The organism is Mesorhizobium sp. WSM4884 (genome assembly GCF_029625675.1).
In the GTDB taxonomy this organism is placed as follows: domain Bacteria; phylum Pseudomonadota; class Alphaproteobacteria; order Rhizobiales; family Rhizobiaceae; genus Mesorhizobium.
Genome location: NZ_JARTVO010000017.1, coordinates 57,297 through 113,455, shown reverse-complemented (window position 1 = coordinate 113,455; position 56,159 = coordinate 57,297). Strand labels below are relative to the sequence as shown.

Sequence of the window (56,159 nt, the reverse complement as noted above, 5' to 3'; positions counted from 1 at the left end):
CATGCCCGATGTCTATCGCCTGTCCGTCGACCTCGCGGTCAAGGAAGCCGAGCGCGCCGCCAAGCTCGGCATCCCGGCGATCGCCACCTTCCCCAATATCGAGCTTTCGCTGCGCGACCAGACCGGCTCGCATATCCTCGATCCGGAAAACATCATCAACCGCACTACCCGCGCCATCAAGGAGGCGGTGCCGGAGATTGGCATCATCACCGACGCCGCGCTCGATCCATTCACCAGCCATGGCCATGACGGCATTTTGCGCGACGGCATCATCGTCAATGACGAGACCGTCGAGCAGGTCGCCGCGGCGGCCGTCATCCAGGCGGCGGCCGGCGCCGACATCATCGCGCCGTCCGACATGATGGACGGGCGCATCGGCGCCATCCGCGACGCGCTCGACGCCAACGGTTTCCAGGACGTGGCGATCATGTCCTATGCGACCAAGTTCGCGTCGGCCTTCTACGGCCCCTATCGCGAGGCGGTGGGCACTGCCGGCCTGCTCAAGGGTGACAAGAATACCTACTATATCGACCACGCCAATTCCGACGAGGCCGTGCGCGAGGCCGAGCAGGATCTGGCCGAAGGCGCCGACATGCTGATGGTGAAGCCGGGGCTGCCCTATCTCGACATCATCCGCAGGCTGAAGGACGAGCTGCAGATGCCGACCTTCGCCTACCAGGTGTCCGGCGAATATTCGATGATCAAGGCAGCCGCCGCCAATGGCTGGATCGACGGCGAGAAGGCGATGCTGGAATCGCTCCTCGCGCTCAAGCGCGCCGGCTGCGACGGCATCCTCACCTATTTCGCACCGACCGTGGCGGAGATGCTGAAGGGCTAGGTTCGCCTCGTGGCTTTGGAATTCTGACGGGATTCGTTAGAATGAATCCATGAGCAGGAATGAAGTCATTGAACAGTTGCGAAAGAACGCGGATGCCATCAGGGGCATGGGCGCGACTTCGCTTTATCTGTTTGGGTCGGCCGCGCGCGGCGATGCACGCCCAGACAGCGATCTTGATCTTTTCATAGATTATGATCCGACGGGGCGCTTTTCCTTGATCGATCTCGTCGGCATCAAACAATTTCTCGAAGAGAAGATGTCGGCCGAAATCGACATCACCACGAGGGACAGTCTTCATCCGATGCTGAAGGCCGATATCGAACAATCGGCCGTGCGCGTATTTTGATGGCGCCTCGTCGGATCAAGCCGATCCTCGCCGAGAGCGTTGCGGCCCTGGATGGCATCGCTGCTGCAACGGCTGGCAAGACATTGGAGAATTTTCGTGGCGATTGGTTGCTTCGCCACGGCGTCGAGCGCGGTATCGAGATCATTTCCGAAGCCACCCGGCACATTCCCGACGACCTGACGGCTCTTGCTCCAGAAATTCCCTGGAAACAGGTTCGTGGCATAGGCAACATCCTGCGTCATGAATATCACAAGACTTCCGATGCCATCGTCTGGGCTGTCGTGACAGACAATTTGCCGGCGCTAAAGCGTTGCCATTGAACGCATTCTCGATGCTGCTGACCGAGAGCAACCCAGCTAATCGCTTTTCCGACGCAGAAATGCGACAGCATCCTTAGCCGTTTCATCCGATGTTCTCAGTCAGCCACCTTCGGACGACGATCCATACATCGGCCACCCTCATGCACGCCGGGAAATACCGCTTGCATTTTGCAATCAGTTAAGCTACCCAATAACCACTTGCAATCTACAACTGGTTTAGGAGGCAATCATGTCCAAGCTGCGTGTCAACGCTTTCACCTTGTCGCTCGACGGCTACGGCGCCGGTCCGGATCAGACTCTCGAAACCCCGCTCGGCGTCGGCGGCGAAGCCCTGCATAAATGGATGATCGGCACCCGCACCTTTCGCGAGATGGTGATCGGCAAGGAGGGCGGCACCACCGACATCGACGACAGCTTCGCCGCGCGCAGCTTCGAGAATGTCGGCGCCTGGATCCTCGGCCGCAACATGTTCGGACCAATCCGCGGCGAATGGCCGGACGAGAGCTGGAAAGGCTGGTGGGGCGACAACCCGCCCTATCACGTGCCGGTCTTCGTGCTCACCCACCACAAGCGCGCGCCGATCGTCATGGAAGGCGGCACGACGTTCCATTTCGTCACCGACGGCATCCATTCGGCGCTCGAACAGGCGAAGGCGGCGGCCAACGGCAAGGATGTGCGCGTCGGCGGCGGCGTTTCGACTCTGCGGCAATATCTGCAAGAGAGGCTCATCGACGAGATGCATCTGGCCATCTCGCCGATCCTGCTCGGCTCCGGCGAGCATCTTTTCGCCGGTCTCGACATGCCGAAGCTCGGCTATCGCTGCAGCAGCCAGGTCGCGACGACCGATGCCACGCATGTGATCATTGGGCGAGCGTAACCGACTTCCCTTCTCCCCTTGTGGGAGAAGGTGGCCGAGCGAATCTCGGTCGGATGAGGGGTGCTCCAGCTTGGCGATACCCCTCTCGCAGACACGAGGCATAAGACAGGTTTGTCAGCACCTCATTTCTTCCAACACCCCTCATCCGTCTTGGCGCTACGCGCCGATCCCCTTCTCCCGCAAGGGGAGAAGGAGGGCGTCTCAATACTTCGCCGGCACGTAGAGTTCGCGCGGCAGCACCTGGCGCTCGTAGGACGGGTTGAAGACACGCTCCGGCAGCGTGATCTCCTCATGCGGCACGTCCTCATAGGGCATCTGCTGCAGCAGATGGTCGATGCAGTTCAGCCGCGCCCGCTTCTTGTCGTTGCCTTCGACGATGAACCAGGGCGCCTCCTTGATGTTGGTGCGGGCGAAGGTCTCTTCCTTGGCCTTGGTGTACTGCTCCCAGCGCACGCGTGACTGCAGGTCCATCGGCGACAGCTTCCACTGCTTCATCGGATCGTGAATGCGCATCAGGAAGCGCATCTGCTGCTCCTCGTCGGTGATCGAGAACCAGTATTTCACCAGCGTGATGCCGGAGCGCACAAGCATGCGTTCGAATTCCGGCACGTCGCGGAAGAATTCCTCCACCTGCTCAGGATTGGCAAAGCCCATCACGCGCTCGACGCCGGAGCGGTTGTACCAGGAGCGATCGAACAGCACGATCTCGCCGCCGGCCGGCAGGTGCGGCACATAGCGCTGGAAATACCATTGCGACTTCTCGCGCTCGGTCGGCGCCGGCAGCGCCACGACGCGGCAGATGCGCGGGTTGAGGCGCTGGGTGATACGCTTGATGACGCCGCCCTTGCCGGCGGAGTCGCGACCCTCGAAGATCACCACCAGCTTCTTCTTGTGGTAGGCGACCCAGGACTGCAGCTTGATCAGTTCCGACTGCAGCCGCAGCAGCTCGCGGAAATAGGTCATCCGCTCGATGGAGGGCGGATGCGACTTCTTGTAAATCCTGGCGATCTCGAGCGAGAGCGCGGGTTCGGAAATCTCCAGCTCATAGTCCTCGTCGAGCGTGTCCTCGAGCTCGGCTTCCAGCCAGTCCTTGGCTCCGGAATTCGTTTTGAGTTCGTTCATCACGCAGCTCCTGCCTATCAGCCACTTTCGCCTCGGCTGCGTTCCGACCCTGGAAACGCAACTCCGTAAGCCGACTGAGATACAGACGCGCAATGACGGTTTTATTGCAGGCAGGGGCTTGTAATGCTGGACCAGCATATATGTGATCGGCCCGTATCGATGGCGGGGCGACAAGCCGCCGGAATTGTCCTACAAATACCCTCGCCTCTTTCCGGCGCCCTGCACGGCGCGCCTTTTCAAAACAAATCGCGAGGACCTGACATGGAATACCGCACGCTTGGCCGTTCCGGCCTGAAGGTTTCGACACTGACGCTTGGCACGATGACCTTCGGCGGCACGGGCCCGTTCGCCGCCGTCGGCAATTCCGATCTTTCGGAAGCGAGACGCATCATCGACACCTGCATCGATGCCGGCATCAACCTCATCGACACCGCCAACGTCTATTCCAACGGCCTGTCGGAGGAGATCGTCGGCGAGGCGCTCGGCGGCAAGCGCAAGAACGATGTGCTCATCGCCTCCAAGGCGCGCATGCGGATCGGCGACGGCCCCAACGACGAAGGCCTGTCGCGCCATCATCTGATCCGCGAATGCGAGAGAAGCCTGAAGCGGCTCAAGACCGATGTCATCGACATCTATTTCCTGCACGAATGGGACGGCGTCACGCCGCTGGAGGAGACGATCGCCGCGCTCGACACCTTGGTCGGCCAGGGCAAGGTCCGTTATGTCGGCTGCTCCAACTATTCCAGCTGGCAAGTGATGAAGGCGCTCTCGATCAGCGACAGCCATCATCAGCCACGCTTCGTCACCCAGCAGATCCACTACACGCTGGAAGCGCGCGAGGCGGAGTACGAGTTGCTGCCGATCTCGGTCGACCAGGGTCTTGGCGTGCTGGTTTGGAGCCCGCTGGCCGGCGGCCTGCTTTCCGGCAAATACCGCCGCGATAGCCCGACGGCGCGTCAGCTTGGCGGCTGGTCGGAACCGCCGATCCGCGACGAGGACAGGCTGTGGCGGATCGTCGACGTCCTGGTCGAGATCGGCAAGGCGCGCGGTGTCTCGGCGGCCCAGGTGGCACTTGCCTGGCTGCTCGGCCGCCCGGCCGTTTCTTCGCTGGTGATCGGCGCCCGCAATGAAACCCAGCTCAAGGACAATCTTGCCGCGGCAAGCCTGACGCTGTCGTTGGATGAGCGCTTGCGGCTCGATGCCGTCAGCCGGCCACCGGTGCTATACCCATACTGGCACCAGCAGTTCACCGCCAAGGATCGGTTCGGCCCGGCCGATCTCGTGCTTGATCGCAATGTTATCTGAGAACCGTCAGCCTGTGATGTAGCGCCAGACTTCCGGATCGGGTTCGATCTGGCCGCTCAGCACGAAATATTTGTAGAGGACGAGCAGCGAGACCGCTCGCTCGTCCTTTTCGTTGCCGAACCGGCGGCAGTAGGCGTTTGCCGCCGTTATGATGCGTTGGGCTTCCGCCGGACGCTTTTCGAAATAGGCGATCTTGTCGGCGACATCCGAAAAATCCGGTGCCAGCGGCACGTAGTGAACATTGGCCTCGAGCTCAGCTTCGGCGAACCACGTCTCGTAGGTCGGAGGCGGCATCAGGCAGAGCGAATTCGAGCTCATGATCCATTTCAGGTTCGTCGCCACGTCATTGCCTTCGAGCGAGACGATGTAGCGGAACTGCAGTTGCTGTGGGATTGTGAGGTAGGGCTTGCGGTAGTTCTCCGGCGCGCTCGGCTTTGGCGAGCCCGCATCGCAAACCGGCAGACCGCGCACGGCATCGACGAACCGCTTGCGGATCGGATTGTTGAGATCGCCGCGCCAGACCGCCACCGGGCGCTTGTCGGCGAAGGACAAACTGTCGCGGGGAAACCGGAAATGACGGAACTTGTCGAGCTTCATAATCACGGCGTTGCCGTTGTCGTCACGGATAGGCCGATCCTTGACGATCGCCGGCATCCTGGGCACGTTGACGACATCGCCGAACTCGAGATCGATGAGCAGGCCGCGATCGAAGTAGCGCGCGAACTCCTTCAGATCGTAATAATACATGCTGCCGAACTTGGGTATTTGACCGGCCGGCACGGCCGCCGCGCTCGGCACGAAGCTATGGTCGAGCCTGTTGTAGTAGTTGACCCGATCGCGGACCGTTTTGCCGGAGAGCTTCGCCTGCCGCAGGCGACCAGCCAGGCGCTCGCGAAAGAGAGCCTGCGGCACCACATCGCGCGTGATGTTGCGTATGAAATAAAATACCCGCGCTGCGGTGCGTAAGGGCGAAGCCATGCGTCCGTCGTTTCAGTAGGTGCGGTGTTGTTCCCCGCACCTCCTACAGCATTGCGCCGCACATCTTGCAAGCCCGCGCGCCGTGACGAACTTGTGAGAGTCCTTATATTCCGGCGACGGTAGAGGGTAATCAGGCAGCGACGACGGCGAAACCCCTGGCGCGCAGGCCGCGCCGATCCTCATGCAGCGATGTCATCAGCCGGTCGCGGCTGCCGGCGATATGGGCCGAGAGCAGCCGCGCCGCCTCGCCGGCGTCACCCTTCCGTACGGCGGCCAGGATGGCATGGTGCTCGGCCCAGGCGCGGCCCAATGCCGCCTCGTCGCGCACTTCGAGCCAGCGGGCGCGCGACAGCCTGGTCATCGCGTCGCGCACGGCTCGCAACAGGAATTCATTGCCGGAGAGCCTGGCCAGCTCGATGTGAAAATCCATGCCGACGCGGTGCCATTCCTCGCGCGGCGTCTCGGCGTCGCAGGAATCGAGCATCGCCGCGATCACCTCGACCCCGCTGCGGTCCTCAAGCGCCGCCGTCAGCCTCACCGCCGCCACCTCGACCGCCTCGCGATAGACGACGATCTGGCCAAGCTCGGCAAGGTTGATCGGCGCCACTGTCCAGCCGCGGCCGTCGCGGCCGATCAGCCCTTCGGTCTCAAGCCGCAGCAATGCGGCCCTGACCGGGGTGCGCGAGGCGCCGAAGCGGCTTTCGATCCAGCGCTCGGTCAGCCGCTCGCCCGGGCCGATCTCCAGCCCAAGGATCATCTCGCGAAGCTGCCTTTCGACATTCTGCATCTGCGACATCGTCGTTCCACTTTTCGGATGCCGCATTGACAGCGGCTGGGTTCGGGGTTCATGACGGATACCAACTTGGTATCCCAAAATGGTATCCGGAGCAATCCCGAATGACCGGGCAGGCATGACATGGCAGACGATATTTCGGAACAGAGCGGCTACAACATCCATTGGCGGCGCAATCTCGCCGTCTGCTTCGCCGGCTCGTTCAGCACGCTCATCGCCATGACGCTGCTCTTGCCCTTCCTGCCGCTTTACGTCGAACAGCTCGGTGCCGAGGGGCACGCGGCGATCGTGCAATGGTCGGGTATTGCCTATGGCGCCACCTTCTTTGCCGCTGCGCTGGTCGCACCTTTGTGGGGGCGGCTCGGCGACCGTTACGGCCGCAAGCTGATGCTGGTGCGCGCCTCGTTCGGCATGGCGATCTGCATGTCGCTGACCGGCATGGTGCAAAGCGTGTGGCAACTGGTGCTGCTTCGCCTGCTGATCGGATTTGCCGGCGGCTACTCCTCGGGGTCGACGATATTGGTGGCGATGCAGACTCCGAAGGACCGCTCCGGCTGGGCGCTCGGGGTGCTCTCGGCCGGCATCACGGCGGGCTCGCTGGTCGGCCCGCTGCTCGGCGGCGTGCTGCCGCCGGTGATCGGCATCCGCGCCACCTTCCTGCTCTCCGGCGGTGTGATTTTCCTGGCGTTCCTGGCCACGACTTTCCTGATCAAGGAAAACCCGCCGGCGCGCAAAACTGTCTCGGCGGCGAAGCCGAAAAGCGGCTGGTCGCAGATCCCCGACAAGCGGCCGGTCGTGGCGATGCTGACGACCGGCATGCTGCTCGCCTTCGCCACCATGTCGGTCGAGCCGATCATCACCGTCTACGTGCAGCAGCTCGTCGAGGACCAGAGCAAGGTGACGATGGTCGCGGGCGTGGTGATGTCGGCGGCCGCGCTCGGCACCATTCTTTCTTCGTCATGGCTCGGCAAGCTCGCCGACCGCGTCGGCCACTGGAATGTCGTCGGCGGCGCGCTCGCGGTCTCGGCGCTGCTGCTCATCCCGCAGGCTTTCGTCACCGACGGCTGGCAGATCATCGGGCTGCGCTTCCTGATGGGCCTGGCGCTCGGCGGGCTGCTGCCCTGTATCACCAGCGTCATCCGCCACAACATCCCTGACGGCGTCGGCGGCAATGTGCTCGGACTGTCGATCTCGGCGCAATATGTCGGCCAGGTCGCTGGCCCCCTCGCCGGCGGCTTCGTCGGCGGCCATTTCGGCATGCGGGCGGTGTTCCTCGGCACATCCGTGCTGATGGCGCTGGGCGCGGTCTATAACTGGATTGTCCATTCGCGGCGGGCTCGGCATATGCTGGTCGAGGCCGGCGAATCCTGATTGGCGCGCCTGCCCGCCGAAAACACGGAGCATTGAAATGAGCCTTGCCGGGCAATCCTCAAACGGCGCCAGCCGTGTCCTCGTGCTGGCGGGCGGCCTCGTCGGCGCGGCAGGCGTGGCGCTGTCGGCCGCCGCCGCGCATCGCGGCGGCGCCTTCACCGGCACGGCCGCATCCTTCCTGTTGATGCATGCGCCGGTCTTTCTCGGCATCGGCCTTATCGGCGGCAACCGGTGTCTCCGGATCGCAAGCCTGGTGCTGCTGGTCGGCCTGCTGCTGTTCTCGGGCGACCTGCTCGCCCGGGATTTCCTCGGTTCGCGACTGTTCCCGATGTCGGCGCCGATCGGCGGCACCCTGCTTATCGCCGGCTGGCTGGCGATCGCGGTCTCGGCCCTGTTGCGCCCACGGTCCTAGAGCGTTTCACCGTTTCACGGAAACGGCGAACCGCTTTACCTCTTTGTTTTGACGCAATTCCGGACGGAAAACCGTTACATACTTTCCTGGAATTGCTCTAGACCTGCCTCTTCCATCGGTGGCTGTCGAGCACGAGGATGCGCCGGGGTTACCGGCGCCCCGGGCGCAGCCTACGCTTGCGCGTCGCCGGCTCCGCCGCGCGCCGGCGTTCCGGGCGGTCGGTCGCCGGCGAGATGCCCCAATAGTTGCGATAGATGTCCTGGAAAAGATGGCTGATCGGATGCATGACTGGCCCCTTGAATTGAATTGAATCGATCCAATAGATCGACGCGAAAAAGGCTGATTTTTCAGGCGCGCTTGCGCTCCACGATGAAATGCGGTTCGCGCTTCCACGGGCTTGCACTGCCGCGGCGCCGCTCGCTCCGCGCGGCCGAGGCGATGCCCCAATCGTTGCGGTAGACGTCTTCAAACAAATAGTTGACCGGATGCATGGCACCCTCCTCTTCGAACTTTGCTCCCAATCGCCGAAGTGGCTTGGATCGATTCAAATCATATGCCTCGCATCACTGGAGTCAAGCGAAAATTTGAATCGATCCAAGAAAAATGCTAGATGACCGGCAACCATTCCACGGTCATGTTGGCTCTGTGACCGGATTCGGAGGAACGACATGGCATCACCTATCGAAGGCCAAGCACGCCCCATCCGGCTGGCGGACATCGCCAAGGCGGCCGGTGTCTCGCACGGCACGGCCTCCAACGTCTTCAGTCGCCCGGAGATCGTGCGCGCCGAGGTGCGCGAAAAGGTCAAGGCGGTGGCGGAAGCGATGGGTTATGCCGGCCCCGATCCGAAGGGCCGGCTGCTGCGCGCCGGGAAGGTCAACGCCATCGGCGTCGGCACGACCGAACCCCTCTCCTATTTCTTCGAGGATCCCTTCGCCCGCGTCATGATGGCCGGCATCTCCGAAGCCTGCGACGCAACCGGCGCCGGAATCGCCCTGGTTTCAGCCGCCAACCAGGAAAAACTCGCTTGGAACATCCAGAGCGCGCTGGTCGACGGCTTCATCCTGTTCTGCATCGAAGGCGGCTCGCGCCTCGTCGATCTGACGCGGGAGCGCAGGCTGCCCTTCGTGGCGCTGGAACTCGGCTTTCACGATGAGACCATTTCGGCGATCGGCGTCGACAATGTCGCCGGCGGGCGACTCGCCGCGCGTCATGTCGCCGAACTCGGCCACCGTCGCTTCGCGGTTCTGTCGCTCACCCTCGGCGAGGAACGCACCGGTTTCGTCACACCGGAAATGGTCCGATCGGCGGTCTATACGGGAACGCGTGATCGTCTTGCCGGCTATTTCGAGGAACTGTCCCGCTTCGGTATCGACACGACAACGATCCCGATCTTCGAGACCGAGAACGAAGAAAAAAGCACCAGGGCCGGGCTCGAAGCGATCTTCGCCGGCGGCGAGCGGCCGACCGCCATCCTGGCGATGTCCGACAGGATGGCCTTGATCGCCATCGAATGGTTGGCCAAGCGAGGCCTCAAGGTGCCGGAGGACGTTTCCATCGTCGGCTTCGACGGCGTGCCGGACGGCGCGCTAAGCGACCCGCCGCTGACCACGATCGCCCAGCCGATCACCGAGATAGGCCGCCGGGCTGCTCACATGATCCTCGACTTCGACGGCACGGTGCGGCGTGAGACGATGGGCGTCGAGCTCGTCGTCAGGGCCTCTACCGGCCCTGCGCCGAAAAGCTGAACAATTCCCAGCAGTTCAGCTAGATAGCTGAACTGCTGCTTTTCCTGGATTTTCTTCAGTACCCGCCAATCCTCGCCGGCACCGGTTGCGCGCCGAACGCGGCGCGCGCGGGCTCCCCGCGTGCCGGCTTGGCGCGGGCCGGACCGAGACCGGCGAACCATTCGAGATAGAGCGCCAGCGCGAACTGCATGGCTATGCCGGCCGCGATGAGCAGCGTGTCATAGGCGAGCCCGCCCGGATTGATCAGTTTCAGCACCTGCGCGACCATGGCGATCAGCGTTCCGGCGATGAACACCGGCAGCGAGCGCTTGCCGAGGATCGCCAGCGGATTGTCGGGCCTGGCACGGAAGACATTCGACACGGCCGGCAGAGCGACGATCAGGTAGCTGACCGCGAGGATGTGCAGCAGCCGCGGCAGCGACAGGAAGGTCTTGTCGAAACCGCCGATCACAACCGGCAGGTTGAACCAGGTGATATGACCCCAGAGCGGGCTGTGCACCCAGATCGCCGCGCCGGCCACATAGACGCCGGCGAAGCCCACCAGCCACCCGTTCACGGGGATGGTGCCGCCGCGCTTGACGTGCAGCATGGCGGCAAGGCCGATATTGAACAGGAATTGCCAGGAAAGCGGGTTCAAGAACCAGAGACCCGGTTCGGGATAGTTCGGCGGCGCGATCTGCCAGATGCCGGCAACCAGCCACAGTAGGCCGGACACCGTCAGTGCCGCCACGGGCCTGCAGCTGACGAACAGCACGAAGGCCGGCGCCGCCAGAAGCAGCGCGGCATAAACCGGCAGGATGTTGTTGTAGCCGAGCTGGTGACCGAGCGTGACGATGCCGAGCAGCACTTCCGGCGTGTTCTTCATCAGCGGCTCGATGTTGATCATCTTCAACAGCTCCGGCCGGTGGGCAAACACCGCCGTAGCGCAGAATAGGGCGATCACCGCCATGGTGATGACGATATGGGTGACGTAGAGCACGCCGGCGCGCCGCCACATCTTCAGGGTCGCCAGCAGCCTGCCGCCCGGCTTGAACTTGCTGCCATAGGCGAGCGCCACCGAGATGCCGGAGATCAGCACGAAGGCCTCGGCCGCGTCGGAAAAGCCGATATTCTTGTAGGTCAGGTTTTCGAAGACGGTGCCCGGCACATGGTCGACAAAAATGGTGAGCAAGGCGAGCGCGCGCAGCACGTCGATACGCGTATCACGATCGTTGATACGCGTATCGCGCTGGTTGATGTGCGTATCGTGGTCCTTGATAGGCGTGTCGCGATCGTCGGCTCGCGTATCGCGCTGAGAAAGGGGAATGGTCATCGACAAAAGGCCTCAGAGCTGGTGTTTCATGTCCAGCAATGCGACCCCCGACGCACCGCTTCGATTCCTCCCGTCGGGAGGGGTATCGGCGCAGAAACGGCCTGAAATGCGCCCGGTTCAATCAACTTTCGCGGAGCTTGAAAACATTCCGTTTTGAAGCCGGCAAATCAACGAAATCACCATAAAATCAACAGGATGTGATCATGTCCGAACATGCCAACAAAAACAGCGTGCTGCATCATGATCTGCCTTTTTCCTACCGCTTGATGAAACCGGCAAATGCGAGCCGCGACTGCCTTTTCGTGCTGCATGGATCGGGCGTGGACGAAACGACGCTGGTGCCGCTGGCAAGGCGGATCGCACCACGCGCGGTGCTTGTCGCGGCGCGCGGCCGCATCCGCCAGGAGGACGGTTTCCGTTGGTTCGAGCGAATCACGCCGACCAGCTTCGAGCAGTCGAGCATCCGCGCCGAGACGGCCGCTTTCGCTGAATTCGCAGTCGAAGCCGCCACGCGCCACCAGCTCGACCTCTCATGCTCGACTTTTCTTGGCTATTCCAACGGCGCCAATCTTGTTTCCACGCTCATGCTGCTTCATCCGGGGCTGGTGAGACAGGCGGCATTGCTGAGGGCGATGCCGGTGCTCGATGAAGCGCCGGCGACCGATCTCGCCGGAACGCGGGTGCTGATCATCGCCGGCGCGGCCGACCAGACCTACGGCCCCTTCGCGCCGGCCATGGTGATGCTGCTGAGCGCGCGCGGCGCCGAGATCGATGCGCGCATCGTCGCCTCGGGCCATGAATTCGGCGAGGCCGACGCCGCGATCGCGCGGCACTGGCTCGCCGGGCCTACGCCGGCCGGCTGACGACACTCCTGACGCGGAATTCGCGTGCCGACATGACAGCCGACTCCAGTGTAGCCGGCTTGGTGTAGGGCGCTCAGCCCTGACCCATTCTGTTCCAGGCATCCAGGCCGGCGATCTTGTAGGCTTCGGCCAGCGTCGGATAGTTGAAGGTGTTGTTGACGAAGAAGTCGACGGTACCGCCTAGATTGATCACCGCCTGGCCGATATGGATGAGCTCGGTGGCACCCTCGCCGACGATATGGGCGCCGAGCAGGCGGCGCGTCTCGACCGAGAACAGGAGCTTCAGGAAGCCGGAGTTGACGCCCATGATGTGACCGCGTGAGGTTTCCCGGAAGCGCGCAACGCCGACCTCATAGGCGATCCCGCTCTCGCGCACCTGTTCCTCCGACTGGCCGACGGTCGAGATTTCCGGCACGGCATAGATGCCGTAGGGAAAGGTTTCCGGTGCCGGCGGCAGAGTGACGCCGAAAGCGTGACAGGCAGCCACCCTGCCCTGCTCCATGGAGGTCGAGGCCAAGCTTGGGAAGCCGATGACGTCGCCGGCGGCATAGATATTCGGCGCACTGGTCTGGAACGTTTGCGGGTCGACCTTGATGCGACCTCTCCCATCGGCTTCGATGCCAACCATCTCCAGGCCGAGGCTGGCGACGTTGCCGGTGCGGCCGGCGGCGTAGAGCACCATCTCGGAACGGATGGTGCGGCCGTCGGCCAGCGTCACCTCGGCATGATCCGGCTTCGAAGCGATTTCCTTGACCGTGCTGCCGAGGCGAATAGTCATGCCGCGATCGCGCATCTGGTGGATGAAGTCGTCGACGATCTCGCGATCGATGAAATCGAGGATGGTGCTGCGCGGCTCGACCAGCGTGACCGGCACGTCCAGCGCCGAGAAGATGGTCGCGTATTCGACACCGATGACACCGGCGCCGATCACCGTCAGCGTGCGCGGCAGATGATGAAGTTCCAGCATCTCGTCGCTGTCGAAGATGCGCTTCTTGTCGAACGGCACGTCCCCTGGACGATGTGGCCTGGTGCCGACGGCGATCAGCGCGTTGGCGAAACCGACTTCGCTGTAGTCACCGTTATCCGCCGTCAGGCTGACCCGATTGGGGCCAAGGAATTTGACTGCGGCTCGTGCACTCCTCACGGTATTGCGCATGAACTGGTGCTGCAGCACCTCGACCTCGTGATCGAGCGTCTTGTGCAGGCGATCGACGAGATCGGCGATCGAAATATCCTGCTTGACCCGGTAGCCGCGGCCGTAGAAGCCGCGCTCGCGCCAGCCGGAAAGGTTGAGCACCGTCTCGCGCAGCGTTTTCGACGGAATTGTGCCGGTGTGCACCGAGACGCCGCCGAGGCGACGGCCCCTGTCGACCACCAGCACCGATTTGCCAAGCTTGGCCGACTGCACCGCGGCGCGGCGCCCGGAGGGGCCGCTGCCGATGACAAGCATGTCGTAATCCATATTTCCCCATCCCCTCGGCGTCTTGCTGCGCCGCAGCAGGCTAAACTGTGGAGAGCGTCATATTCAACAGCCAAACTCGCGATCCCTGCCGCATGAAAATCGGCGAGACCCAAGCAGAAGCGCTCATGGACTTAACGTCGCGGCAACGCTTGCGTGCAATGGTCGAGCCTGGGCTAGCACCGCGGGACAAACTGCATGACCATTTCCAGTGGCAATTCGTTGCCCGTGAAAACGGGTTTCTTGTCAGGGCTCCAAACCAGCGCGATCGTCATAGATCTGCGGGAAGGTTTCTTGCGCTTCCTCGCGCTGGCTGCAATGTTCATCTTTGCCTATCGGGGTATGTACCACCTCATTAAAGACCCGACCCGGATCAATGTCCTGCTGCTGACGATTTCCGAGACGCTCACCTTGATATGGCTGCTTCTGGCCCGGCGTCCGAAGGTTCGCGATTGGAGCCCGTTGACTGTGATCATCTCGCTGACCGCTGGTCTCGGCTCCGGGCTGATCTCGATGCAACCCGGCTTTGCAATCATTTCCCTCCCGGTTGCGGCACCATTGCAGTGCCTGGCGTTGTGGACGTCTGTCTGGGGAAAGCTCTCGCTTGGTCGCTCCTTCGCGATCCTGCCTGCCAATCGAGGCGTGGTCACCGGCGGCGCCTATAGGTTCGTCAGACACCCGATCTACGCTGGCTACGTCACCGGCCACATCCTGTTTCTGTTGTCGAATTTTTCGATGTACAATTTTGGCGTCTACGCGATCATAACCGTGTTGCAGATATATCGCCTCACACGCGAGGAAGCCATTCTGGCGACCACGCCGGAATACCGCGACTATCTGGGCAGGGTTCGCTACCGGCTCTTCCCCGGCATCTTCTAGGATATGCCGGCCAACTCCATTCCTTGAATTCGGCACGGCCTTCACCATCTGTTTGGCGGGCATCGAATTCGCTGCCACCGTGAGGAATGGATATGAACGCGCGCGTGCTTGACGGCGAGATCATCACCACGAGGTTCGAGGACACGCGCGCCTATCGCGGCGTGCGCACGAGGCGCATCTTCGCCTTCATCCTCGACTATTTCATCGTTGCGCTGCTCACCATCCCCTTCGCGATACTGGTCGCCGTGCTTGGCCTTTTGACCTTCGGCCTCGGCTGGGCGCTGTTTTCCGTGCTGGTGCCTGCGGTTGCCATCCTCTACATCTGGAACACGCTGGGCAGCCGCGACCAGGCCACGACCGGCATGAAGATCATGGGCATCCGGCTGGACAAGCTCGACGGCACGCGCATCGACGGCCTGACAGCGGTGGTGCATTCGGTATTGTTCTGGGCCGCCAACGTCATCCTGACGCCGCTGGTGCTGCTGGTCACGCTGTTTTCGGATCGCAAGCGCACGCTGCATGACCTGCTTCTGGGCACCGTCGTAGCGCGCACCGACATTTAAGCGGTGTCCGCGACCGCCATCACCACGGCGGTTATGCTAAAATATGAACAGTCTGGACCGGCCGAGGCCGCACAATCCTGTTGAATTTTTCCCCGGTCGGGCCAAAGGTAGGGCGATTCGCAGGAGCGTTTCCAAGAATCGATGACGCAGCATCCGACCCAGTCGCCGCAGTTCTTCCTGACCGCGCCGTCGCCGTGCCCCTATCTGGAGGGCCAGTTCGAGCGCAAGGTGTTCACGCACCTTGTCGGCGACAAGGCGCCCGAGATGAACGACCTGCTGACCCAGGGCGGCTTCCGGCGCTCACAGAACATCGCCTACCGGCCGGCCTGCGAGTCCTGTCGCGCCTGCGTGTCGGTGCGGATCCTGGCGCAGGAGTTCACCGCCAGCCGCAACATGCGCCGCGTGATCCAGCGCAATGCCGATCTGATCGGCGCCATGCACGACGCCCAGCCGTCGACCGAGCAGTACTCGCTGTTCCGCGCCTATCTCGACGCCCGCCATCGCCGCGGCGGCATGTCCGACATGACCGTGCTCGACTATGCGATGATGGTCGAGGACACGCATGTCGATACCAAGATCATCGAATACCGGCGTCGCGGCCCGGACACCTTCATCACCGGCAAGGGTCAGGGTGAATTGATTGCAGTTGCGCTGACCGACAAGATGGCCGACGGTCTGTCGATGGTCTATTCCTACTTCAATCCCGATTTCGAGGACCGTTCGCTCGGCACTTTCATGATCCTCGACCACATCGCCCGCGCCAATGCGATGGGACTGCCCCACGTCTATCTCGGCTACTGGGTCAACGGCTCGCGCAAGATGAGCTATAAGATGCGCTTCATGCCGCAGGAGCATCTCGGCCCGAAAGGCTGGGAACGCTACGATCACGAAGCGGTCAGTCGCTGATCCGCTTCATCTTTCACCCTTAAACTGTTTCAGGGAGGAGGACGCTGGCCTTTCGGTCGTCAGGCTGAAAGGGCCGACGCATGGCCGCCGTGCGCCTCCTCAAGATTGTTGCGAGATTGCCGAGTGTCCACCCATACCGATCACCAGAAGGGCCTCCTGATCACTGCCTTCGGCGGATTGACGCTCACCGTCGATATCCCGCTGATCCGGCTGGCCGACGGCAGCCCCTGGACCATCATGATGCTGCGCACCGGCACCACGCTCGTCGCCGCCTTGGTGCTCTGGGCCGTCTGGCGTGCGATGCGCAGCGATGCGCCAAAGCTCATCCCCGGCTGGTCGGGGCTTGCCGTGGCGTTGTGCTACGGTTTGACAGGCGTTACATTCGTCACCGCCGTCTACCACACCTCGACCGCCGATCTCGTCTTCATCCTCGCCTTCAACACGGTGTTCGCTGCGCTGCTGTCATGGCTATTCCTGCGCGAAAGGCCCCGGCTCGGAACGGTGGTCGCCATGTTGGCAATGATCCTGGGCGTGCTGATCATCGTCGGCGGTTCGGTCGGCTCGGGGCATCTGTTCGGCGATTTCATGGCGCTATGCTCGGCTTTCTTCGTCGCTTTGGCCATTACCATCTCGCGCGCCAGCGGCAAGGACATGGGCTTTACCGCGCTCGTCGGCGTCGCCCTGCCGCTGGCGGTCGCCTTGTTCATGGTCCCGGGCGAAGGCCTTCACGTCAACCAGCCATGGTGGATCATCGTCAACGGCGCCGTGATCATGCCGATCTCGTTCTTTTGCCTCGCCAATGGACCGAAATACATCTCGGGGCCCGAGGTGGCGATGTTCTATCTGCTCGAGACCGTACTGGCCCCGATCTGGGTGTGGCTGATCTTTGCCGAGACGCCGTCGCGCAACAGCCTGATCGGCGGCACGATCCTGATCGTGACGCTGGTTGCCCATTCGCTCTGGCAATTGCATGAAGGCCGCAAGCGGCGCGCGGCGCTAGCCGTCGTTCACCCTGCGTGAATTTTCTTGGCTTCGGGCGCCACCTCGATCGGTGGCGGCCCTCTCTCTTCGTCGGCGGCGCGCGCCTGTTCGTCCATCATCTCGACCTCGCGCAGCCATTCGCGCCAGATGGCGACGAGCAGCGCCATCAGCACCGGACCGATGAAGAGGCCGAGGAAGCCCATCGTCTTGACGCCGCCGATCAGGCCGAAAAAGGTCGGCAGGAACGGCAGCTTGATCGGCCCACCGACCAGCTTCGGGCGCAACGTCTTATCGACGACGAAGAGCTCGACCGCGCCCCAGACGAACAGTGCCAGGCCGGCGAACAGCTTGCCGCTGGCGGCGAGATAGATCGATACCAGCGTGAAGGAAAGCGGGGCGCCGCCCGGGATCAGCGCCATGATGCCGGTGAGCGCGCCGAGCGTCACCGGCGACGGCACGCCGGCCAGCCAGTAGGCGATGCCGAGCACCAGGCCTTCGCCGATGGCGATTATGGTCATGCCGGTGACGGTCGACGAGATGGTGGCCGGCACGACGCGTGAAATGCGCTCCCAGCGCGCCGGCAGGATGCGCTCGCCGAGACGATCGACCTGGGCCGCGAAAGCCTCGCCATCGCGATAGGCGAAGAACAGTGCGATCAGCATGAACAGCAGCGTCAGAACCAGGCCGAAGGCGCTACCGCCGGCCGCCAGCGCGCCGCGGTAGATGGTGCCGATATTGGAGCCGCTCACCATCTGGATCAATTCGCCGATGCCGCCGGGATGGCCGAGATTTTCCGTCCACTGCTCGTTCAACCACTCGCCGATCACCGGCATGGTGGCGATCCATTGCGGTGTCGCCGAGCCATGGCGATTGGTTTCAATCGCCCATACCACCCATTCGCGAAGCTCGTTGATGGCATAGGTCCCGGCAAGCGCGATCGGCACGACCAGGAAGGTCAGGATGAAGAGGATGGCAAAAGTCGCGCCGATAGTGCGGTTGCCGCCGACGGCGGTAAGCAGCCTGCGGTAGAGCGGCCAGCTGGCGAAGGCGATGACGAGCGCCGCAAGCACCGGGAACAGGAAGCCGTGGAAGAAATAGACGCCGGCGGCGACGATCAGCACCAGGAGCCAGCGCGCCGCCGAGAGCGGCGGGATGACGGCCGCCCTGATCGGCGTCGACAGACCGAACAGGCGCTGCCCCGGCTTCTGGATTTCAGCCCGCTTCAACCCGGCGTTTCTCCCGATGGTTTCAATGAGTGCTTATGCACCATGATAGTGCAGCAATCGTGACGATAGTCCAAATAGCGCTTTTCCTTCTCCCCTTGTGGGAGAAGGTGGATCGGCGCGCAGCGCCGAGACGGATGAGGGGTGCTGGAAGAAACGCGGCGCCAGAACATTGAAGGACTTGAAGCACTTACGTCCGAGAAGGTAGCGATCCTTCCAACATCTCTCATCCGGCCGAGCTTCGCTCGTCCACCTTCTCCCACAAGGGGAGAAGGTTAGGTCGCGCTACCCGAACTTGCCCGTTCTCGGGAAACCCTTCGGCACCATGCGGCCGGCGGCGGCGCGGGCGCCGATCCATTCGGCCAGTTCCTCGCGCGACTTGGTGAAGGTGCGGTCGGCCGAATCCTGCCAGGTCAGCCCCGCTGCAATCGTGAAGGTCTTCAGGTCCAGCACGCCGCCGTCCTTGTATTTCTGCAGGCGCACGCCCTTGCCGCGCGCCATTTCCGGGATTTCGGCGAGCGGAAAGATCAGCATCTTGCGGTTCTCGCCGACGATGGCGAGATGGTCGCCAGCGACCGGAATGCAGCGCTTGGCCTCGTCCGGCGCCTTGACGTTCATCACCTGCTTGCCCTTGCGGGTGTTGGCGACGACCTCTTCCTCGGAGACGATGAAGCCGTTGGCATCGTAGGAGACGAGCAGCAGCTTGCGCTTCGGATCGTGGACGAATGCGGTGACGATGTCCTGGTCGTTCTCCATGTCAACGATGATACGGATCGGCTCGCCATGGCCGCGGCCGCCCGGCAGCCGGTCGGCGCCGATGGTGTAGAACTTGCCGCCGGTGGTGAAGACCAGGATCTTGTCCGTGGTCTGCGCATGGAATGCGAGCTTCAGGCTGTCGCCTTCCTTGAAGGCAAGCTGCGAATGGTCGGTCAGGTGACCCTTCATCGCGCGCAGCCAGCCCTTTTCCGAAACGACGACGGTGACCGGCTCGCGCTCGATCATGGCATGCGCGATGTCGGTCAGGTCATGCTCCGGCGCGTCGGCGAAATGGGTGCGGCGCCTACCGAGATCTGTCTCGGGTCCGAACTGATCGCGGACCTTGGTGACCTCCCAACGGATCGTCGCCCATTGCTTGGCGTCCGACGCCAGCAGCGCCTCGATCTGCTTCTTCTCCTCGGTGAGGCCGTCATGCTCCTTGCGGATTTCGATCTCTTCGAGCTTGCGCAGGGCGCGCAGCCGCATGTTGAGGATGGCTTCGGCCTGGTTGTCGGTGAGCGACCAGCGGGCCATCATCACCTGCTTGGGCTCATCCTCCTCGCGGATGATCCTGATCACCTCGTCGATGTTGAGATAGGCGACGAGATAGCCGGCGAGGATTTCCAGGCGCCTCTCGATCTCGCCGAGCCGATACCTGGAGCGGCGAAGAAGCACCTCGCGGCGGTGGTCGAGCCATTCCTTAAGCACGCCCTTGAGCGAGAGCACGTTCGGCACCTTGCCGCGCGACAGCACGTTCATGTTGAGCGGGAAACGGCTTTCGAGCTCGGTGAGCTTGAACAGCGATTCCATCAGGATGCCGGGATCGACGGTGCGGCTCTTCGGCACCAGCACGATACGGATGTCCTCGGCGCTCTCGTCGCGAATGTCTTCGAGCAACGGCAGCTTGCGCGCCATCAGCAGCTCGGCGATCTTCTCGATCAGCCTGGCCTTCTGGACGCCATAGGGGATTTCGGTGACGACGATGCTCCAGGTGCCCCTGCCCTGATCCTCCTGCCCCCACTTGGCGCGCACGCGAAACCCGCCGCGGCCGCTCTCATAGGCTTCGAGAATCGAGGCGCGGCTGTCGACGATGATGCCGCCGGTCGGGAAATCCGGTCCCTGGACGAAATCCATCAGCTTCGCCACCGGCGCGTCAGGATGCTCGATCAGATGCAGCGCCGCGTCGCAAAGCTCGGCGGCATTGTGCGGCGGGATCGAAGTCGCCATGCCGACCGCAATGCCGGACGAGCCGTTGGCGAGCAGGTTCGGGAAGGCGCCGGGCAGAACCGACGGTTCCTCGTCCTCCTCATTATAGGTCGGCCGGTAATCGACGGCGTCCTCGGTGATGCCGGCAAGCAGCTCGGTCGCCACCTCCGTCATGCGCGCTTCGGTGTAGCGCATGGCGGCGGCGTTATCGCCGTCGATATTGCCGAAATTGCCCTGCCCGTCGACCAACGGGTAGCGCATGGAGAAATCCTGGGCGAGGCGCACCAGCGCGTCGTAGATCGACTGGTCGCCATGCGGATGGAACTTGCCCATCACCTCGCCGACGATGCGGGCGCATTTGGCGAAGCCCTGATCGGGGTTCAGCCGCAGGAGCCGCATGGCGTGCATGATGCGGCGATGGACCGGCTTCAGCCCGTCGCGCACATCCGGCAATGCCCGGTGCATGATGGTCGACAGCGCATAGGCCAGATAGCGCTTCTCGAGCGCTTCCTTCAGATCGACCGGTTCGATGTTGTCGCCGCCACCATCTTCGGGCGGCAAATGCCTTTTTCCCATGGATTTGGACTAGCCGAGCGGGTGATTCGCGGCAAGCGCCGGGTTGGAAGTCGGCGGATTCGTCGCGCGCAATGCGGGCAAGCAAACCGCCGCCGGCGATGTGAAGGATTTCACGGAAGCGGCAAGGCGAACATTCCAGTTTGCCGGCAATCTGCAACTGGCATCGGCTGTGTCGGGGCGCCGGCCAACATCAATCTGTTACATGCGCCTTCTATCTGGGCAGGCAACACGGTCTGAGCATGCAACGCGGGCGGAGGAGAGCCGCGGTCTTCATGACAAATTCACCGCACCATGCAAAGCGTGCCGGCCGGGTTTGCTTTTCATCGCCCTTTTCGACAAATGTGCCGGGAAACGCCTTTTTCCCGTCCCGTTCGTCGCGGAATGGTGATGGAGCAGGAATTCAAAAACACTTTTCAGGACAGGGAACTCGCCAAATGAAAATCCAACGCTCAATGCTCAAGAAACTGGCCTTTTCAACCTTTCTGCTGACCCTGCCGCTCAACGCCGCCTTCGCCGCCGATCCGGCCGTGGCCGAGCGCGTCAAGGCAACGCTTGCCGCCCAGGGCGTCGATATTTCCTGGACCGGTGTCTCGGGTGACGATTCGAACGTCGTATTGCAGGGCGTCTCCATCAAGCCGGCTGCCGAGAAGGAGGCGCTGCCGATCGGCGACGTGAAGCTGGAGGGGGTCACCGAGGCCAATGGCAGCTTCGACATCGCGACCGTCTCGACCTCCGCCTTCGAGCGTACCCAGGACGGCGTGACGCTCAATCTCAGCCCCTTCATCATCCACGACATGAAGGTGCCACCCGAGGGCAGCACCGACCCGCTTGGCTCGCTGGTGATGTACAAGTCGGCCGAGCTCTCCAACTTGACGGTCAAGGTCGGCGACAAGACGGCCTTCTCGATGGATGGGCTTGCCGTCCAGATCACCCCGCCGGCGGACGGCAAAGCGATGGACTTCACCGCCAACACGGGAAAGTTCAATGCCGACCTGACGCTGGTCGACGACCCGAAGTCGAAGGAAGCGATCGAGGCGCTCGGCTACCAGAACATCTCCGGCAACATCTCGATGGCGGGCACCTGGCAGCCCAACGACGGCAAGATGGAGCTATCGAAATATGACATCGCCGTCGACAATGCCGGCAAGCTCGGCATGACTTTCAATCTCGGCGGCTACACGCTCGACTTCATCAAGTCGATGCAGGCCATGCAGAAGCAACTCGCCGCGCAGCCCGAGGGCGCCGACAACTCAGCGCAGGGCATGGCCATGCTCGGCCTGTTGCAGCAGCTTTCCTTCAACGGCGCATCGGTTCGCTTCGAAGACGCCTCGCTGACCGGCAAGGTGCTCGACTATGTCGGCAAGCAGCAAGGCATGTCGGCCAAGGACGTCGCCAACCAGGCCAAGGCGATCGTGCCGTTCGGCATGGCGCAACTCAACAATCCCGAACTGACGGCCGAGGTATCGGCCGCGGTCAACAAGTTCCTCGACGACCCCAAGAGCCTCGAAATTTCGGCCGAGCCGCCGTCGTCGGTGCCGTTCGCGCTGATCATGGCGGGTGCCATGTCCAACCCGCTCGACCTGCCGAAGACGCTCGGCGTCAAGGTCAAGGCGAACGAGAACTGATCGAACGAAACACTCCAACAAAAAAGCCCGGCAGCAAAATGCCGGGCTTTTTACTGGGGGCCGATTCTTCGAGCAAGTCGAACCGTTTGACCGTGGTTCCTAACCTTCCTTCTTCGCCACCGCGACGCGCAGCGACAGTTCGCGCAGCTGCTGCGGGGTCGCTTCCGAGGGCGCATTCATCAACAGGTCGTAGGCCTGCTGGTTCATCGGGAACATTGTGACCTCGCGCAGGTTCTTGGCACCGACCAGCAGCATGACGATGCGGTCGATGCCGGCCGCCATGCCGCCATGCGGCGGCGCGCCGTACTGGAAGGCGCGATAGAGGCCGCCGAAGCGCTCCTCGACCGTCGCGCGATCGAGCCCAACCATCTCGAAGGCCTTGACCATGGTTTCCGGCAGATGGTTGCGGATGCCGCCGGAAGCAATCTCGAAGCCGTTGCAGACCATGTCGTACTGGAACGCCTTGATGCCCAGCGGCTCTTGACCGCCGAGAGCGTCGATGCCGCCCTGCGGCATCGAGAACGGGTTGTGGGCGAAGTCGATCTTCTTCTCGTCCTCGTTCCATTCGAAGAACGGGAAGTCGACGATCCAGCACAATTCGAAGCGGTCGCGGTCGACCAGGTTCAGCTCCTCGCCGGCGCGCGTGCGCGCGGCGCCCGCGAAGGCGACGAATTTCTTCGGGTCGCCGGCGACGAAGAAGGCGGCATCGCCATCGGCAAGGCCGAGCTGCTGGCGGATCGCCTCGGTGCGCTCCTCGCCAATGTTCTTGGCGATCGGACCGGCGCCTTCGAGTTTTTCACCTTCCTTGCGCCAGAAGATATAGCCCAGCCCGGGCTGTCCCTCGCCTTGCGCCCAGGAATTCATGCGGTCGCAGAAGGCGCGGCTGCCGCCGGTCTTGGCGGGAATCGCCCAGACCTCGGCCTTCGCATCGTTGGCCAGGATGTTGGCGAACACCTTGAAACCGGAATCGCGGAAATGATCCGAGACCGCCTGCATCTCGATCGGGTTGCGCAAGTCCGGCTTGTCGGTGCCGTAAGTGCGCATCGCCTCGTCGAAGGGAATGCGGCGGAATTCCTGCGTCACCGGCTTGCCGGCCGCAAAAGTCTCGAAGACGCCGCGAAGCACCGGCTCCATGGTGGAGAGCACGTCATCCTGCTCGACGAAGCTCATCTCGAGGTCGAGCTGGTAGAATTCGCCGGGCAGACGGTCGGCGCGCGGATCCTCGTCGCGGAAGCAGGGCGCAATCTGGAAGTAGCGATCGAAGCCGGAGACCATGATCAGCTGCTTGTATTGCTGCGGCGCCTGCGGCAGGGCGTAGAAGGTGCCGGGGTGAATGCGCGACGGCACCAGGAAGTCGCGCGCGCCCTCGGGAGACGAGGCGGTCAGGATCGGCGTCGAGAACTCGGTGAAGCCCACCTCGCCCATGCGCTTGCGCATCTCGGCGATGATCTTGGTGCGCGCAACGATGTTCTTGTGCAGCGTCTCGCGGCGCAGGTCGAGGAAGCGGTATTTCAGGCGGATGTCTTCCGGATAGTCCGGCTCGCCGAACACCGGCAGCGGCAGCTCCTTGGCCGCCGACAGCACCTCGATCTCGCGCGCGAACACCTCGATCTCGCCGGTCGGCAGGTTGGGGTTCACCGTCTCCGGCAGGCGCGCCTTGACCTCGCCGTCGACGCGGATCACCCATTCTCCCCGCACGGTCTCGGCCACCTTGAAGGCCGGCGAATCCGGATCGGCGACGATCTGGGTCAGGCCATAATGGTCGCGCATATCGATGAAGAGCAGCCCACCATGGTCGCGCACGCGATGCACCCAGCCCGACAGGCGGACGGAATTGCCGACGTCGCTCTTTCTCAATTGGGCACAGGTATGGCTGCGGTAGCGATGCATTGTCATTGATGAAGCCCGGAATTGCGGGCAAAAGCCCGGCTCGAAAATTGGCGCGAAAAACGCATGAGAGGCCGGCTTTGTCAAGGCAAGCGGTCACACTCGGGCGCGCCCGACATCAGGCAAAGTGGATTTCGGCACCCAGGCGTTCGAAATCGGCGAGGATGGCAGAAGGCGCCGTCTTCTCCACCACCAGATGGCGGATCGCATCGGATGCCGCTACACGATAAGGCGCCGCGGTGGCGAGCTTGTCGTTGGTAGCGGCGATGACGATGCCGGCGCTGTTCCTGGCCATGGCGCGTTTCACCTCGGCTTCGGCCGAATCGAAAGCCGTGACGCCGCGCGAGGCATCGAGGCCGCAGGAGCCTAGGAAGAACAGATCGGCGCCGAGCTGCGCCACGGCGGCAAGCGTGTCGCCGCCGACGCAGGTGCCGAGGTCGCGGACATAGCGACCGCCGACCATGATCAGGTCGACGCGCGGAAGATCGGCAAGCGCCGATGCGACGCCGAGCGAATTGGTGGCCACGGTCAACTCGATGTCGCGCGGGATCGCTCTCGCGATCGCCTCGTTCGTCGTGCCACCGTCGATGAACAAGGTCTGTCCCGATGCGAGCACGCCCACCGCCGCCTTCGCCAAGCGCAGCTTCTCCTCGACCGCGTGACCGCTGCGCTGGCTGATCGTTGCCGCGGCGAACGGCGCCAAGGCGACTGCGCCGCCATAGACTCGGCGCAACTGCCCTGTCTTGGCGAGTTCCCGCAAGTCACGGCGAACCGTATCCTCAGAAACCCCGAAGCGGCTGGCGAGCTCGCCGGCCAACACCTTGCCTTCCGCCGCCAGTCGGTCGCGAATGAATTGGTGCCGTTCCTCGGTCAGCATGCACGATCCTATTTTGTTGTGCACGTTCTTGCATGTTTTGCATGTTTGTGCAAGGAATAACGCATTGGATCGGCGATGCCGTCCCACCTCCCCTACGGAAATGCTGCAAATGACCTTTGGCTTGAAACTCGCCCCTCAGCACCGCGTCTATGCCGGTTTCGCGATCTACTCATTCGCCATGGGCAACATTTTCCCACGGCTGCCGGACATCAAGCGCGCCATGGACATCGAGGACGGCGCGCTGGGTCTCAGCCTGATCGGGACGCCGATCGGCACCTTGACCGCGCTGACGCTCGCCACGCCGATCCTGGAGCGCGTGGGCTTTCGCCGCGCGCTGCTCTGGCTCGTTCCGCTTCTGGCGCTCGTCTATTCCATCGCGGTGCACGCACCGGGGCCGATCGCGCTGTTCCTCATGCTGCTGCCGGTCGGGCTGATGATCGGCAGCGTCGAGATCATCCTCAATGTCGAGGCCGACAGGACCGAGTTCCTGCTCAAGCGACGTATCATGAACCGGGCACATTCGTTCTGGAGCGCGGGCTTCTTCGGCGCCGGGCTGTTCGGCGGTACGCTGGCGCATCTCGGCCTCTCGCCGCAACTCCATCTGGCGCTGGCGGTGCCGATGGTGGGAATAGCGATGGCGCTGTTTCTCGGCGGCTACGAGCCGGCGCCCGCCCGCTTCGCCAGCACTGGCGACAAGGCGCCGGCGTTCGCGCGGCCGACGCTACCAATCCTTGTTCTCGTGGCGGTGACGCTTTCGGCGATGCTCCTGGAAGGCGCCAGCATCGACTGGTCGGCGATCTACATGCGCACCGTGTTCGACTCAGGACCCTTCGTCGCCGGCTTCACAGTGGCGCTGTTCGCTTTCTCGCAGGCCACCACGCGCTTCTTCGCGGACTCCTTTGTCGACCGTCACTCGCCAAGCGGCGTGGCGCGCGTGCTGCTGGCCGCTATGGCGGCCGGCGTTCTTCTGGTCTTCTTCTCGCCGGCGCCGCCGGTGTCGATGTTGGGCTTTGCCCTGTTGGGCATCGGCAGCAGCGCCCTCTTCCCGCTGGCGATCTCCGCGGCCGCGCAACGGACGGATCGTCCGGCCGCGATCAACGTCGCGGCACTTTCGCAAATCTCCTTCATCGCCTTCCTGCTCGGCCCGCCACTGCTCGGCTTCGTGTCGGACCATTGGGGCATCCGCTCCGCCTATGGAATCGGCATTCCCTTCATCGCGCTCAGCCTGCTGACCGCGGGCTCTCTCGGCCGAAGGCCGACCGCGGAGAGTATCAATGCGATTCCAGGCGAGGCGCCATCCACAATCGAGCAGGAGATGGAAATACGAGCTAGCAAAGCTTAGGGCCGCTACCCGATTGGCAGCTCATGTCCTCCGTCGGGTGCGAGAATGTGACCGTGTTTGTGTCGCATTTGCCCCTGGCATTGACGGGATCTATGGTCCAAGAAGGATCACAGACCTGTGATTGTCCCTCTTCGATGTCTTCCATCCGCCCGCTTATCCCGCTCCTCATCGCCGCAGGCATCCTGCTTGGCGGCAACGGGCTGCAGGGCACACTGATCGCATTGCGCGGCGCGCGGGAAGGTTTCTCCGCTTCCGATATCGGCCTCATGGGCACGTTCTATTTCGCTGGCTTCCTGCTCGGCTGCCTGGCAGTCACCCGTATCCTGAAGGCGGTCGGCCATGTCAGGGCCTTTGCCGCTCTCGCCGCAATCGCCTCGGTCGGCACGCTGCTTCTGGTGCTTGTCATCGACCCCGTCATGTGGTGCGCGGTGCGCTTTGCCGGCGGCTTCTGCTTCGCCGGGCTGTTCACCGTCATGGAAGCCTGGCTGAATTCCGGCGTCGGCAACAAGGACCGCGCCCGGGTGCTCGCCATATACCGCATGGTCGACATCGGCTCGGTGACCGGCGCCCAGTTCCTGATTCCGATCTTTGGTGCCGGCGGTTTCGCCATCTTCGCCGTCATGTCGATGATGATCACCTTTTCGCTGGTGCCGGTCTCGCTCGCAGACCGCTCGAACCCGGCGCCACCGGAAGACGTCAAGCTCGATCTGCCGCGCGTCTGGCGGATCTCGCCGCTCGGCTCGATCGGCTGCATCGCCGTCGGCGTCACCAACAGCGCCTTTCGCACGCTGTCGCCGGTCTACGCCGAGGAGATCGGCATGTCGGTTGCCGATGTGGTGACGTTCGTCAGCGTCGGCATATTCGGAGGCGCCCTCATCCAATATCCGCTGGGCTATCTCTCCGACCGCCGGGACCGGCGCTCGGTGCTGCTGGCGACGACGTGCTGCGCCATGCTTGCCGCGCTGGCACTGGCCTTCGTGGCGCGCGCCGACCCGTTCCTCAATTTCGTTATCGTCTTCATCTTCGGCAGCTTCGCCATGCCACTTTATTCGCTATCCGCCGCGCATGCCAACGACCGGGCCGATAAAGGGGAATTCGTGCTGATCAACGCGGCGCTGATGTTGTTCTATTCCGTCGGCGCGATCGGCGGTCCGATTGCGGCGTCGGCGGTGATGCAATATTTCGGGCCGAGCGCGCTGTTCGTCTTCAGCGCCTCGGTCTACGCCGTTCTCATCGTCGTGATCCTCTACCGCATGCAGGTTCGGTCGAGTGTGCCAGCCGGCAGCCGCAGCCGCTTCACCGCGCTTTTGCGCACCTCGACGCTGTTCGCGCGGCTGGCGCGGTGGGGCGGCGATTCAGACAGGCAGGACTAGCGCGGCTCAGCGTTTTCACCGAAACGCTGAACCGCTCTATCTCTTTGTTTTTACGCAATTCCGGACGGAAAACGGTTACACACTTTTCCTGGAATTGCTCTAGCTGCCGCTTGACGAAAGCGTTTGCGGCTGAAATTGAAAGGAGCCTGATATGATGCCAAAAGCGATTTGATGCACGTCATCACCACCCAGAAAGAACTCGAGAGCGTCATCGCGGCGTTCGAAAAGTCGGAATTCGTCACGGTCGATACCGAATTCATCCGCGAAACGACCTTCTGGCCGATCCTCTGCCTGATCCAGATGGCCGCGCCCGGTGTGACGGCACTGATCGATCCGCTGTCGCCGGACATCGACCTCAAACCCTTCTTCCGGCTGATGGCCAACGAAGCGGTGGTCAAGGTCTTCCACGCCGCCCGCCAGGACATCGAAATCATCGTCCATCTGGGCGACCTGGTGCCGCATCCGGTGTTCGACACGCAGGTGGCGGCCATGGTTTGCGGCTTCGGCGATAGCGTCTCCTACGATCAGCTGGTGCAGCGCATCACCGGCGCCCGGCTCGACAAATCCTCGCGCTTCACCGATTGGCGGCACCGGCCGCTCTCCGACAAGCAGCTCGAATACGCGCTCGCCGACGTCACCCATCTGATCAAGGTCTATCAGCATCTCAGCGCCGAGCTGACGCGCGAGAACCGCGCCCATTGGCTGAACGAGGAGATGGACGTCCTCACCTCGCGCCAGACCTACGATCCGCATCCGGAGGACGCTTGGAAGCGGCTGAAGATGCGGCTGCGCAAGCCGCAGGAACTGGCGATCGTGCAAACGGTGGCCGCCTGGCGCGAGCGCGAGGCGCGCGAGCGCGACGTGCCGCGCGGCCGCGTGCTCAAGGACGACGCGATCTACGAGATCGCGCAACAGGCCCCGCGCGACGCCACGGCCCTCGGCCGGCTGCGCACGACGCCGAAGGGCTGGGAGCGTTCGGCAACAGCTACGGCGCTGCTCGGCGCGGTTAACACGGCGCTCGCCATGCCGAAGGAAGCGATGCCCAAACTGCCGAAGACGTTCCAGCCGCCCGAGGGCTCGAGCGCGGCAGCGGAACTGCTCAAGGTGCTGCTCCGGATCGTCGCCGAAAAGGAAGGCGTCGCCTCCAAGGTGCTCGCCTCCAGCGACGACATCGACCGCATCGCCGCCGAGGGCGACGACGCCGACGTACCGGCGCTGCAAGGCTGGCGGCGGGCCGTATTCGGCGAACAGGCGCTGAGGCTGGTGCGAGGCGAGATCGGCATCAAGTTCGACAAGCGCAGGATAGCGGTGTTCGATTTGTAGCGCCTTCCCTTCTCCCTGGGAGAAAGGAGAGACCGTTCAGCGCCGTTGTACTGCCAGCGCGAACACCGCGACGACCGCGACGGGAATGGCCAGGAGCGCGAACTTGGTCACCGTCAGCGATGAGGCGAAGGACAGCGAATCGGGATTGGCCAACTGGAAATCCGACAGCAGCCGCGCGATCACGAAGTTCTGCGCATAATCGGCGAGCGTGTAAGGCAGAACCAGCACCAATGTCGACAGCGCCTGCAACTGGGCAGGCATGGCGCGGAAATTACTCAGCCGCCGGCCGAAAGCCAGGATCAGACTGAGCAAGGTGAGCGACAGCAGCGCCGGGAACAGCAGGTCAAAAGTCAGATAATGCCAGACGATGATGATCTCGCCGCCCCGCCGGCCGAGCGCCGTCAGCCACGCCATGCCCTCATCAGGCGTGAAGCCGGTGATACGCATGTCGAGCGATGGGAGCCCGCCGCTCAGGCGGCGGAAATAGAAGAACTCCAGCGCCGTCATGGCGATGAAGATCGCGGCGGACGCGATGGAGAGCGCCGCCGCGTGACGCGACAGGCGCAAGACCGTGACAGTCAAGCCACGCAAGAGGCTCTGGCGATCAGGCCGCTCGCCGGCCTGCTCAAAGTCCGCCCGGATAGTTCGGGCTTTCGCGGGTGATCGTGACGTCATGGGCGTGGCTTTCACGAAGTCCGGCGTTTGATATGCGCACAAAGGTGGCGCGTTCACGGAACTCGGCAAGATCGCGCCCACCGACATAACCCATAGCGGCTTTCAGGCCGCCTGCAAGCTGGTGCAGCACGCCAGCCACAGGTCCTTTGTAGGGAACCTGCCCTTCAATGCCCTCCGGAACCAGTTTCAAGGTGTCGCGCACCTCGGCCTGGAAGTAGCGGTCGGCCGAGCCGCGCGCCATTGCGCCGACCGAACCCATGCCGCGATAAGCCTTGAAGGAGCGGCCCTGGTGCAAATAGACCTCGCCCGGGCTCTCGTCGGTGCCGGCAAGCAGCGAGCCGATCATGGCGGCACTTGCGCCGGCGGCGAGCGCCTTGGCGAGATCGCCCGAATATTTGATGCCGCCGTCGGCGATCGCCGTCACGCCCGCCTTGTCGGCCGTCTCCACAGCCGACATGATCGCCGAGAGCTGCGGCACGCCGACGCCGGCGACGATACGGGTGGTGCAAATAGATCCCGGGCCGATCCCGACCTTGACCGCGTCGGCGCCGGCGTCGATCAGCGCCCGCGTGCCTTCGGCGGTGGCGACGTTGCCGGCCAGGATGCGCACGGAGTTCGACAGCTTCTTTGCCCGCGTCACGGCATCCAGAACGCGTTGCGAGTGGCCGTGCGCGGTGTCGATGACCAGAAGGTCGACGCCGGCGTCGATCAGGCGTTCGGCGCGCTCGAAGCCGTCATCGCCGACGCTAGTGGCGGCGGCGGCACGAAGCCGCCCCTGCGCGTCCTTGGTGGCGTGCGGGTTGAGCTGCGACTTCTCGATGTCCTTGACGGTGATCAGGCCGACGCAATTGCCCTTCCGATCAACCACCACCAGCTTCTCGATGCGGTGCTTGTGCAGCAGGCGCTTGGCCTCGTCCTGGTCGACATTCTCCTTGACCGTGATCAGGTTCTCACGGGTCATCAGCTCGTAGACCTTCTGCGACGGATCGGAAGCGAAGCGCACGTCGCGGTTGGTGAGGATGCCGACAAGCCGGCCCACCGTGTGACCGCCGGTGCCGCCATTCTCGACCACCGGAATGCCGGAAATGCCATGGGCGCGCATCAGCGCCAGCGCGTCGGCGAGCGTGGCGTCGGGGCCGATGGTGACGGGATTCACCACCATGCCGGATTCGAACTTCTTCACCTGCCTGACCTGCTCGGCCTGCTCGGCCGGCGAGAAATTGCGGTGGATGACGCCGATGCCGCCGGCCTGCGCCATGGCGATCGCGAGCCTCGCTTCGGTGACCGTGTCCATGGCCGCCGAAAGGATCGGCACGTTGAGATCGATGTCGCCGGCGATGCGGGTGCGGATGTCGGTCTGGCCGGGCATGACCTCGGAATGGCCGGGCTGCAGCAGCACGTCGTCGAAGGTCAGCGCCAGCGCGCCGGTGGACGTCTCGATGATTTTTGCCATGGCCAGTCCTTTTGAATGCGGAAAAGGCGCTGGACCGGAATGGCCAGCGCCGACTCTCATCTTCCCTTTCAGGATTGGCGCTGGCTGGTAACACGTCCCGTCGGCGTTGAAAAGCCGGTCGTTGCGGGACGTCCAAGTTCCTATTCCGCGGCGACGCGACCTTCACCGTCCATCGTAGGCATCCTCACGGGTCCAATGGCCGGCGTCGACGAGAGGCTGTCGCTCAAGCCGCGACAGCAGCGCCGCGCGGGAGCGGGAAAATTCGGCTCGGTGCGTGTCAGCGGGAATGATCCGAGCCACTGGCCGACCATCGCTGATCACGACATAGCTCTGTCCCTCAAGGACCCTGCGCAGCATGAGGGAAAACCTGCGTTCGACGTCGGCAGCCGAAACAGTTTCGTCCATATTGATACCTGTAGTCTCTACGACAGCGAGAGACGACGCTGCTCCTAAGCATTGCGACACCGCCACTGGCGGGAAGATATAATGGCATGCGATCGAGAGTTGCGCCATGGAGGTTGCGGTCGCGTAAAAGTGACAGCAATTTAATGCGACATCCGGGCGTAGCCGTGGTACCGCCCGGGCTTGCCGGCTCGCCCCCAGCCTGGCCTGGAAATCGCGAAGACAAATCAGGGCGTTCCCTTGAACCGCATCATCCCGCTCATCCTGGCGGTCGCACTTTTCATGGAGAACATGGATTCGACCGTGATCGCGACCTCGCTGCCGGCGATCGCCGTCGACATCCACACCAGCCCGATTGCGCTGAAGCTGGCGCTGACGGCTTATCTGGTGTCGCTGGCGATCTTCATCCCCGTCAGCGGCTGGATGGCGGACCGGTTCGGCGCCAAGAGCGTGTTTCGCGCCGCGATCGCCGTCTTCATCGCGGGCTCGGTCGCCTGCGCCTTTGCCAACTCGCTGCCGGCCTTCGTGGTGTCGCGCTTCCTGCAGGGCATGGGCGGCGCCATGATGACGCCGGTCGGGCGCCTGGTGCTGGTGCGAACCACGCCCAAGAACGAGCTCGTCGCGGCGATGTCTTGGCTGACGGTGCCGGCGCTGGTCGGACCGCTGGTCGGACCGCCGATCGGCGGCTTCATCACCACCTATCTTACCTGGCACTGGATCTTCCTGATCAACGTGCCGATCGGGCTTCTGGGCATCTGGCTCGCCACCCGCTATTTGCCGGAGACCGCGCCCGCCGAGACGCCCCCGCTCGATTTTCCGGGTTTCGTGCTCAGCGGCCTCGCCGCGTCAGGCATCGTCTTCGGCCTCTCGGTGGTCAGCCTTCCCGCCTTGCCGCCGATCGCCGGCTTCATCACCGTTGCCGTCGGCCTGGTTTCGGGCGTGCTTTACCTCCTGCATGCTCGGCGCGCCAAGAATCCGCTGCTTGCGCTGGAGCTCTTCCGCAACCAGGTGTTCCGTTCTTCCGTGCTCGGCGGCTCGCTGTTCCGCATCGGCATCGGCGCGGTGCCTTTCCTGCTGCCTCTGATGTTTCAGATCGGCTTCGGGCTGACGCCGTTCCAGTCCGGCATGATCACTTTCGTCTCGGCGGTCGGCGCCATCGGCATGAAGTTCGTCACCGCGCTGCTTTTCCGGCTCGCCGGCTTCCGCCGAGTGCTGATCTGGGGTTCGCTGATCGCCGCTGGCTCGATCGCCATCTACGGCCTCTTCACCCCCGAGACGCCCTACGCGCTGATGCTCGCCATCCTGCTGGTCGGCGGCTTCATCCGCTCGATGTTCTTCACCGGCGTCAACGCGCTTTCCTATGCCGAGATTTCCCCCGCCGACACCAGCAAGGCGACGCCGATAACCGCCGTCTTCCAGCAGCTGTCGATCGCGCTTGGCGTGGCGCTGGCCGGCGGCATCCTCGAAGTATCGACCTCGATCCGTGGCGGCCCGCTGACCTTAAGTGACTTCCACATCGCCTTCTTCATCGTCGCGGCGGTGTCGGCGATCGCCTCGCTCACTTTCATGCGGCTGGCGCCCGATGCCGGCAACGGGGTGTCGGGCCACGGCCGGCTGACGACGCCGAAGACGCTGGAGACGGTGGGCACTGCTGGGAAGTAGGCAGCTTTTCCTTCTCCCCTTGTGGGAGAAGGTGGATCGGCGCGCAGCGCCGAGACGGTTGAGGGGTGTTCCAGCGGAGTGAGGCGTTAGCGTTCCCTGGAACACCCCTCATCCGACCTCGCTTCGCGAGGCCACCTTCTCCCACAAGGGGAGAAGGAAAAGGCGCTACCCCTTGAACTCCTTCGCCAGCAGATAAAGCTCCACCGATTCATCGCGCGAAGCCGGCGGCTTGACGTGGTGGACCGAGCGGAAATTCTGCTTCAGCCGCGACAAGAGCTCGTTCTCCGCACCGCCCTGAAAGGTCTTGGCGAGAAAATGCCCGCCGGGCTTCAAAACCTGGAGCGCGAAATCGGCCGCCACTTCGCATAGGTGCATGGTGCGCAGATGATCCGTGCGGCGGTGTCCGGTGGTGGGAGCCGCCATGTCGGACAGCACGACATCGGGCCGGCCACCGAGCGCCTCGGACAGCTTTTGCGGCGCTTCCGGATCGAGGAAATCCATCTGCAGGATGACGGCGCCCGGCACCGCGTCCATCTCGAGATAATCGATGCCGACGACATGCGGATTTTCCGCCGTCGACTTCGTCCGCGCCGCCGCCACCTGGCACCAGCCGCCCGGAGCGGCGCCCAAATCGATCACCTTCATGCCGGGCTTCAGAAGATGATGCTTGTCGTCGATCTCGGTCAGCTTATAGGCGGCGCGGGAGCGATAGCCGTCGGCCTTGGAGCGCTGCACATAGGGATCGTTCATGTGGCGCTCGAGCCAGCGGCGCGAGGACTCCTTCAGGCCGCTCTTCTTCTTGATCCTCGTCTTCAGCACGCGCATGCCGGCCGAGTCCGGCTTTTCAGATTTCTTGGTCATTGCCTGATTTCTTGCCCGAGCAAGATCCCGTGAGGAAGGACGCCAGGCGACACAAGCTCGCGCCTTTCCTCTCCCCCGTCGATCTGGGGAGAGGTGTCGAGCGAAGCTTGACGGAGTGGGGGTCGACTGCTCATCAAAACAACGCAGCCACTTTTTGGGATCATGCGCGCCGCCCATCATGGCGCCAGACGCCGTCATCGGCCATCAGCTCGCTCAATATGCCTTCGCGCAGGCCGCGATCGGCGACGCGCAGCCGCTCGGACGGCCAGACACCGCGGATCGCTTCCAGGATGGCGCATCCGGCAAGCACGAGGTCGGCGCGGTCGGCGCCGATGCAGGGATTGGCGACGCGCTGCTGGAAATCCCAGCCGATCAGCTTTTCCACCATGCGGTCGACGCTCTGACGGTCCATCCACAGCCCGTCGACGCGGCGGCGGTCGTAGCGCTCGAGATCGAGATGGACGCCGGCCAACGTCGTCACCGTGCCGGAGGTGCCAAGCAGATGGAACTGGGGACTGGCGAGCACATGCGCGAGCCGGTCGCGCCCGTCGAAAGCCTTGAGCCGCACCGCGACGTCGTCGACCATCGCGGTGAAGGTCTCGCGCGTCACCGTGCGGCCACCAAAACGCTCGGCAAGCGAGACGACGCCCACGGGAAGCGACGTCCAGGAGACGATGTGGTTGGCGAGCCGCGGCGAGCGCTGGCCTCGGCTGAGGTCGATCAGGGCGATCTCGGACGAGCCGCCGCCGATATCGAACAGCACCACGCCGCGCGTGTCGCGCTCGACCAGCGAGCCGCAGCCGGAGACGGCCAGGCGAGCCTCGGTCTGGCGGTCGATGATCTCCAGCTTGAGACCCGCCTCGCGTTCGACGCGGTCGAGGAACTCGACGCCGTTTGCGGCGGAGCGGCAGGCTTCGGTGGCGATCAGCCTCGCCTTCCTGATCTTGCGGTTGCGCAGCTTGTCGCCGCAGATCTTGAGCGCCTCGACGGCGCGGTCCATGGCGGCCTGGCCGAGCCGGCCGCTGGCGGAAAGCCCCTCGCCCAGCCTGACGATGCGCGAGAAGGCATCGATGACGCGGAACTGGCCATGGCGGCCGGGCACCGCCACCAGCAGCCGACAGTTGTTGGTGCCGAGATCGAGCGCGGCGAACACCGGCAGTTCCTGCAGCGGCGGACGCGGACTATTTGAAACCGGTGGCCGTGGTTGCGGCGTTGCTACCACCGGCTGAGGCGCATGGCTGGCGGGAGAGACGGCAGGCGCCGATGGCGCTATGGCGCCGTTTTCGTCGCGCGCGAAAACCTTGCGGCCGCGCCTGCGCTTGCGGCGCTTGCGCGTCTTGCCCTTCGGGTTCTCGCCTTGATGGTCGGCATGTCTTGGGTCGGCATGTCTTGGGTCGGCATGTCTTGGGTCGGCATGTCTGGCATGCGCGCCCGCATGACGGCTGAACCGCGCCGCGGGCGGGCTCGGCTGCTCCACCCGCGATGCCCCAGACAGGCCCACTTCCGACGCGCCGGCGCCGGTGTCGTGGTCTTCCACTTCCGTTCCTTCCGGCGCCGCGCGAACCGGAAAGGACGCAGCAGGCACCTCGATTTGTTTCAAGTTGACGCCAGACTAGCAGCGCGTTTGACAATCACCAAGAGCGCATGGTCCGATTTTTGCCGCCACCCGTCTCCCGCAAGGGAACGGTGCTTCGCAGTTGAATAGCCGGCTTCGATCGGGCATGTCTCAAGAGGAGGGACAGAGGCCGGGCAACAAGCAATCCATGAGCTGCAACGAATGACGATCTCGCCATGAACTGGAGGCGTTATTTCTGGCCGGCCATCGGCATCGGAGCGGTGATCTTCTCGCTGCTCCTGCTCTGGCATGAGCTGCGCGGCATCTCGATCGACGACGTATGGGCCGGCATCGCCGCCATTCCGCCGCGCGGCTGGATATTGGCGGCGCTGAGCTCGATCGTCGCCTATGCCTCGCTCGCCGGCTACGACCACATCGCGCTGCTGCATATCGGCAAAAAGGTATCGTGGCTGTTCGTCACGCTTTGCTCCTTCACCACCTATGCGCTGTCACACAACATCGGCGGCTCGGTGATCTCGGGCGCCGTGATCCGCTACCGCGCCTACGGCACCAGGGGCCTGACCGGCCAGGACGTCGGCGTGCTGGTGGCGATCTGCTGGATCACCTTCGTGCTCTCCAGCCTGTTCATCGGGGGGCTCGTGCTGGTGCTGGAGCCGCAGATCGTCGATCGCTTCTCAGGCGCGCCGCATCACGGACCGGCGATAGCCGCGGGCCTCGCCATGCTGATCCTGGTCGGCGCCTACGCCTTCGGCAGCTGGCTGCATCTCAAGCCGCTCAAGATCGGCGGCTTCCAGCTCCATTATCCGGCGCTGCCGATCGTAGCGCGGCAGCTGCTTGTCGGCCCGGTCGAGCTGCTGGCGGCCGCAGCGATCATCTACTTTGCCCTGCCGGCGGCCGGCAACCCCGGCTATTTCGTCGTGCTCGGCGTGTTCATGGTGTCCTTCTCGGTGGGGTTGCTGTCGCATGCGCCGGGCGCGCTTGGCGTGTTCGAGGTCGTCTTCCTCACCGGCTTTTCGGACATGGATCCGGTCGGTGTGCTGGCGGCACTCCTGGTGTTCCGCATGTTCTACCTGATCATCCCGCTGCTCATCGGGCTCTGCGTGGTGCTGTTCTTCGAGCACTCGCAATACAGCCGCGGCGACCACTGAGCCTTCCCAAGCGCTTCGCGGCCGAAGGCGAAAAAGGCTGCGGTTGAACTGCGGCGCGGGGTTGACTATTTTCGGGCGGCGGCTACAAGGCAGCGCTCGCGGCGCTTGAGCCGCCCGCTTCGCGCGTTACCGACGCGCCTGCTGGGGAATAGGTTAACGGTAGACCAGCGGACTCTGACTCCGTTAGTCCTGGTTCGAATCCAGGTTCCCCAGCCAAGCAATTTCAAGCACTTACCAAGACCAAGTGGAACCTCGAAAGCTTCCAACGTCGCGTTTATGGGCGTCGCGCGCCAACTTGACGACGTACACTCGCCCGCGCACGGATGCCGGCCCGTAGCTACGCCAGATCCGTGGCGGAGGTTGAACCCTTTTGCGCCTACCGGAAATAGATGAGCCCACGTCTCCAATCGACAGAATGAAACACATTGTCGCCGGATGCTACCTTGAGGGACGGCAACCCGGTTTTGCGGCCCTAGAAGCCAGTTGGGCTTTGGGGGTTAGACATGAGCAAAACGACTCTCATTGCTATCGCTATCCTCGCGATCAGCGTCCATTGTGCCGAAGCCACGGACCGTAAGGTCGCACCGGTTTGCACCGCGTCAAGCCGGCCCTTCGAGGTCCTGGCCGGCAAGTGTTTTCTCGTCAAAGGTTCGACGATCTATGGCGACATCGCCGATCTGTCTCAGATAATCCACTTAGGGTGGTAGTCATGGGCGACAGCGCTCGGGAAATTAGCAATAGCTTGAATTCCCTTTAAACGAGGAGCATCGTTAGGTCAGGGAAGGCCACCCGCGCGCAACAGGTGATTTTTGAAGGGGTACATCATGGAATCTGTTTGCTTCGATCCCAGTGGGATGATCTGCATTCCATCGGTTTTCCTTGCCGTCACGTTCGCCTTTCTCGTCGCGACGCCGTTTGCGGCTGCGCGGCTGCTCGTTTTGAGGATGCGCGCACGCTCGGGACGATCCGGCCAAAGCTCCATCGGCGAAGTCTTATCAGCCGGAAGGCTCCAGCCCGCTTAAGAGGGGGCCGCGGACAAACTCAATATCGGCGCCGACCCGGCCGGCAAGGTGACGAAAGCGCAAGAGCCAAGGCCGCAGACGGCATCTGATCGACCAGGCGGTTGTCTGGATTTGGTCGTGGTCGCCGTGGCGACCTCACTTGCCCCCTCATGGCTTTAAAGGCTGGGTGGCGCGGCTAATCAATGAGCATATATTAGCAACTTCTTGTATTAAAAGCTCAGCAAGATCATAATAGCGGCACGCGTACGAGGGGCTTTGAGGGAGGTTCCGATGCGACCGATCCTATTGATCGCCGCCGCTGTTGTCGCGTTCTTCATCTGGGACGACTTGGCAAACAAGAGCGCCTATCGGATTGCGTTGATGAAGACGGTTGACCAGGTCGAGAACTTCCAAGGCCCTGTTCGCGTCACCTGGAATTAGAGCGGTTCACCGTTTCACGAAAACGGCGAACCGCTCTATCTCTTTGTTTTGACGCAATTCCGGACGGAAAACCGTTACACACTTTTCCTGGAATTGCTCTGGTGTTGCAAACCGCTCCGGGAAGGCCGAATGCCGCGGCTGCGACCTGCGCGGATCGCCAGTAAGTGTCAGCGATCCGCGACGCTCCCCGCATAAGAAGGGCTGGCGCAGCGCCTTATCCTAATCGCCCACCGCCCCTGCGTGACGCATCATGCGCAGGAAGCTCATGGAGATGTGGGCGCGCCTTATGTGTCCGATCGATTCCCAGTCGCCGATCTCGGCCGCGGCCAGGACCTCCTCCATCTCGCGGCGGAACGCGGTGAACTCCTCCACGAGGCCCAGCTGCGGCATCATCTTGAGGACGACGCGCGCCACCTGGAAATACAGCCTTTCGCTGATCTCGCGCAGCGGCTGGTTCCCGGTCATGCCCGACAGTTCGGTGAAGAAATCCATGTTGAGTTGCAGGAAGGCGCGCTGGTCCGGATTGAGCATGTCGGAATCGCAGCGGGCGATGAGCGCCCGGATCCGATCGAGGTCCGCCGCCGTGCGCGGAATCGGCGAAAGCTTGCCGACCAAGAGCGCCAGTTCCAGGCGCAGATGATAGACCTGTTGCAATTCCTCGATATCGACGTCGGTGACGATGGTGCCGACGCCATGGACGGATTGAACCAGACCTTCGGATTCAAGGCGCGCCAGCACGCGCCGGACCGGCGTGCGGCTGATCTCGAATTCCTGGGCGAGTTCCTCCTCGGAGAGCCGGCTTCCCGGCGGATAGTCGAGCAGGCAAATGCGGTCGCGCAGGATCAGGTAGATGCGTTCGAACCGTTCTCGCGCCGAAAGCGGACGCGGGGGCGACGCGGTCATGGTCGCGGGCGAGGCATCCGTGTCAAGCGTCATCCAGCCTCCAGCACGGCGTGCAGGAATTGCCGCGTCCGCTCATTCTTGGGTGCGCCGAAAAGCTCGCTCGGCGGCCCCTGCTCGCAGATCTTGCCCTGATAGAAGAAGCAGACGCGATCGGAAAACTCCTTGGCGAAGCCCATCTGGTGGGTGACCATGAGCATCGTCAGATCGTGCTCGCGGCCGATCTGCCTTATCACCTGCAGCACTTCGCCGACAAGTTCCGGGTCGAGCGCCGACGTCACCTCGTCGAACAGCATGATCTTGGGCCGCATCGCCAGCGCCCTGGCGATGGCGACGCGCTGCTGCTGGCCGCCGGAGAGCTGGGATGGATAATGATTCTTCTTCTGCGACAGCCCGACCATGTCGAGAAGCTCGGCCGCGCGCGCCTCGGCATCCGCCCGCTTCATGCCGAGCACGGTGATCGGCGCCTCGATGCAGTTGGCCATGGCGGTCATGTGCGGGAACAGGTTGAAGGACTGGAACACCATGCCGATCTTCGCCCGGATGCGCCGGATGTGGGCGAGGTTGGCGGGCACCAGCTTTCCGTTCTGCTGCATGTGCGTCAGCGGCTCGCCTTCGACCCAGATGACGCCGTCGTTGATTGTTTCCAGCGTCATCAGCATGCGCAGGACCGTGGTCTTGCCGGAGCCGGACGGACCGATGACGGACACCTTCTCGCCGCGCGCGATGTCGAGGTTCAGGCCGTCGAGAACGGTCAACGCGCCGTAGCGTTTGGAAACGTTGTCGAAGCGGACCATCGGTTGCTCGGTCATCGCACGGTCCTTCTGTTGAGCAGGCGTTCGAGGGCACGGATGAGCGCGGCCGATACGAGGCTCATCGCCAGAAAGAACAGGCCGACCAGCGTGATCGGCTCGGTGTAGCGGAATGTCTCGGAGCCGATGATCTTGGCGGTCTGCATCAGTTCCAGCACCGCGATCGCCGAAAGCAGCGGCGTTTCCTTGAACAGCGCGACCAGATAGTTGCCGAGCGCCGGCACGATCGGCGGGATCGCCTGCGGGATGATGATGTCGCGAAAGGTCGTCCAGGACGAGAGATTGAGCGCGATCGAGGCTTCCCACTGGCCGCGATGGATGTTGTCGAAGCCCGCACGATAGACCTCCGAGCAATAGGCGGCGTAGTGGATGCCGATGGCGATGACGCCGGCGGTGAAAGCGTCGAGCACGAGGCCGAATTTCGGAAAGACGAAATAGATGAAGAAGATCTGGATGAGCAGCGGCGTCGAGCGGATCAGCTCGACCAGCACGGAGATCGTCCAGGCCGTCCACGGCACGGCGATGCGGATCACGGCCACGACCAGGCCGAGCGTCGCCGCGATGACGAAGCCGAGAAGCGTCGCCTCGATCGACACGACGGCAGCCTGCGCCAGCACCGGCAGGATCTGGAAGGTAAAATTCCAATCCCAGATCATGCCGCCCTCCCCCGCGCCAGGCCGAGCGAGGCGCGCCTTTCGAGGAGACGCATGCCGATGGAAATGACCAGCGACATGGCGAGGTACATCAAAAGCACGAGCGTGAAGATCGGAATGGTCTTGAACGTGTTCTGGTTCATCTCCTGCGCCTTGAAGGCAAGATCGGTGAGCGTGATCAGCGAGACCAGCGCGGTCGATTTCAGAAGCTCGATGAACAGATTGCCCCAGGGCGGGATCATGGCGATGAAAGCCTGCGGCAGGATGATCCGGCGCAGCATCTGCGACCGGCTCATATTGAGCGCGGTTCCGGCTTCCCACTGGCCGCGCGGCACCGACTGGATGGCGCCGCGCACGCATTCGGAACCATACGCCCCGACATTCAGGCCGAGCGCCAGCACGGCGACCAGGAATGCGTCGAGCGTCACGCCGAACTGCGGCAGCACGAAGAACAGCCAGAACAGCTGCACCAGCGCCGAGGTGCCGCGGAAGATCTCGACATAGACCGTCGCCAGCCATCTGAGCGGCGCCGGGCCATACATGCGCGCAAGCGCGGCAAGCAGGCCCATGACGACCGCGAGCAGGCTGCCGAGCACGGCTATCTCGATGGTCAGTAGCGCGCCCTGCAGCAGCCCCGGCAGGAACAGCCTGTAAGAGGCTTGCGTCGCCAGCACGCCGATCACGGCGAGCGCGACAACCAGCATGGCGACAAGTGTGCGAATTCCCATCTGCGCTCCTAGAGCGTTTCACCGTTTCGCGGAAACGGCGAACCGCTCTATCTCTTTGTTTTTACGCAATTCCGGACGGAAAACAGCTCACACCTTTCCTGGAATTGCTTCAGAGCGTTTCACCGTTTCACGGAAACGCCGAACCGCTCTAGCTGTTTGTTTTCACGCAATTCCGGACGGAAAACCGTCACACACTTTTCCTGGAATTGCTCCTGAAAAAGAGGCGGCGCTTTCGCGCCGCCAGCAGTTGGGAACCTTATTCGCCCTTGCAGAGCTGCGCCGTGGTCTTGTTCGGCAGATAGTCCTTGCCGAAGCCGAGCGGCTCGACCAGGGCGATATGCTCGGGCGACCCGATGAACTTCTTCAGCTCGGCGTTGAACGCTTTCTGCAAATCGGTGTCTTCCTTGCGGAAGCCGAAGCCGCCATGGCCCTTCACGGACTTGCCGGCGACTTCGCCGAACGGCTTGGTCGATTCGACGCCGTCGGCCTTCTTGGCCATCTCGGCGATCGACAGCGCGGTGAGCGCGGCGGCATCGGCGCGGCCCGACTGGACGGCCGCGACCAGGCTGGACTGGTCGGGCAAGGTGACGAGCTGCCCGGCGGCCACGCCCGCGTCCTTGGCGAAGCCGCCTTCGACGGCGCCGGCCATCACGGCGAGCTTGAGATCCGCATTGTCCTTGAAGGTGGAAAAGTCCTTCACTCCCTTGGGATTGCCCTTCGTCACCAGCATGGCCTCGCCGATGCCGTAGGAAGGCTCGGAGAAATTGATCTCGGCGCAGCGCTTCGGCGTGATGAACATGCCGGCGGCGATGATGTCGAAGCGGCCGGCCTTGAGGCCGGGAATGAGCGAGCCGAACTCGGTCAGCACGCCGTCGACCTGCTTGATGCCCATCTTGGCGAGCACCGCCTTGGCGACCTCGGGCGCTTCGCCGGTCAGCTTGCCGTCGGGCGTCGCGAAACCGAACGGCGCCTCGTTGGCAAAGCCGACGCGGATGTAGCCGTCCTTCTTGGCGCGCTCGAGGGTCGTCTCCGCGTGGGCCGATGTGAATGCTGTCGCGGCGAGCGCAAGGCAAGCAGCGGCCTTCACAACCGCTCGGCGGGATATCTGTGACATGAACATGCGTTCCCCTTTGCTTTCAATGATTGTTTGGCTCGAAACGACGTTTCTCCACCATCGCCGCAAGCACGCAAGACGTATACAACTGATCTGGACATATCGCAAGATGCGCTGTACGATTCTCGACAAATAGCCGTTTATCTCCCGGTATACGGCTGAAACATTCAACAGTTGTGCACAATTAAGGCAATTTTCCCGGGATTGCGGCGGGCAAGCCGCGTCCCGCGCGGGATTGGAGGAAAGACGGTTTTGAGCGGGTCGGGCGGGTTCACCAAGGCGGAGTACGACCAGCGCCTGGCCGACGTGAAGCGGCGCATGGACGAGGCCGGCTTCGATCTCATCATCTGCCAGGATCCCGCCAACATGTGCTGGCTGACCGGCTATGACGGCTGGTCCTTCTACGTGCCGCAATGCGTGCTGGTCCATCTGGAGGAGGACCGCCCGATCTGGTTCGGCAGGGCGCAGGACGCCAAGAGCGCCCGCATGACCACCGGCCTGCCCGAACGAAACATCGTGCCGTTCTCGGAGCGGCTGGTGCAGCATTCCGCCGAGCATCCCTATGACGAGCTCGCCGGGCTGATCAGGGCGCGCGGCTGGGACCGGGCGCGGATCGGCGTCGAGATGGATGCACACTACTACACAGCGCGCTGCCATGCCCATCTCGTCGGGGGGCTGCCGGAGGCGCGGTTCGCCAACAATCGCGACCTCGTCAACTGGGCGCGCCTGGTGAAATCGGCAAGCGAGCTGCGGCTGATCCGCGAGGCGGGCGCGATCTGCAGCAATGCCATGAACCGCGCCATCGAAAAGATGCGGCCCGGCGTGCCGCAGAACCATGTCATCGCCGAGATCTATCACGCGCAGATCATGGGCGTGGCCGGCGCCGGCGGCGACTATGCCGCCATCTGCCCGCTGATGCCGGTCGGCGAAGGCACGAGCACGCCGCATCTGACCTGGTCGGACGCGCCGCTCCCCGACAGCGGGCTTGCCATCGTCGAGATCGCCGGCGTCAGACGGCGCTACCATGCGGCGCTGACCCGGACCGTGCATTTCGGCAAGCCGCCGGCCGCGCTTTCCGATATGGCCAAGGTGATCGTCGAGGGCGTCGACGCCGGCCTCGCAATGGCGCGGCCCGGCAACACGGCGGAACAGGTCGAAGCCGCCTGGCAGGCGGTGCTGCGCCGGAACGGGCTGAAGAAGGAAAGCCGGGTCGGCTATCCGGTCGGCCTCGCCTACCCACCGGACTGGGGTGAGCGCACCGTGAGCCTGAGGCCCGGCGACAAGACCGAGCTTCAGCCCGGCATGTGCTTCCACTTCATGGCCGGCGTCTGGCTCGACGATTTCGGCGTCGCCATTTCGGAGTCCTTCGTCGTTGCCGAAGGCGGTGGCGAGCGGCTCTGCGATGTGACCCGCGACCTCATCGTCATCGACTGACCACTAAAGCTCCACAACAGGCAATTCGAGGATACAGAATGGACCGCAATCCCTTTTCGGAAGCCGAGATCGCCGGCCGCCTGTTGAAGGTGCGCAAGGCGCTGGCCGAGCGCGGGCTCGATGCCGCCGTCTTCGCCTCGCCGGAAAACATCTTCTATCTCACCGGCCTCGACCATTGGGGCTATTTCGCGCCGCATCTTCTCATCGTCCCGCTCGACCGGCTGCCGGTTCTCGTCACCCGGTCTATGGAGAAGGTGACGATCGAGAACCAGGTGAAGGCGGCGGAGTTCCGCGGCCATTCCGACAGCGAGACGGCCGCCGATCTCGCCGCCCGCGTCATTACCGAACTCGGCCTGACGGAAAAGCGCATCGGGCTCGAACACTGGACCTCGGGCCTCAGCCATGGCCTTGCCCTGAAGCTCGAGGCGCAGGCCGACGCCAAGTGGAGCGATGTCTCCGGGCTGGTCGACGGGATGCGGCGGGTGAAGAGCGCCGAGGAACAGGCGCTGATGCGCCGCGCCGCCAAGGTCACGGATGCGGCGGCGCAAGCTGCGATCGCGGCGATCGGCGACGGCGCCGCCGAGCAGGAGGTCGCCGCGCAATGCGTGGCGGCGATGGCGCGCGCCGGCGGCCATGCGCCCGGCTTCGGCCCATTCATCCGCCCCGCCGCCCGGCTCGGCGAGGAACACACGACCTGGGGCGACGGCGTCTATCGCCGCGGCGAGCCGGTCTTCGTCGAACTGTCCGGCTGCGTCTCGCGCTATCACGCACCGCTCGGCCGGCTGATCCGCATCGGCACCATCAAGGACGAGGACGCCGCCATGGCCGAGGTGACGGCCAAGGCGTTCAACGCCGTCGTCAAGGCGCTCAGGCCCGGCGCCAGGGCGCGCGAGGTCTACGCCGCCTGGCAAGGCGTGGCCGACGAGGCGGGCCTGTCGCACTACCGTCGGCATCATTGCGGCTATCTCGTCGGCATCGGCCAACCGCCGTCCTGGACCGGCGGCAATTCGGTGACGGGCTTGCGGCACGATTCCGATCTCGAGATCGAGACCGGCATGAGCTTCCACATCCTGTCCTGGCTGATGGGCACCGGCCGCGGCGACGACTTCATCTCCAACACAGTGCTTCTGACCGAGACGGGCGCCGAGGTGCTGACGCGCACGCCGACCGGCCCGATCGTCCGCTAGACCATGACCATGCGCTACTCGGCGTTTTCGATTTTCCGCAACGGCCTGTCCGGCCAGAAGAACTGGCAGCGCGCCTGGCGCGCGGCCGAGCCGAAACCAACCTATGACGTGATCATCGTCGGCGGCGGCGGGCACGGGCTTTCCACCGCATTCTACCTGGCCGAGAACCACGGCATCCGCAATGTCGCGGTGCTGGAGAAAGGCTATATCGGCGGCGGCAATGTCGGCCGCAACACCACCGTCATCCGCTCCAACTACCTGCTCGACGGCAACACCCAGTTCTACGAATTCTCGGTCAAGCTGTGGGAAGGCCTGTCGCAGGCGCTGAACTTCAACGTGATGTTCTCGCAGCGCGGCCAGATCGTCACCGCCCATTCGGCCGATCAGCTCGACACGTTCAGCCATCGCGCCAACATCATGCGGCTGAACGGCATCGACGCCGACATCCTCGACCGCGACGAGGTGCGGCGGCTCGTGCCCTATCTCGATTTTTCCGACACGGCACGGTTTCCGATCCATGGCGCGATCCTGCAGGGCCGCGCCGGCACCGCCCGCCACGACGCCGTCGCCTGGGGCTATGCGCGCGCCGCCGACGGCCACGGCGTCGACATCATCCAGAACTGCGAGGTGACCGGCTTTGTCCGCGACGGCGACAGGATCGTCGGCGTCGAGACGAGCAAGGGCCGGATCGGCGCCGGCAAGGTCGGCCTCGCGGTCGCCGGCCACACCTCGGTGCTCGGCCGGAAGGCCGGGCTGGAACTGCCGATCGAGAGCCACGTGCTCCAGGCCTTCGTCACCGAGCCGCTGAAACCGCTGGTCGACCATGTCGTGGCCTATGGCGCCGATCATTTCTACGTCAGCCAATCCGACAAGGGCGGGCTGGTCTTCGGCGGCAATCTCGACGGCTACAATTCCTATGCCCAGCGCGGCAATCTCGGCGTCGTGCGCGAGGTGGCGGAAGCGGCAATCGCGCTGATGCCCTGCATCTCGCGCGTCCGGCTGCTGCGCCATTGGGGCGGCGTCATGGACATGACGCCCGACGCAAGCCCGATCATCTGCCCGACGCCGATCGACGGGCTCTATCTCAACGGCGGCTGGTGCTATGGCGGCTTCAAGGCGACGCCCGCCTCGGGCTGGTGCTTCGCGCACACCCTTGCGACCGGCAAGCCGCATCCCTTGATCGCCGCCTATCGCCTCGACCGTTTCCGCACCGGCCGCACGCTCGACGAGGCCGGCGTCGGCCCTTCGGCCTGGCTGCAATAGAGGGCAAGACAAATGCTTCGCATCGAATGCCCGTGCTGCGGCCCGCGCGACCATGAAGAGTTCCGTTACGGCGGCGACGCTTCGGTAGCGCGTCCGGCGCATGACGATCCCGATCCGGAAGCCTGGTACCGCTATGTCTATGTGCGCAACAATCCGGCCGGACCGCACCGCGAGTTCTGGCAGCACGTGTCCGGCTGCCGGCAATGGTTGATCGTCGAGCGCGACACCAGAAATCACGCCATCCAATCGGTCGGCTTTGCCCGGAAAACGGCAAGGAAAATGCCCGCATGAACAGAAATCGCCTCGCCACCGGCGGCCGCATCGACCGTGCGCAGCCGCTGGGCTTCGTCTTCGATGGCCGCGAACTGGTCGGCTGCCAGGGCGACACGCTCGCTTCCGCCCTATTGGCAAACGGCATCACGCTGACTGGCCGCAGCTTCAAATATCACCGGCCCCGCGGCATCGTTTCGGCCGGCCCGGAAGAGCCGAACGCGCTGGTCACGCTCGGAACCGGCGGGCTGCGCGAGCCGAACCTGCCGGCGACGACGCTCGAACTGGCGGACGGCATGACCGCCGAAAGCCAGAATCGCTGGCCCTCGCTCGCCTTCGACATGCAGAGCATCAACGGGCTGTTTTCGCCCTTCCTTTCGGCCGGCTTCTATTACAAGACGTTCATGGGGCCGACGCGGCGCGCCTGGATGTTCTACGAGCATTTCATCCGCAAGGCGGCGGGCCTGGGTCGCGCCGGCACCGAGCCGGATCCCGGCCGTTACGAGGCGCAGCATGCATTTGCCGATGTCGCCGTCGTCGGCGGCGGCCCGGCCGGCCTGTCCGCGGCGCGCGCGGCTGCGGCCGCCGGCGCGAGCGTCGCTCTCATCGAGCAGGACTTTTTGCTCGGCGGCCAGCTTTTGTCCGAACGCCCGGACGGAGAGGCGGCCGGCTGGCTGAACGCGATCGAGGCCGAACTGGCCGGCCTCGGCAATGTCGCCCTGATGCGCAGGACGATGGCGTTCGGCACCTTCGACGGCAACACGCTGGGGCTGATCGAGCGACGCGACGATCCGGCGGCGGAAAGCGGAGCGCGCCAGGTCTTCACCATGCTTCGCGCCCACTCGATCGTCTTTGCCACCGGCGCCATCGAGCGGCCGCTGGTCTTTTCCAACAACGACCGGCCGGGCGTCATGCTGGCGTCCGCCGCCCGGACCTATCTCAACCGCTTCGCGGTCCTGCCGGGCAAGAAGATCGTCATCGCCACCACGAATGACGGCGCCTATCGCGCCGCCTTCGACCTCGCCGCCGCCGGCGCCGAGGTGACGGTCGCGGATCAGCGCGGCGCCCCGCCCGTTAGCCTGGCTGCGGATGCGACCCGCCTGAACGTGGCGATCCGACCCGGCACTTTGATCACCGACCTGCGCGGCGGCCATGCGGTGAAGGCCGCGCGGCTGGCCGGGCCGGACGGCAAGCTGGAAGTTGCCTGCGACCTCGTATGCCTGTCCGGCGGCTGGTCGCCGAGCGTGCACCTTAGCTCGCATCTCGGCGTCAAGCCGGTCTATCGCGGCGAGATCGACGGCTTCGTTCCGGGCGGCTTTCCGGCAGGCCAGTTCGGCGCCGGCGCGATGATAGGGCGCTTCTCGACTGTCACCGCCATCGAGGACGGCCACCGCGCCGGCGCGGAAGCCGCATCGTCCTGCGGAAAATCAAAAGCCGTGCCGGCGCCGCTCAAGCTCGATCTCGGCGAGGCGGCATCCGGTCCGTTCCGCGCCATCCCGTCCGTTGGACGCGGCAAGGCCTTCGTCGACTTCCAGATGGACGTGACCGCGAAGGACATCGAGCTCGCCCATCGCGAGGGCTATGAATCGGTCGAGCACCTGAAGCGCTACACCACGCTCGGCATGGGCACCGACCAGGGCAAAACCAGCAATTTTGCCGCACTTTCGGCCATGGCGGCGCTGCGCCAGGCGACGATCCAGCAAACCGGGACCACGACCTTTCGTCCGCCCTACGCGCCCGTCGCGATCGGCGCGCTGGCCGGCCGCGCCGTCGGCCACCATTTCAAGCCGATCCGCCGCACGCCGATGCATGACCGGCATCTGGCCGACGGCGCCGAAATGCTCGAGGTCGGGCTTTGGATGCGGCCCTATTTCTACCGCGGCGCCGGGCGCGACGTGAACGAAGCCTATGTCGCCGAGATGCGCATGGTGCGCGAAGCCGCCGGGCTGATGGACATCTCCACCCTCGGCAAGATCGACGTGCAGGGGCCGGACGCCGCGGCCTTCCTCGACCGTGTCTATGCCAACGGCTTCGCCAAGCTGCCGGTCGGCCGCGCGCGCTACGGCGTCATGCTGCGCGACGACGGCATCGTCTTCGACGACGGCACGACCACGCGGCTCTCGGAAACCCGGTTCTTCATGACCACCTCGACCGCCAAGGCGGCCGAGGTGCAGTCGCGGCTGGAATTTCTGCTCGACACCGCATGGCCGGAGCTGCGTGTCGCCGTCACCTCGGTCAGCGACGAATGGGCGGCGATTTCGATCGCCGGCCCGAAGAGCCGCGATATCCTTGCCGCGGCCTTCCCGGGGCTCGACGTCTCGAACGAGGCGCTGCCCCATATGGGCTTCATCGAGGCCGAGTTCGACGGACGCGCGCTGCGCATCATCCGCCTCAGCTATTCCGGCGAGCGCGCGTACGAGATCTATGTCGGCGCCAGCCGCGGCGAGCGGCTCTGGAGCCACCTGCGCGAAGTGGGCGCGCCGTTTGGGCTGAAACCCTACGGGGTCGAGGCGCTCGGCGCGCTGCGCGTCGAGAAGGGCCACGTCGCCGGGCCGGAGATCGATGGTCGCACCACGCTCGACGATCTTGGCCTTGGCCGCATGGCCGGCAAGCGCACCGGCTTCGTCGGCGAAGTCATGCGGCATCGCCAGGCATTTCTTTCGCCCGACCGCCAGCGGCTGGTCGGGCTGGAATGCATCGATGAGGGCAAGCGACTGCGCGGCGGGGCGATATTGTTTCTGCCCAACGATGCCGTCGCCGGCCACGGGCACGGCCGGATCACCTCCGTCACCTTCAGCCCCGAGCTCGGCCGCTATGTCGGACTGGCACTGCTCGCGGGCAATGTCGCGACGGAGGGAAGCGAGGTCGTCGCCGCCTATCCGATGCGGGCCGAGATTGTTCGCGCCCGTATCGTGTCGCCCGTGTTCCTCGATCCCAAGGGAGAGCGACTGCATGGCTGAGGCTCTGTCGTTGAAAGATTTCGACTCGTTGAAGGATTTCGACCTGTTGAAGGACTTCAACCTGTCGGCGGCCGATTGCCCGATCGTCCAGATCGAAGGCTGGGACCGAACGCTGGCACGATTCGAAGCAAGCGTCTCGCAGGCGTTGGGCGCGCGCCTGCCCGCAGCGGTCGGCGAGACCGTTCGCCATGCCGACGTCCTGATCGTCCGCGTTGCTCCGCGCCGTTTCTGGCTGATTTTCGAAACCGGCATAAAGCCGACGCCCTCGACCATCGATCCCGAACTGGGCTGTTCGGTTATGCTCGACGAAGGTCGGGTGCGCCTCAGCATGGATGGAGCGCGTCTCCAGGAAATTCTCTCGAAATGTGTCGCCGTCGACTGGTCGTCGCCCGCCGCGGCTCCCGGCCGCGCCTGGCACGCGTCCTTTCACCACATACCGGTGCTTCTCTTACGCACAGCCGAAACCGCCTGCGACCTTATCGTGCCGCGAAGTTTCGCACGCAGCCTGACCGACTGGATCGCCGACAGCGCGGCAGGGTGAGTTGCCGAGCACCTCTCCGGCCAAGACCTTCGCATTGTGTTTTTGAAAGGTTGCAGCCCCGCTTCCGGTGACGGCGAATGCCGCATCCGCCGGTTTTGTACGGCTTCAGTCGTCGGATTAACGAATCGTAGACCGCGCTGTCCTATTCTGGGACAGCGCGGATCCACTACCCATCGGCCGCGCAGGCGGCTCCGACTTTCAGGCAACCCTACCCCTAGTCGGAGCCGCCACCTTCTATATACCAGCAACGGTTGAATCAACCCTTACCAAGCATCCTTACTGGTGCATTCTGCCGATCGTTAGATTTTGAAATATCGGCGACACTATTCGAGGCACCGGAGACATCGTCATCGATCTCGGTTGCACGCGTTCTGCTATGATTTGCTTCCGCCGCGCCCAGTAGCATCCGCGAACCTTCCTAAAAGGCCTCGCTAAACATATTAGCGATCAACAATATATTAACGGCTATGGCGCAACCTTTCCGCGCCGGGGACGAGAACCGCCCCCTGATCGACGATCCGGCGCTTGTACGCCGAGACGTTCGACCGATGCGGAGCAAAACGCATGAGTGTCGAAACCGCGCTGGCGCAGCTGTTACGCATGCTTCACCGTCGAGCCTTGAATTTGGCAGCCTTGCCGGACGATGAAAGAGACCCGCACTACGACCGTATCCGCCGCTCATGCTGCGGAGCAGCCGAACATATCGGGCAGAGCCCCGACAATGCAGCCATCACGGCCAACAGCATGGTCGAGTTTACACGCGCCATGGTCGGGATCATCGAGGCAAGGCACGAGTAGGACGGCGGGAGAAGAAGAGGCGATCGGCCGCCGAACGACCGTCGGCGGTGCGGCGGCCGGATTTAGCTAGGCTGCCCAACAATTTCGCCTTCCGGGGTGAAAGGGAAGACCCCTGCCCGCCGGCTGGCCTCGCCATGATCTCATCCACGGCATCACTACAGCAATTTCACCCAAGACCTGGAGCCCGCAACGCTGCGACGATCGGGTCGGCAATGTTGCAGCGCCTTGTCGCTGCGCGCCTATCCATCGGAGAAAAAATCATGACGAGCATAATTTCCCCGTTTCTCGCGGCTCTCGGATCTGAAGGTCCTCCGGCAGACCGAGCGAAAGACATGGACCTCTATGGATGGTTGATCGGAAGCTGGGAGATGGACACCGTCCACCACCTCGACGACGGCACAATCCAGGAATGGAATGGAGAATGCCATTTTGGCTGGGTACTCGAAGGTCGAGCGATTCAGGACATCTGGATCAGGCCCAAGCGCCCGGCACCCTCCACCATGTACGGCACGACGTTGCGCATCTTCGATCCCGGGATCGGCGGCTGGCACATCATCTGGAGCGATCCGCTCAACCAGGATTATTCGCGCCAGATCGGGCGGGCCGAAGGCAAGGATATCGTTCAGGTCGGCGAGGACTCGCGCGGCCTGCAAACGCGATGGCGGTTCACCGAGATCACGGCCGACAGCTTCCACTGGGTCGGCGAGGAAAGATCTGCCGAGAGCAACCCTTGGCGGGTGACGTATGAGCATTTTGCTCGGCGGACAAATTCCTGAGTTGGCCGCCCTGAGTCGGTTGGAGCGGCTCAAAATTGTAGGGCGCGACCGAGACCGCGCCCTTGCCAAATCGTCTGGCAGCCGACGCTTGGGGTCAGCTTAGCGCCAAAGCCTACTCGGCCGCCTCGTATCCCGCGATGCCCTTGATCTCCAGAAAATCCTCCAGTCCGTATTCGGCGTATTCGCGGCCGTTGCCGGACTGTTTGTAGCCGCCGAAGGGGAGGCCGGCGTCCCAGGTCGGGTAGTTGATGTAGACGTTGCCGGAGCGCATGCGGGCCGCCGCCTGGCGCGCCTTCTCGATGTCCTTGGCCTGGATGTAGGAGGCAAGGCCGAAGACGGTGTCGTTGGCCTGCTCGATCGCCTGCTCGACCGTGTCGTAAGGCATGATCGACAGCACCGGCCCAAAGATCTCTTCCTTGGCGATGCGCATGTCGTGCGTCACGTTGGCGAAAACGGTCGGGCGGACATAGTAGCCGCGGTTGAGCTCGGCCGGGCGGCCGGGGCCACCGGTGACCAGGGTCGCACCTTCCTCGATGCCGCTCTGGATCAACCCTTGAATCTTGTCGAACTGCTGCTGGCTGACCACTGGACCCAGCTTTGTTCCTGGCGTATCGGCCGGGCCGACGGTGAATTTCTCCGCCGCCGTCTTGGCGTAGCCGGCCGCCTCGTCATGCCGGTCGCGCGGCACGAACATGCGGGTCGGCGCGTTGCAGGACTGGCCGCTGTTGCCGAAGCAGCCGGCGACGCCCTTGGCGACGGCCCGTTCGAGGTCGACATCCGGAAACAGGATGTTGGCCGACTTGCCGCCGAGTTCCTGATGCACACGCTTGACCGTGTCGGCGGCGGCCTTGGCGACCAGAATGCCGGCACGAGTCGAGCCGGTGAAGGACATCATGTCGACATCAGGATGGCTGGCCAGGGCCTGCCCGACGGTCGGGCCGTCGCCATTGATGAGGTTGAAGACGCCCTTCGGCACGCCGGCCTCATCGATGATCTCGGCGAAGATGATGGCATCGAGCGGGGCGATCTCCGAAGGCTTCAGCACCATGGTGCAGCCGGCGGCGAGAGCCGGGCCGACCTTGCAGGTAATCTGGTTGAGCGGCCAGTTCCACGGCGTGATCATGCCGACGACGCCGATCGGCTCCTTGACGATGAGGGAGGAGCCTTTCACATGGCGGAACTGATAGGTCTTCAGCACCTCGGCCATCTTCTCCAGATGCGCCTGGCCGACGCCCACCTGGCTGTCCAGCGCCATCTGGCGCGGCGCGCCCATCTCGCGCGAGACAGCGAGCGCAAGGTCCTTGCTGCGCTTCTTGTAGACGTCGATGACGCGGTTCAGGATGTCGAGCCGCTCCTCGACCGACGTGAAGCCGAAGCTGGCGAAGGCGCGCTTGGCGGCGGCGACCGCCTTGTCGACATCGGCTTTGGTGCCCAGCGAGATCTGCGCGAAGACGTCCTCGTTCGACGGATCGATGACATCGAAATTGTTCGGCACCACAGGATCGACCCAGGCGCCATCGATGTAGAACTGCAGATTGTGTGACATGCTTCGCTCCTAGGGGCCGCCGGGCTTCAATCGTGGCGAGGTGATCGTCGTATATCGTCGGAGATAACGATGCGGCGATCGCCCTGTCAAACGCAAGCGGAGGTGATTGAGCCAGTGCGCTGAATTCCTGATGCATACCGCCCAAAAATGTGCAGCGATTTCAGGAAAGCGACATCGACGAAGCGCGTCGTCTGAATCCGATCAGGCGGCGCGCCTTTACGTGGTCAGCTTCTTGCTCATATGGACGGTCGTCCCGTTCATGAACGGCTCTTCGCGGTCGATCGCGTAGCCATGCTTGCGGTAAAGCAGCACATTGGCCTCGAAGGCGCCGTTGGTCAGCAGGCGAAGTTCCGGACGACCTGCCTCGATCGCTTGCCGCTCGGCGCTGTCGAGAAGCAGCCGTCCGATTCCCCTGCCCTGCGCATCGGGCGCCACGGCAATGTTCTCGATCCAGATGTGATCGTCATGCGCCATGGTTTCGATCAGCCCGACGATGCGGCTGTTCTCGACGGCGAGGTCGAATTGATGCTCTTGCAGCGCCTTGTCGTAGTCGGCGCGCATCGGCAAAGGCTCGCGGCCGATCACCGGCACCCATTTGGCATAGGCCGCCCGCACGATGGCCTTGATGGCGGCGGCACGGCCGGCCGAAACAGGATCTGAACAGTCATTCAAGCGCTCCAAAATGCAAAAACCCGCCGATCGTTTCGATGGGCGGGCTGGTGATGGACGAACCGGTTTTGCTTACTAGCCGGCCTTTGTCTTAACGCAATCAGCTTGCCGCTCCCGTGAACGGCAGCGTCGCTGCGAGTTTGCAAAGAAGGCGGTCATGGCGCGAAGCTGGATCGGGAGCCGCGACGTTGTCAAGTCGGGCGTCGGCCGTCGCCCAAAAGCCCGCAATCCTGGCGCCAATCGTTCGTGAAAATCGATCATTATAACTCGAATAATTCGTTGGAAAGATTGGTTTAGGAATGGCATTTCCCTGGCGAACACGCCAGGAGAATTCAATTGTCTTTCCTGCCCGCCGCCACGAACGATCTTCCAAATGGGCTCAATTCGGCCAACCCTGGAAGCTCTGCCCCGATCTATGCCAGCATCGTGCCGGGAATCGTGCTGACGGCGATGATCACCAGCGTCGCCTATTCGGCGCGCAATCTCTCCGGCCTCACGCTGTTCAGCCCGATGATCCTCGCCGTCGTCGCCGGCATGGTCTATTCAAACGCTCTCGGCGCACCCGTTCATGCCAAGGCTGGGATCGCATTCGCGCAGCGCCGGCTGCTGCGCTTCGCCATCGTGCTGCTCGGCTTCCAGCTCACGCTCGGCCAGGTGGCGGGCATCGGCCTCGGCGGCGTCGGCATCGTCGCCGCCACGCTCGGCGCGACCTTACTGTTCACCGTCACGCTCGGCCGGCTGATCGGCGTCGACGCCAAGCTGGCGCAACTGATCGCGGCCGGCACCTCGATCTGCGGCGCCTCGGCGATCGTCGCTACCAACATCGTCACCGACGCGCGGGATGAGGATGTGACCTATGCGGTTGCCGCAATCACGCTGTTCGGCACCGTCGCCATGCTCGGCTTCCCGCTGCTGGCGCCCCTGTTCGGCCTCGACCAGCACGGTTTCGGCCTGTGGGCCGGAGCGTCGATCCATGAGGTGGCGCAGGTAATCGGTGCCGGCTTCCAGAACGGCACGCTTGCCGGCGAAACGGCGACCGTCGCCAAGCTGACGCGCGTCGCCATGCTGGCGCCGACGGTGATCGCGCTCGGCCTGATGGCGCGCCGCAGTGAAGCTTCCGCCGCGAAGCCGCCGATGCCGTGGTTCGTGGCGGCTTTCGTCGCGGTCGTGGCGCTGAACAGCCTGGCCGCGATCCCGGCACAGATTCATTCGGGGATCGCGTTGGCCGCACAGGCCATGCTGACCATGGGGCTCGCCGCCATGGGCCTTCAGGCCGACATCTCGCAGCTGCGCTCGCGCGGCCTGCGCCCGCTGATGCTGGCCTTCTCGGCTTTCATCTTCATCGCAGCGTTCAGCTTGACGCTGGTGAAACTCGTCTAATCCTCAAAGGAACTCGCTGCGACATAGATCGCGGCGAGCTTTTCGATGCCGGCCTGGTCGTCCTTGTCGAAGCGGCCGGGCAGCGGGCTGTCGAGGTCGAGCACCCCGAACACGCCCTCGGCGTCGCGCAGCAGCACGACCAGTTCCGAGCGCGAGTCGGCATCGCAGGCGATGTGGCCGGGAAAATCGTGCACGTCCTTGATCAGCATCGACATGCCGAGATCGATGGCGGTGCCGCAGACGCCCTTGCCGACAGCGATGCGCACGCAGGCCGGCTTGCCCTGGAAGGGGCCGAGCACCAGCTCTTCGTCGGACTGTAGGAAATAGAAGCCCGCCCAGTTGAGGTCGGGCACCATCTGGTAGATCAGCGCCGAGGTGTTGGCCGCGTTGGCGATCGAGTCGGCCTCGCCTTTCAGCAGCGCTTTCAATTGCGTGGCCAGCTCGTCGTAGAAGGCCGGCTTGTTGCTGGTGTCGATCTTGGTTGCCGCAAACATCCTGGTCGTTTCTCCGTTGCAAGGGCGCAGATGCGCCCGCTACAGTCCGCCCTCTCTGCCACCGAAGCCGCCGCCGGGGAACAGCCTATCGTGACTTCCAACCATGCCAAGACCGCCCTGGCCAAAACGATCCGGATCGCCGCCGCCGTGATCC

The 56,159-nt window shown here is 63.7% G+C and carries 55 protein-coding genes and 1 tRNA gene (2 of these 56 cut by a window edge); 32 read left to right on the top strand and 24 right to left on the bottom strand.

The features are described from left to right. The 4 genes from hemB to P9236_RS23610 all read left to right on the top strand — a co-directional run. Positions 1-838, top strand: partial view of a porphobilinogen synthase gene (gene hemB / locus P9236_RS23625; protein ID WP_278076997.1) — the 3' portion only. The gene continues 194 nt to the left of window position 1, outside the view; only the last 838 of its 1,032 coding nucleotides appear in the window; its start codon lies off the left edge, out of view; the stop codon is at positions 836-838. Positions 839-887: 49 nt separating this feature from the next. Next, the gene (locus P9236_RS23620; RefSeq protein WP_278076996.1) at positions 888-1,184 is read left to right on the top strand and encodes a nucleotidyltransferase domain-containing protein; all 297 of its coding nucleotides are present in this window, start codon (positions 888-890) and stop codon (positions 1,182-1,184) included. Continuing rightward, positions 1,184-1,504 (top strand): HepT-like ribonuclease domain-containing protein, encoded by a 321-nt coding sequence (locus tag P9236_RS23615; protein ID WP_278076994.1) that lies wholly within the window; start codon positions 1,184-1,186, stop codon positions 1,502-1,504. Before P9236_RS23620 ends, P9236_RS23615 begins: the two co-directional genes overlap by 1 nt. Before the next feature lie 229 nt (positions 1,505-1,733). After that, positions 1,734-2,381, top strand: coding sequence for a dihydrofolate reductase family protein (locus tag P9236_RS23610; protein ID WP_278076992.1), 648 nt, complete (start codon positions 1,734-1,736; stop codon positions 2,379-2,381). 201 nt (positions 2,382-2,582) lie between these two features. Here P9236_RS23610 and ppk2 read toward each other — a convergent pair whose 3' ends face one another. After that, positions 2,583-3,503 carry a polyphosphate kinase 2 gene (gene ppk2 / locus P9236_RS23605; protein ID WP_278076991.1) on the bottom strand — a complete coding sequence of 307 codons (921 nt, stop codon included), beginning with the start codon at positions 3,501-3,503 and terminating at the stop codon, positions 2,583-2,585. A 261-nt stretch (positions 3,504-3,764) separates the two neighbouring features. Here ppk2 and P9236_RS23600 point away from each other — a divergent pair, with 261 nt between their 5' ends. Further along, complete coding sequence (locus tag P9236_RS23600) at positions 3,765-4,808, top strand: aldo/keto reductase (protein WP_278076990.1); 1,044 nt, start codon at positions 3,765-3,767, stop codon at positions 4,806-4,808. Positions 4,809-4,814: 6 nt separating this feature from the next. On the opposite strand, the gene P9236_RS23595 is transcribed toward P9236_RS23600, so the two are convergent. Both P9236_RS23595 and P9236_RS23590 read right to left on the bottom strand, forming a co-directional pair. Further along, entirely contained in the window at positions 4,815-5,786 is a 972-nt protein-coding gene (locus P9236_RS23595) for a glycosyl transferase family 90 (protein WP_278076989.1), read from the bottom strand. A gap of 130 nt (positions 5,787-5,916) precedes the next feature. Continuing rightward, positions 5,917-6,582 carry a GntR family transcriptional regulator gene (locus P9236_RS23590; protein WP_278076988.1) on the bottom strand — a complete coding sequence of 222 codons (666 nt, stop codon included), beginning with the start codon at positions 6,580-6,582 and terminating at the stop codon, positions 5,917-5,919. 120 nt (positions 6,583-6,702) lie between these two features. Here P9236_RS23590 and P9236_RS23585 point away from each other — a divergent pair, with 120 nt between their 5' ends. Next, positions 6,703-7,950, top strand: a complete 1,248-nt coding sequence (locus P9236_RS23585; protein WP_278076986.1) for a multidrug efflux MFS transporter — start codon at positions 6,703-6,705, stop codon at positions 7,948-7,950. Between the two features lie 37 nt (positions 7,951-7,987). Beyond that, entirely contained in the window at positions 7,988-8,362 is a 375-nt protein-coding gene (locus P9236_RS23580; RefSeq protein WP_278076985.1) for a DUF423 domain-containing protein, read from the top strand. A gap of 148 nt (positions 8,363-8,510) precedes the next feature. Here the strand turns inward: P9236_RS23580 and P9236_RS23575 are convergent, their stop codons facing one another. Further along, positions 8,511-8,648 carry a hypothetical protein gene (locus P9236_RS23575; protein WP_278076984.1) on the bottom strand — a complete coding sequence of 46 codons (138 nt, stop codon included), beginning with the start codon at positions 8,646-8,648 and terminating at the stop codon, positions 8,511-8,513. Between the two features lie 61 nt (positions 8,649-8,709). Then, positions 8,710-8,853: a hypothetical protein gene (locus P9236_RS23570; RefSeq protein ID WP_278076983.1), complete on the bottom strand. Its 144-nt coding sequence runs from the start codon at positions 8,851-8,853 to the stop codon at positions 8,710-8,712. 177 nt (positions 8,854-9,030) lie between these two features. Between P9236_RS23570 and P9236_RS23565 the strand changes: the two genes are divergently transcribed. Then, complete coding sequence (locus P9236_RS23565; RefSeq protein WP_278076981.1) at positions 9,031-10,110, top strand: substrate-binding domain-containing protein; 1,080 nt, start codon at positions 9,031-9,033, stop codon at positions 10,108-10,110. 55 nt (positions 10,111-10,165) lie between these two features. On the opposite strand, the gene opgC is transcribed toward P9236_RS23565, so the two are convergent. Further along, complete coding sequence (gene opgC, locus P9236_RS23560; protein WP_278076980.1) at positions 10,166-11,422, bottom strand: OpgC domain-containing protein; 1,257 nt, start codon at positions 11,420-11,422, stop codon at positions 10,166-10,168. Between the two features lie 203 nt (positions 11,423-11,625). Between opgC and P9236_RS23555 the strand changes: the two genes are divergently transcribed. After that, positions 11,626-12,285 carry an alpha/beta hydrolase gene (locus P9236_RS23555; RefSeq protein WP_278076978.1) on the top strand — a complete coding sequence of 220 codons (660 nt, stop codon included), beginning with the start codon at positions 11,626-11,628 and terminating at the stop codon, positions 12,283-12,285. A 73-nt stretch (positions 12,286-12,358) separates the two neighbouring features. On the opposite strand, the gene sthA is transcribed toward P9236_RS23555, so the two are convergent. Continuing rightward, the gene (gene sthA / locus P9236_RS23550) at positions 12,359-13,747 is read right to left on the bottom strand and encodes a Si-specific NAD(P)(+) transhydrogenase (RefSeq protein WP_278076977.1); all 1,389 of its coding nucleotides are present in this window, start codon (positions 13,745-13,747) and stop codon (positions 12,359-12,361) included. Between the two features lie 195 nt (positions 13,748-13,942). On the opposite strand from sthA, the gene P9236_RS23545 reads away from it, so the two are divergent. The 4 genes from P9236_RS23545 to P9236_RS23530 all read left to right on the top strand — a co-directional run bounded on the left by P9236_RS23545 (position 13,943) and on the right by P9236_RS23530 (position 17,112). Next, entirely contained in the window at positions 13,943-14,623 is a 681-nt protein-coding gene (locus tag P9236_RS23545) for an isoprenylcysteine carboxylmethyltransferase family protein (protein ID WP_278076976.1), read from the top strand. 92 nt (positions 14,624-14,715) lie between these two features. Next, positions 14,716-15,186 (top strand): RDD family protein, encoded by a 471-nt coding sequence (locus P9236_RS23540; RefSeq protein ID WP_278076975.1) that lies wholly within the window; start codon positions 14,716-14,718, stop codon positions 15,184-15,186. A gap of 141 nt (positions 15,187-15,327) precedes the next feature. Then, the gene (locus P9236_RS23535) at positions 15,328-16,092 is read left to right on the top strand and encodes an arginyltransferase (protein WP_278076974.1); all 765 of its coding nucleotides are present in this window, start codon (positions 15,328-15,330) and stop codon (positions 16,090-16,092) included. A gap of 123 nt (positions 16,093-16,215) precedes the next feature. Next, positions 16,216-17,112, top strand: coding sequence for a DMT family transporter (locus tag P9236_RS23530; protein WP_278076973.1), 897 nt, complete (start codon positions 16,216-16,218; stop codon positions 17,110-17,112). On the opposite strand, the gene P9236_RS23525 is transcribed toward P9236_RS23530, so the two are convergent. Next, positions 17,100-18,299, bottom strand: coding sequence for an AI-2E family transporter (locus tag P9236_RS23525; RefSeq protein ID WP_278076972.1), 1,200 nt, complete (start codon positions 18,297-18,299; stop codon positions 17,100-17,102). The genes P9236_RS23530 and P9236_RS23525 overlap by 13 nt on opposite strands. Positions 18,300-18,581: 282 nt before the next feature. After that, positions 18,582-20,834 carry a DNA topoisomerase IV subunit A gene (gene parC / locus P9236_RS23520; protein WP_278076971.1) on the bottom strand — a complete coding sequence of 751 codons (2,253 nt, stop codon included), beginning with the start codon at positions 20,832-20,834 and terminating at the stop codon, positions 18,582-18,584. Between the two features lie 43 nt (positions 20,835-20,877). On the opposite strand from parC, the gene P9236_RS23515 reads away from it, so the two are divergent. Both P9236_RS23515 and P9236_RS23510 read left to right on the top strand, forming a co-directional pair. Beyond that, positions 20,878-21,222 carry a hypothetical protein gene (locus P9236_RS23515; protein WP_278076970.1) on the top strand — a complete coding sequence of 115 codons (345 nt, stop codon included), beginning with the start codon at positions 20,878-20,880 and terminating at the stop codon, positions 21,220-21,222. A gap of 46 nt (positions 21,223-21,268) precedes the next feature. Continuing rightward, positions 21,269-22,459 carry a hypothetical protein gene (locus P9236_RS23510; RefSeq protein ID WP_278076969.1) on the top strand — a complete coding sequence of 397 codons (1,191 nt, stop codon included), beginning with the start codon at positions 21,269-21,271 and terminating at the stop codon, positions 22,457-22,459. 99 nt (positions 22,460-22,558) lie between these two features. Here P9236_RS23510 and aspS read toward each other — a convergent pair whose 3' ends face one another. Continuing rightward, positions 22,559-24,349, bottom strand: a complete 1,791-nt coding sequence (gene aspS / locus P9236_RS23505; RefSeq protein ID WP_278077006.1) for an aspartate--tRNA ligase — start codon at positions 24,347-24,349, stop codon at positions 22,559-22,561. Positions 24,350-24,464: 115 nt separating this feature from the next. Then, positions 24,465-25,223 carry a DeoR/GlpR family DNA-binding transcription regulator gene (locus P9236_RS23500; RefSeq protein ID WP_278076968.1) on the bottom strand — a complete coding sequence of 253 codons (759 nt, stop codon included), beginning with the start codon at positions 25,221-25,223 and terminating at the stop codon, positions 24,465-24,467. Between the two features lie 109 nt (positions 25,224-25,332). Between P9236_RS23500 and P9236_RS23495 the strand changes: the two genes are divergently transcribed. The 3 genes from P9236_RS23495 (at position 25,333) to rnd (ending at position 29,261) form a co-directional block, all read left to right on the top strand. Next, positions 25,333-26,565, top strand: a complete 1,233-nt coding sequence (locus P9236_RS23495; protein WP_278076967.1) for an MFS transporter — start codon at positions 25,333-25,335, stop codon at positions 26,563-26,565. Between the two features lie 134 nt (positions 26,566-26,699). Continuing rightward, positions 26,700-27,938 carry an MFS transporter gene (locus tag P9236_RS23490; protein ID WP_278076966.1) on the top strand — a complete coding sequence of 413 codons (1,239 nt, stop codon included), beginning with the start codon at positions 26,700-26,702 and terminating at the stop codon, positions 27,936-27,938. A gap of 171 nt (positions 27,939-28,109) precedes the next feature. Beyond that, a complete protein-coding gene (gene rnd, locus P9236_RS23485; protein WP_278076965.1) occupies positions 28,110-29,261 on the top strand; it encodes a ribonuclease D in 1,152 nt (383 codons plus the stop codon). Between the two features lie 36 nt (positions 29,262-29,297). Here rnd and P9236_RS23480 read toward each other — a convergent pair whose 3' ends face one another. From P9236_RS23480 to P9236_RS23470, 3 genes are all read right to left on the bottom strand, one after another. Beyond that, a complete protein-coding gene (locus P9236_RS23480) occupies positions 29,298-29,951 on the bottom strand; it encodes a hypothetical protein (protein ID WP_278076963.1) in 654 nt (217 codons plus the stop codon). After that, positions 29,887-31,389, bottom strand: coding sequence for an IMP dehydrogenase (guaB, locus tag P9236_RS23475; protein ID WP_278076962.1), 1,503 nt, complete (start codon positions 31,387-31,389; stop codon positions 29,887-29,889). The genes P9236_RS23480 and guaB overlap by 65 nt, the downstream gene beginning before the upstream one ends. A 162-nt stretch (positions 31,390-31,551) precedes the next feature. Beyond that, entirely contained in the window at positions 31,552-31,794 is a 243-nt protein-coding gene (locus P9236_RS23470; protein ID WP_347405201.1) for a type II toxin-antitoxin system prevent-host-death family antitoxin, read from the bottom strand. Between the two features lie 237 nt (positions 31,795-32,031). On the opposite strand from P9236_RS23470, the gene P9236_RS23465 reads away from it, so the two are divergent. After that, a complete protein-coding gene (locus tag P9236_RS23465; protein ID WP_278076961.1) occupies positions 32,032-33,453 on the top strand; it encodes an MFS transporter in 1,422 nt (473 codons plus the stop codon). Positions 33,454-33,618: 165 nt separating this feature from the next. Here the strand turns inward: P9236_RS23465 and P9236_RS23460 are convergent, their stop codons facing one another. Continuing rightward, positions 33,619-34,314, bottom strand: a complete 696-nt coding sequence (locus P9236_RS23460) for an RlmE family RNA methyltransferase (protein ID WP_278076959.1) — start codon at positions 34,312-34,314, stop codon at positions 33,619-33,621. Positions 34,315-34,474: 160 nt separating this feature from the next. Next, positions 34,475-35,851, bottom strand: coding sequence for a Ppx/GppA family phosphatase (locus tag P9236_RS23455; protein WP_278076958.1), 1,377 nt, complete (start codon positions 35,849-35,851; stop codon positions 34,475-34,477). 254 nt (positions 35,852-36,105) lie between these two features. Between P9236_RS23455 and P9236_RS23450 the strand changes: the two genes are divergently transcribed. From P9236_RS23450 to P9236_RS23440, 3 genes are all read left to right on the top strand, one after another. Beyond that, positions 36,106-37,038 carry a YbhN family protein gene (locus P9236_RS23450; RefSeq protein ID WP_278076957.1) on the top strand — a complete coding sequence of 311 codons (933 nt, stop codon included), beginning with the start codon at positions 36,106-36,108 and terminating at the stop codon, positions 37,036-37,038. A gap of 142 nt (positions 37,039-37,180) precedes the next feature. After that, positions 37,181-37,254, top strand: a tRNA-Gln gene (locus tag P9236_RS23445). A 1,076-nt stretch (positions 37,255-38,330) separates the two neighbouring features. Further along, positions 38,331-38,480 carry a hypothetical protein gene (locus P9236_RS23440; RefSeq protein WP_278076956.1) on the top strand — a complete coding sequence of 50 codons (150 nt, stop codon included), beginning with the start codon at positions 38,331-38,333 and terminating at the stop codon, positions 38,478-38,480. A gap of 219 nt (positions 38,481-38,699) precedes the next feature. Here the strand turns inward: P9236_RS23440 and P9236_RS23435 are convergent, their stop codons facing one another. The 5 genes from P9236_RS23435 to ehuB form a co-directional block, all read right to left on the bottom strand. Continuing rightward, the gene (locus P9236_RS23435) at positions 38,700-39,416 is read right to left on the bottom strand and encodes a GntR family transcriptional regulator (RefSeq protein ID WP_278076955.1); all 717 of its coding nucleotides are present in this window, start codon (positions 39,414-39,416) and stop codon (positions 38,700-38,702) included. Then, a complete protein-coding gene (gene ehuA, locus P9236_RS23430; protein WP_278076954.1) occupies positions 39,413-40,192 on the bottom strand; it encodes an ectoine/hydroxyectoine ABC transporter ATP-binding protein EhuA in 780 nt (259 codons plus the stop codon). The genes P9236_RS23435 and ehuA overlap by 4 nt, the downstream gene beginning before the upstream one ends. Beyond that, positions 40,189-40,848, bottom strand: coding sequence for an ectoine/hydroxyectoine ABC transporter permease subunit EhuD (gene ehuD, locus P9236_RS23425; protein WP_278076953.1), 660 nt, complete (start codon positions 40,846-40,848; stop codon positions 40,189-40,191). Before ehuD ends, ehuA begins: the two co-directional genes overlap by 4 nt. Further along, a complete protein-coding gene (ehuC, locus tag P9236_RS23420; RefSeq protein WP_278076952.1) occupies positions 40,845-41,573 on the bottom strand; it encodes an ectoine/hydroxyectoine ABC transporter permease subunit EhuC in 729 nt (242 codons plus the stop codon). The genes ehuD and ehuC overlap by 4 nt, the downstream gene beginning before the upstream one ends. A gap of 256 nt (positions 41,574-41,829) precedes the next feature. Then, positions 41,830-42,687 carry an ectoine/hydroxyectoine ABC transporter substrate-binding protein EhuB gene (gene ehuB, locus P9236_RS23415; protein ID WP_278076951.1) on the bottom strand — a complete coding sequence of 286 codons (858 nt, stop codon included), beginning with the start codon at positions 42,685-42,687 and terminating at the stop codon, positions 41,830-41,832. Positions 42,688-42,939: 252 nt separating this feature from the next. Between ehuB and P9236_RS23410 the strand changes: the two genes are divergently transcribed. The 8 genes from P9236_RS23410 to P9236_RS23375 all read left to right on the top strand — a co-directional run bounded on the left by P9236_RS23410 (position 42,940) and on the right by P9236_RS23375 (position 51,916). Next, complete coding sequence (locus P9236_RS23410) at positions 42,940-44,121, top strand: M24 family metallopeptidase (RefSeq protein ID WP_278076950.1); 1,182 nt, start codon at positions 42,940-42,942, stop codon at positions 44,119-44,121. Between the two features lie 38 nt (positions 44,122-44,159). Continuing rightward, positions 44,160-45,308, top strand: coding sequence for a Xaa-Pro peptidase family protein (locus P9236_RS23405; protein WP_278076949.1), 1,149 nt, complete (start codon positions 44,160-44,162; stop codon positions 45,306-45,308). A gap of 9 nt (positions 45,309-45,317) precedes the next feature. Beyond that, a complete protein-coding gene (locus P9236_RS23400) occupies positions 45,318-46,571 on the top strand; it encodes a sarcosine oxidase subunit beta family protein (protein ID WP_278077004.1) in 1,254 nt (417 codons plus the stop codon). 12 nt (positions 46,572-46,583) lie between these two features. Further along, complete coding sequence (locus P9236_RS23395) at positions 46,584-46,862, top strand: sarcosine oxidase subunit delta (protein WP_278076948.1); 279 nt, start codon at positions 46,584-46,586, stop codon at positions 46,860-46,862. Further along, a complete protein-coding gene (locus tag P9236_RS23390) occupies positions 46,859-49,801 on the top strand; it encodes a sarcosine oxidase subunit alpha family protein (protein ID WP_278076947.1) in 2,943 nt (980 codons plus the stop codon). Before P9236_RS23395 ends, P9236_RS23390 begins: the two co-directional genes overlap by 4 nt. Continuing rightward, positions 49,794-50,342 (top strand): sarcosine oxidase subunit gamma family protein, encoded by a 549-nt coding sequence (locus P9236_RS23385; protein WP_278076946.1) that lies wholly within the window; start codon positions 49,794-49,796, stop codon positions 50,340-50,342. The genes P9236_RS23390 and P9236_RS23385 overlap by 8 nt, the downstream gene beginning before the upstream one ends. A gap of 564 nt (positions 50,343-50,906) precedes the next feature. Continuing rightward, complete coding sequence (locus P9236_RS23380) at positions 50,907-51,140, top strand: hypothetical protein (RefSeq protein WP_278076945.1); 234 nt, start codon at positions 50,907-50,909, stop codon at positions 51,138-51,140. 332 nt (positions 51,141-51,472) lie between these two features. Next, positions 51,473-51,916, top strand: coding sequence for a hypothetical protein (locus tag P9236_RS23375; RefSeq protein ID WP_278076944.1), 444 nt, complete (start codon positions 51,473-51,475; stop codon positions 51,914-51,916). 112 nt (positions 51,917-52,028) lie between these two features. Here the strand turns inward: P9236_RS23375 and P9236_RS23370 are convergent, their stop codons facing one another. Together P9236_RS23370 and P9236_RS23365 are read right to left on the bottom strand one after the other, a co-directional pair. After that, positions 52,029-53,462 carry an aldehyde dehydrogenase family protein gene (locus P9236_RS23370; RefSeq protein WP_278076943.1) on the bottom strand — a complete coding sequence of 478 codons (1,434 nt, stop codon included), beginning with the start codon at positions 53,460-53,462 and terminating at the stop codon, positions 52,029-52,031. A 216-nt stretch (positions 53,463-53,678) separates the two neighbouring features. Next, the gene (locus P9236_RS23365; protein ID WP_278076942.1) at positions 53,679-54,134 is read right to left on the bottom strand and encodes a GNAT family N-acetyltransferase; all 456 of its coding nucleotides are present in this window, start codon (positions 54,132-54,134) and stop codon (positions 53,679-53,681) included. A gap of 408 nt (positions 54,135-54,542) precedes the next feature. Here P9236_RS23365 and P9236_RS23360 point away from each other — a divergent pair, with 408 nt between their 5' ends. Beyond that, positions 54,543-55,511, top strand: a complete 969-nt coding sequence (locus P9236_RS23360) for a YeiH family protein (protein WP_278077003.1) — start codon at positions 54,543-54,545, stop codon at positions 55,509-55,511. Here the strand turns inward: P9236_RS23360 and P9236_RS23355 are convergent. Then, positions 55,508-56,005 (bottom strand): GAF domain-containing protein, encoded by a 498-nt coding sequence (locus P9236_RS23355; protein WP_278076941.1) that lies wholly within the window; start codon positions 56,003-56,005, stop codon positions 55,508-55,510. The genes P9236_RS23360 and P9236_RS23355 overlap by 4 nt on opposite strands. A 90-nt stretch (positions 56,006-56,095) precedes the next feature. Here P9236_RS23355 and P9236_RS23350 point away from each other — a divergent pair, with 90 nt between their 5' ends. Further along, a protein-coding gene (locus P9236_RS23350; protein ID WP_278076940.1) for an NUDIX domain-containing protein crosses the window boundary here: on the top strand, positions 56,096-56,159 show its beginning. The gene runs 365 nt beyond the window's last position; 64 of the gene's 429 nt are visible here — the first part of the coding sequence; it begins with the start codon at positions 56,096-56,098; the stop codon falls past the right edge of the window.

Excerpts from the sequence above, each read along its gene's own strand:
- P9236_RS23385 (WP_278076946.1), top strand. The coding sequence starts at position 49,794 with ATGGCTGAGGCTCTGTCGTTGAAAGATTTCGACTCGTTGAAGGATTTC.
- P9236_RS23510 (WP_278076969.1), top strand. The coding sequence starts at position 21,269 with ATGAAAATCCAACGCTCAATGCTCAAGAAACTGGCCTTTTCAACCTTT.
- P9236_RS23495 (WP_278076967.1), top strand. The coding sequence starts at position 25,333 with ATGACCTTTGGCTTGAAACTCGCCCCTCAGCACCGCGTCTATGCCGGT.
- P9236_RS23535 (WP_278076974.1), top strand. The coding sequence starts at position 15,328 with ATGACGCAGCATCCGACCCAGTCGCCGCAGTTCTTCCTGACCGCGCCG.
- P9236_RS23555 (WP_278076978.1), top strand. The coding sequence starts at position 11,626 with ATGTCCGAACATGCCAACAAAAACAGCGTGCTGCATCATGATCTGCCT.
- P9236_RS23440 (WP_278076956.1), top strand. The coding sequence starts at position 38,331 with ATGCGACCGATCCTATTGATCGCCGCCGCTGTTGTCGCGTTCTTCATC.
- P9236_RS23470 (WP_347405201.1), bottom strand. The coding sequence starts at position 31,794 with ATGGACGAAACTGTTTCGGCTGCCGACGTCGAACGCAGGTTTTCCCTC.
- P9236_RS23390 (WP_278076947.1), top strand. The coding sequence starts at position 46,859 with ATGAACAGAAATCGCCTCGCCACCGGCGGCCGCATCGACCGTGCGCAG.
- P9236_RS23545 (WP_278076976.1), top strand. The coding sequence starts at position 13,943 with ATGACCATTTCCAGTGGCAATTCGTTGCCCGTGAAAACGGGTTTCTTG.
- aspS (WP_278077006.1), bottom strand. The coding sequence starts at position 24,349 with ATGCATCGCTACCGCAGCCATACCTGTGCCCAATTGAGAAAGAGCGAC.
- P9236_RS23620 (WP_278076996.1), top strand. The coding sequence starts at position 888 with ATGAGCAGGAATGAAGTCATTGAACAGTTGCGAAAGAACGCGGATGCC.
- P9236_RS23450 (WP_278076957.1), top strand. The coding sequence starts at position 36,106 with ATGAACTGGAGGCGTTATTTCTGGCCGGCCATCGGCATCGGAGCGGTG.
- P9236_RS23600 (WP_278076990.1), top strand. The coding sequence starts at position 3,765 with ATGGAATACCGCACGCTTGGCCGTTCCGGCCTGAAGGTTTCGACACTG.
- P9236_RS23500 (WP_278076968.1), bottom strand. The coding sequence starts at position 25,223 with ATGCTGACCGAGGAACGGCACCAATTCATTCGCGACCGACTGGCGGCG.
- parC (WP_278076971.1), bottom strand. The coding sequence starts at position 20,834 with ATGGGAAAAAGGCATTTGCCGCCCGAAGATGGTGGCGGCGACAACATC.
- P9236_RS23375 (WP_278076944.1), top strand. The coding sequence starts at position 51,473 with ATGGACCTCTATGGATGGTTGATCGGAAGCTGGGAGATGGACACCGTC.
- P9236_RS23400 (WP_278077004.1), top strand. The coding sequence starts at position 45,318 with ATGCGCTACTCGGCGTTTTCGATTTTCCGCAACGGCCTGTCCGGCCAG.
- P9236_RS23580 (WP_278076985.1), top strand. The coding sequence starts at position 7,988 with ATGAGCCTTGCCGGGCAATCCTCAAACGGCGCCAGCCGTGTCCTCGTG.
- P9236_RS23595 (WP_278076989.1), bottom strand. The coding sequence starts at position 5,786 with ATGGCTTCGCCCTTACGCACCGCAGCGCGGGTATTTTATTTCATACGC.
- P9236_RS23405 (WP_278076949.1), top strand. The coding sequence starts at position 44,160 with ATGGACCGCAATCCCTTTTCGGAAGCCGAGATCGCCGGCCGCCTGTTG.
- ehuB (WP_278076951.1), bottom strand. The coding sequence starts at position 42,687 with ATGTCACAGATATCCCGCCGAGCGGTTGTGAAGGCCGCTGCTTGCCTT.
- opgC (WP_278076980.1), bottom strand. The coding sequence starts at position 11,422 with ATGACCATTCCCCTTTCTCAGCGCGATACGCGAGCCGACGATCGCGAC.
- ehuD (WP_278076953.1), bottom strand. The coding sequence starts at position 40,848 with ATGATCTGGGATTGGAATTTTACCTTCCAGATCCTGCCGGTGCTGGCG.
- ehuA (WP_278076954.1), bottom strand. The coding sequence starts at position 40,192 with ATGACCGAGCAACCGATGGTCCGCTTCGACAACGTTTCCAAACGCTAC.
- P9236_RS23370 (WP_278076943.1), bottom strand. The coding sequence starts at position 53,462 with ATGTCACACAATCTGCAGTTCTACATCGATGGCGCCTGGGTCGATCCT.
- P9236_RS23540 (WP_278076975.1), top strand. The coding sequence starts at position 14,716 with ATGAACGCGCGCGTGCTTGACGGCGAGATCATCACCACGAGGTTCGAG.
- P9236_RS23435 (WP_278076955.1), bottom strand. The coding sequence starts at position 39,416 with ATGACGCTTGACACGGATGCCTCGCCCGCGACCATGACCGCGTCGCCC.
- ehuC (WP_278076952.1), bottom strand. The coding sequence starts at position 41,573 with ATGGGAATTCGCACACTTGTCGCCATGCTGGTTGTCGCGCTCGCCGTG.
- P9236_RS23460 (WP_278076959.1), bottom strand. The coding sequence starts at position 34,314 with ATGACCAAGAAATCTGAAAAGCCGGACTCGGCCGGCATGCGCGTGCTG.
- P9236_RS23590 (WP_278076988.1), bottom strand. The coding sequence starts at position 6,582 with ATGTCGCAGATGCAGAATGTCGAAAGGCAGCTTCGCGAGATGATCCTT.
- P9236_RS23395 (WP_278076948.1), top strand. The coding sequence starts at position 46,584 with ATGCTTCGCATCGAATGCCCGTGCTGCGGCCCGCGCGACCATGAAGAG.
- P9236_RS23610 (WP_278076992.1), top strand. The coding sequence starts at position 1,734 with ATGTCCAAGCTGCGTGTCAACGCTTTCACCTTGTCGCTCGACGGCTAC.
- ppk2 (WP_278076991.1), bottom strand. The coding sequence starts at position 3,503 with ATGAACGAACTCAAAACGAATTCCGGAGCCAAGGACTGGCTGGAAGCC.
- P9236_RS23565 (WP_278076981.1), top strand. The coding sequence starts at position 9,031 with ATGGCATCACCTATCGAAGGCCAAGCACGCCCCATCCGGCTGGCGGAC.
- sthA (WP_278076977.1), bottom strand. The coding sequence starts at position 13,747 with ATGGATTACGACATGCTTGTCATCGGCAGCGGCCCCTCCGGGCGCCGC.
- P9236_RS23570 (WP_278076983.1), bottom strand. The coding sequence starts at position 8,853 with ATGCATCCGGTCAACTATTTGTTTGAAGACGTCTACCGCAACGATTGG.
- P9236_RS23355 (WP_278076941.1), bottom strand. The coding sequence starts at position 56,005 with ATGTTTGCGGCAACCAAGATCGACACCAGCAACAAGCCGGCCTTCTAC.
- P9236_RS23490 (WP_278076966.1), top strand. The coding sequence starts at position 26,700 with ATGTCTTCCATCCGCCCGCTTATCCCGCTCCTCATCGCCGCAGGCATC.
- guaB (WP_278076962.1), bottom strand. The coding sequence starts at position 31,389 with ATGGCAAAAATCATCGAGACGTCCACCGGCGCGCTGGCGCTGACCTTC.
- P9236_RS23615 (WP_278076994.1), top strand. The coding sequence starts at position 1,184 with ATGGCGCCTCGTCGGATCAAGCCGATCCTCGCCGAGAGCGTTGCGGCC.
- rnd (WP_278076965.1), top strand. The coding sequence starts at position 28,110 with ATGCACGTCATCACCACCCAGAAAGAACTCGAGAGCGTCATCGCGGCG.
- P9236_RS23380 (WP_278076945.1), top strand. The coding sequence starts at position 50,907 with ATGAGTGTCGAAACCGCGCTGGCGCAGCTGTTACGCATGCTTCACCGT.
- P9236_RS23585 (WP_278076986.1), top strand. The coding sequence starts at position 6,703 with ATGGCAGACGATATTTCGGAACAGAGCGGCTACAACATCCATTGGCGG.
- P9236_RS23575 (WP_278076984.1), bottom strand. The coding sequence starts at position 8,648 with ATGCATCCGATCAGCCATCTTTTCCAGGACATCTATCGCAACTATTGG.